Origin of the sequence: Pseudomonas sp. 22490 (assembly GCF_052044465.1) — a bacterium.
Classification (GTDB): domain Bacteria; phylum Pseudomonadota; class Gammaproteobacteria; order Pseudomonadales; family Pseudomonadaceae; genus Pseudomonas; species Pseudomonas aeruginosa.
The window spans coordinates 52136-107119 of the sequence record NZ_JBQENS010000021.1; the positions used below are offsets into that span (position 1 = coordinate 52136).

The 54984-nt window shown below is 65.7% G+C and carries 55 protein-coding genes and 1 other RNA gene (2 of these 56 only partly in view); 35 read left to right on the top strand and 21 right to left on the bottom strand.

The window, feature by feature from the left end:
- The 14 genes from ACTJJX_RS21995 to ACTJJX_RS22060 form a co-directional block, all read left to right on the top strand.
- On the top strand, positions 1-2242 hold the 3' portion of the coding sequence (locus ACTJJX_RS21995; protein WP_010791965.1) for a tape measure protein. It extends 242 nt beyond the left edge of the window; only the last 2242 of its 2484 coding nucleotides appear in the window; its start codon lies beyond the left edge, outside the window; its stop codon occupies positions 2240-2242.
- Between the two features lie 40 nt (positions 2243-2282).
- Positions 2283-2804 (top strand): hypothetical protein, encoded by a 522-nt coding sequence (locus ACTJJX_RS22000; protein WP_121493124.1) that lies wholly within the window; start codon positions 2283-2285, stop codon positions 2802-2804.
- The gene (locus ACTJJX_RS22005; RefSeq protein ID WP_320535500.1) at positions 2804-4513 is read left to right on the top strand and encodes a hypothetical protein; all 1710 of its coding nucleotides are present in this window, start codon (positions 2804-2806) and stop codon (positions 4511-4513) included. The genes ACTJJX_RS22000 and ACTJJX_RS22005 overlap by 1 nt, the downstream gene beginning before the upstream one ends.
- A gap of 2 nt (positions 4514-4515) precedes the next feature.
- On the top strand, positions 4516-4929 hold the full coding sequence (locus tag ACTJJX_RS22010; protein ID WP_031642694.1) for a hypothetical protein: 414 nt from the start codon (positions 4516-4518) through the stop codon (positions 4927-4929).
- Positions 4929-5474, top strand: a complete 546-nt coding sequence (locus ACTJJX_RS22015; RefSeq protein WP_023101774.1) for a hypothetical protein — start codon at positions 4929-4931, stop codon at positions 5472-5474. The genes ACTJJX_RS22010 and ACTJJX_RS22015 overlap by 1 nt, the downstream gene beginning before the upstream one ends.
- 10 nt (positions 5475-5484) lie before the next feature.
- On the top strand, positions 5485-5907 hold the full coding sequence (locus ACTJJX_RS22020; protein ID WP_023124662.1) for a hypothetical protein: 423 nt from the start codon (positions 5485-5487) through the stop codon (positions 5905-5907).
- Positions 5908-6067: 160 nt separating this feature from the next.
- On the top strand, positions 6068-7387 hold the full coding sequence (locus ACTJJX_RS22025; protein WP_225895182.1) for a hypothetical protein: 1320 nt from the start codon (positions 6068-6070) through the stop codon (positions 7385-7387).
- Positions 7388-7408: 21 nt separating this feature from the next.
- Positions 7409-7996, top strand: a complete 588-nt coding sequence (locus ACTJJX_RS22030) for a hypothetical protein (protein WP_320535501.1) — start codon at positions 7409-7411, stop codon at positions 7994-7996.
- Positions 7989-8180 (top strand): hypothetical protein, encoded by a 192-nt coding sequence (locus tag ACTJJX_RS22035; RefSeq protein WP_043089643.1) that lies wholly within the window; start codon positions 7989-7991, stop codon positions 8178-8180. The genes ACTJJX_RS22030 and ACTJJX_RS22035 overlap by 8 nt, the downstream gene beginning before the upstream one ends.
- A 4-nt stretch (positions 8181-8184) precedes the next feature.
- Positions 8185-8745, top strand: coding sequence for a hypothetical protein (locus tag ACTJJX_RS22040; protein ID WP_058143945.1), 561 nt, complete (start codon positions 8185-8187; stop codon positions 8743-8745).
- Positions 8745-9026, top strand: a complete 282-nt coding sequence (locus ACTJJX_RS22045) for a hypothetical protein (RefSeq protein ID WP_121412165.1) — start codon at positions 8745-8747, stop codon at positions 9024-9026. Before ACTJJX_RS22040 ends, ACTJJX_RS22045 begins: the two co-directional genes overlap by 1 nt.
- Positions 9019-9582: a hypothetical protein gene (locus ACTJJX_RS22050; RefSeq protein ID WP_079381949.1), complete on the top strand. Its 564-nt coding sequence runs from the start codon at positions 9019-9021 to the stop codon at positions 9580-9582. Before ACTJJX_RS22045 ends, ACTJJX_RS22050 begins: the two co-directional genes overlap by 8 nt.
- Complete coding sequence (locus ACTJJX_RS22055; RefSeq protein WP_058131123.1) at positions 9582-9884, top strand: hypothetical protein; 303 nt, start codon at positions 9582-9584, stop codon at positions 9882-9884. Before ACTJJX_RS22050 ends, ACTJJX_RS22055 begins: the two co-directional genes overlap by 1 nt.
- Positions 9881-10123, top strand: coding sequence for a hypothetical protein (locus ACTJJX_RS22060; protein WP_320535502.1), 243 nt, complete (start codon positions 9881-9883; stop codon positions 10121-10123). The genes ACTJJX_RS22055 and ACTJJX_RS22060 overlap by 4 nt, the downstream gene beginning before the upstream one ends.
- 101 nt (positions 10124-10224) lie before the next feature.
- On the opposite strand, the gene ssrA is transcribed toward ACTJJX_RS22060, so the two are convergent.
- Positions 10225-10577: a transfer-messenger RNA gene (gene ssrA, locus ACTJJX_RS22065) on the bottom strand.
- Between the two features lie 61 nt (positions 10578-10638).
- A complete protein-coding gene (locus ACTJJX_RS22070) occupies positions 10639-11517 on the bottom strand; it encodes a hypothetical protein (RefSeq protein ID WP_003158114.1) in 879 nt (292 codons plus the stop codon).
- Positions 11518-11604: 87 nt separating this feature from the next.
- Here ACTJJX_RS22070 and ACTJJX_RS22075 point away from each other — a divergent pair, with 87 nt between their 5' ends.
- Positions 11605-12288 (top strand): TetR/AcrR family transcriptional regulator, encoded by a 684-nt coding sequence (locus tag ACTJJX_RS22075; protein ID WP_003120766.1) that lies wholly within the window; start codon positions 11605-11607, stop codon positions 12286-12288.
- Between the two features lie 108 nt (positions 12289-12396).
- Complete coding sequence (locus ACTJJX_RS22080) at positions 12397-13338, top strand: alpha/beta fold hydrolase (protein ID WP_003114217.1); 942 nt, start codon at positions 12397-12399, stop codon at positions 13336-13338.
- A 134-nt stretch (positions 13339-13472) separates the two neighbouring features.
- On the opposite strand, the gene ACTJJX_RS22085 is transcribed toward ACTJJX_RS22080, so the two are convergent.
- Complete coding sequence (locus ACTJJX_RS22085; protein WP_016851927.1) at positions 13473-14306, bottom strand: metal-dependent hydrolase; 834 nt, start codon at positions 14304-14306, stop codon at positions 13473-13475.
- Positions 14307-14430: 124 nt separating this feature from the next.
- Here ACTJJX_RS22085 and oruR point away from each other — a divergent pair, with 124 nt between their 5' ends.
- From oruR to ACTJJX_RS22100, 3 genes are all read left to right on the top strand, one after another.
- Positions 14431-15450, top strand: a complete 1020-nt coding sequence (oruR, locus tag ACTJJX_RS22090) for an ornithine utilization transcriptional regulator OruR (RefSeq protein ID WP_003114220.1) — start codon at positions 14431-14433, stop codon at positions 15448-15450.
- Positions 15451-15551: 101 nt separating this feature from the next.
- A complete protein-coding gene (locus ACTJJX_RS22095; RefSeq protein WP_003085806.1) occupies positions 15552-16193 on the top strand; it encodes an MBL fold metallo-hydrolase in 642 nt (213 codons plus the stop codon).
- A 105-nt stretch (positions 16194-16298) separates the two neighbouring features.
- On the top strand, positions 16299-17012 hold the full coding sequence (locus ACTJJX_RS22100; RefSeq protein ID WP_003085808.1) for an OmpA family protein: 714 nt from the start codon (positions 16299-16301) through the stop codon (positions 17010-17012).
- A gap of 69 nt (positions 17013-17081) precedes the next feature.
- On the opposite strand, the gene ACTJJX_RS22105 is transcribed toward ACTJJX_RS22100, so the two are convergent.
- From ACTJJX_RS22105 to ACTJJX_RS22120, 4 genes are all read right to left on the bottom strand, one after another.
- Positions 17082-17996, bottom strand: coding sequence for an acyltransferase (locus tag ACTJJX_RS22105; protein ID WP_003085811.1), 915 nt, complete (start codon positions 17994-17996; stop codon positions 17082-17084).
- Between the two features lie 126 nt (positions 17997-18122).
- Positions 18123-20237 (bottom strand): phosphate acetyltransferase, encoded by a 2115-nt coding sequence (gene pta, locus ACTJJX_RS22110; RefSeq protein WP_003114221.1) that lies wholly within the window; start codon positions 20235-20237, stop codon positions 18123-18125.
- Between the two features lie 62 nt (positions 20238-20299).
- On the bottom strand, positions 20300-21484 hold the full coding sequence (locus ACTJJX_RS22115) for an acetate kinase (protein WP_003085814.1): 1185 nt from the start codon (positions 21482-21484) through the stop codon (positions 20300-20302).
- Positions 21484-21822 (bottom strand): DUF3565 domain-containing protein, encoded by a 339-nt coding sequence (locus ACTJJX_RS22120; protein WP_003109430.1) that lies wholly within the window; start codon positions 21820-21822, stop codon positions 21484-21486. The genes ACTJJX_RS22115 and ACTJJX_RS22120 overlap by 1 nt, the downstream gene beginning before the upstream one ends.
- Between ACTJJX_RS22120 and ACTJJX_RS22125 the strand changes: the two genes are divergently transcribed.
- From ACTJJX_RS22125 to ACTJJX_RS22145, 5 genes are all read left to right on the top strand, one after another.
- Positions 21791-22276 (top strand): FKBP-type peptidyl-prolyl cis-trans isomerase, encoded by a 486-nt coding sequence (locus ACTJJX_RS22125; RefSeq protein ID WP_003085816.1) that lies wholly within the window; start codon positions 21791-21793, stop codon positions 22274-22276. The genes ACTJJX_RS22120 and ACTJJX_RS22125 overlap by 32 nt on opposite strands.
- Before the next feature lie 205 nt (positions 22277-22481).
- Complete coding sequence (locus ACTJJX_RS22130; protein WP_003109429.1) at positions 22482-22964, top strand: glutathione peroxidase; 483 nt, start codon at positions 22482-22484, stop codon at positions 22962-22964.
- A 150-nt stretch (positions 22965-23114) separates the two neighbouring features.
- Positions 23115-23705, top strand: a complete 591-nt coding sequence (locus ACTJJX_RS22135) for a TetR/AcrR family transcriptional regulator (RefSeq protein ID WP_016263829.1) — start codon at positions 23115-23117, stop codon at positions 23703-23705.
- A 40-nt stretch (positions 23706-23745) separates the two neighbouring features.
- A complete protein-coding gene (locus ACTJJX_RS22140) occupies positions 23746-24858 on the top strand; it encodes an NADH:flavin oxidoreductase (protein ID WP_003120762.1) in 1113 nt (370 codons plus the stop codon).
- A gap of 190 nt (positions 24859-25048) precedes the next feature.
- Positions 25049-26008: a DegV family protein gene (locus ACTJJX_RS22145; RefSeq protein ID WP_014603213.1), complete on the top strand. Its 960-nt coding sequence runs from the start codon at positions 25049-25051 to the stop codon at positions 26006-26008.
- 3 nt (positions 26009-26011) lie between these two features.
- Here ACTJJX_RS22145 and ACTJJX_RS22150 read toward each other — a convergent pair whose 3' ends face one another.
- From ACTJJX_RS22150 to ACTJJX_RS22175, 6 genes are all read right to left on the bottom strand, one after another.
- On the bottom strand, positions 26012-27232 hold the full coding sequence (locus ACTJJX_RS22150; RefSeq protein WP_003085828.1) for a glycosyltransferase family 4 protein: 1221 nt from the start codon (positions 27230-27232) through the stop codon (positions 26012-26014).
- A gap of 87 nt (positions 27233-27319) precedes the next feature.
- A complete protein-coding gene (gene plcR, locus ACTJJX_RS22155; RefSeq protein ID WP_016851926.1) occupies positions 27320-27943 on the bottom strand; it encodes a phospholipase C accessory protein PlcR in 624 nt (207 codons plus the stop codon).
- A gap of 17 nt (positions 27944-27960) precedes the next feature.
- Positions 27961-30153 (bottom strand): phosphocholine-specific phospholipase C, encoded by a 2193-nt coding sequence (locus ACTJJX_RS22160; protein ID WP_003163185.1) that lies wholly within the window; start codon positions 30151-30153, stop codon positions 27961-27963.
- A 341-nt stretch (positions 30154-30494) separates the two neighbouring features.
- A complete protein-coding gene (gene cerN / locus ACTJJX_RS22165) occupies positions 30495-32507 on the bottom strand; it encodes a ceramidase CerN (protein WP_016851925.1) in 2013 nt (670 codons plus the stop codon).
- A 377-nt stretch (positions 32508-32884) separates the two neighbouring features.
- Entirely contained in the window at positions 32885-33625 is a 741-nt protein-coding gene (gene cysZ, locus ACTJJX_RS22170; RefSeq protein WP_016851924.1) for a sulfate transporter CysZ, read from the bottom strand.
- 84 nt (positions 33626-33709) lie between these two features.
- Complete coding sequence (locus tag ACTJJX_RS22175; RefSeq protein WP_003115193.1) at positions 33710-35665, bottom strand: sensor domain-containing diguanylate cyclase; 1956 nt, start codon at positions 35663-35665, stop codon at positions 33710-33712.
- Between the two features lie 184 nt (positions 35666-35849).
- On the opposite strand from ACTJJX_RS22175, the gene ACTJJX_RS22180 reads away from it, so the two are divergent.
- The 3 genes from ACTJJX_RS22180 to ACTJJX_RS22190 all read left to right on the top strand — a co-directional run bounded on the left by ACTJJX_RS22180 (position 35850) and on the right by ACTJJX_RS22190 (position 38206).
- Positions 35850-36449: a peroxiredoxin gene (locus ACTJJX_RS22180; protein WP_003085842.1), complete on the top strand. Its 600-nt coding sequence runs from the start codon at positions 35850-35852 to the stop codon at positions 36447-36449.
- A 133-nt stretch (positions 36450-36582) separates the two neighbouring features.
- On the top strand, positions 36583-37533 hold the full coding sequence (gene trxB, locus ACTJJX_RS22185; protein WP_003114229.1) for a thioredoxin-disulfide reductase: 951 nt from the start codon (positions 36583-36585) through the stop codon (positions 37531-37533).
- Positions 37534-37786: 253 nt separating this feature from the next.
- On the top strand, positions 37787-38206 hold the full coding sequence (locus tag ACTJJX_RS22190) for an MAPEG family protein (RefSeq protein WP_003085846.1): 420 nt from the start codon (positions 37787-37789) through the stop codon (positions 38204-38206).
- A gap of 10 nt (positions 38207-38216) precedes the next feature.
- On the opposite strand, the gene ACTJJX_RS22195 is transcribed toward ACTJJX_RS22190, so the two are convergent.
- From ACTJJX_RS22195 to ACTJJX_RS22215, 5 genes are all read right to left on the bottom strand, one after another.
- Positions 38217-39179: a threonine dehydratase gene (locus ACTJJX_RS22195; protein WP_003114230.1), complete on the bottom strand. Its 963-nt coding sequence runs from the start codon at positions 39177-39179 to the stop codon at positions 38217-38219.
- A gap of 176 nt (positions 39180-39355) precedes the next feature.
- Positions 39356-40525, bottom strand: a complete 1170-nt coding sequence (gene cbpD / locus ACTJJX_RS22200) for a chitin-binding protein CbpD (protein WP_003114231.1) — start codon at positions 40523-40525, stop codon at positions 39356-39358.
- A gap of 279 nt (positions 40526-40804) precedes the next feature.
- A complete protein-coding gene (locus ACTJJX_RS22205) occupies positions 40805-41428 on the bottom strand; it encodes an NAD(P)H-dependent oxidoreductase (RefSeq protein WP_003114232.1) in 624 nt (207 codons plus the stop codon).
- A complete protein-coding gene (locus ACTJJX_RS22210) occupies positions 41421-42815 on the bottom strand; it encodes a class II fumarate hydratase (RefSeq protein ID WP_003085854.1) in 1395 nt (464 codons plus the stop codon). Before ACTJJX_RS22210 ends, ACTJJX_RS22205 begins: the two co-directional genes overlap by 8 nt.
- Before the next feature lie 128 nt (positions 42816-42943).
- On the bottom strand, positions 42944-43963 hold the full coding sequence (locus ACTJJX_RS22215; RefSeq protein WP_003109416.1) for a DUF2804 domain-containing protein: 1020 nt from the start codon (positions 43961-43963) through the stop codon (positions 42944-42946).
- Positions 43964-44130: 167 nt separating this feature from the next.
- Here ACTJJX_RS22215 and ACTJJX_RS22220 point away from each other — a divergent pair, with 167 nt between their 5' ends.
- The 7 genes from ACTJJX_RS22220 (at position 44131) to ACTJJX_RS22250 (ending at position 52134) form a co-directional block, all read left to right on the top strand.
- Positions 44131-44679: a DUF2059 domain-containing protein gene (locus ACTJJX_RS22220; RefSeq protein WP_003120754.1), complete on the top strand. Its 549-nt coding sequence runs from the start codon at positions 44131-44133 to the stop codon at positions 44677-44679.
- Positions 44680-44692: 13 nt separating this feature from the next.
- On the top strand, positions 44693-44998 hold the full coding sequence (locus ACTJJX_RS22225) for a BolA family protein (RefSeq protein WP_003114234.1): 306 nt from the start codon (positions 44693-44695) through the stop codon (positions 44996-44998).
- Positions 44999-45162: 164 nt separating this feature from the next.
- Positions 45163-46101, top strand: coding sequence for an oxygen-dependent tRNA uridine(34) hydroxylase TrhO (gene trhO / locus ACTJJX_RS22230; protein ID WP_003085861.1), 939 nt, complete (start codon positions 45163-45165; stop codon positions 46099-46101).
- 39 nt (positions 46102-46140) lie between these two features.
- Positions 46141-46743, top strand: coding sequence for a DsbA family protein (locus ACTJJX_RS22235; RefSeq protein WP_003145641.1), 603 nt, complete (start codon positions 46141-46143; stop codon positions 46741-46743).
- Complete coding sequence (locus ACTJJX_RS22240; RefSeq protein ID WP_016851923.1) at positions 46736-48526, top strand: ABC transporter ATP-binding protein; 1791 nt, start codon at positions 46736-46738, stop codon at positions 48524-48526. Before ACTJJX_RS22235 ends, ACTJJX_RS22240 begins: the two co-directional genes overlap by 8 nt.
- A gap of 294 nt (positions 48527-48820) precedes the next feature.
- Positions 48821-51277 (top strand): EAL domain-containing protein, encoded by a 2457-nt coding sequence (locus ACTJJX_RS22245; RefSeq protein WP_023082712.1) that lies wholly within the window; start codon positions 48821-48823, stop codon positions 51275-51277.
- 74 nt (positions 51278-51351) lie between these two features.
- On the top strand, positions 51352-52134 hold the full coding sequence (locus ACTJJX_RS22250; protein WP_003106577.1) for a TenA family transcriptional regulator: 783 nt from the start codon (positions 51352-51354) through the stop codon (positions 52132-52134).
- A gap of 51 nt (positions 52135-52185) precedes the next feature.
- On the opposite strand, the gene ACTJJX_RS22255 is transcribed toward ACTJJX_RS22250, so the two are convergent.
- From ACTJJX_RS22255 to ACTJJX_RS22265, 3 genes are all read right to left on the bottom strand, one after another.
- Positions 52186-53145: a quinone oxidoreductase family protein gene (locus ACTJJX_RS22255; RefSeq protein WP_440782021.1), complete on the bottom strand. Its 960-nt coding sequence runs from the start codon at positions 53143-53145 to the stop codon at positions 52186-52188.
- A gap of 25 nt (positions 53146-53170) precedes the next feature.
- A complete protein-coding gene (locus tag ACTJJX_RS22260; protein ID WP_003106572.1) occupies positions 53171-53344 on the bottom strand; it encodes a DUF1427 family protein in 174 nt (57 codons plus the stop codon).
- An 83-nt stretch (positions 53345-53427) separates the two neighbouring features.
- Entirely contained in the window at positions 53428-54216 is a 789-nt protein-coding gene (locus ACTJJX_RS22265; RefSeq protein WP_003106570.1) for an AraC family transcriptional regulator, read from the bottom strand.
- A 321-nt stretch (positions 54217-54537) separates the two neighbouring features.
- Between ACTJJX_RS22265 and hppD the strand changes: the two genes are divergently transcribed.
- Positions 54538-54984, top strand: the start of a protein-coding gene (gene hppD / locus ACTJJX_RS22270; protein ID WP_003117128.1) for a 4-hydroxyphenylpyruvate dioxygenase. 627 nt of this gene lie beyond the right edge of the window; 447 of the gene's 1074 nt are visible here — the first part of the coding sequence; it begins with the start codon at positions 54538-54540; its stop codon lies off the right edge, out of view.

Consider the following 54984-nt stretch of genomic DNA (forward strand, 5'->3'; position numbering starts at 1 on the left):
GCAGCAGGCGTACCGGGACTCCATTTCGGACCTGCGAAGCCTGGAGCGGGCAGAGACCGTCCAGGTAGCCAAGCTCGGAGCGATGCGCCGGGAGTTGAAGCAGGCCGGGCTGGATACGAGGAGCCTGACATCCGAACGGCAGCGGCTCCAGCGGGAGCTGGATCGAAACCTCCAGGCGGGCCGGAATGATGCGGCCACCACCAGCCTCCGGCAACAGGCCGCAGCGATCAAGCAGAGCGCGATAGAGCAGCGCCGCTTCAACTTGGAGCAAGCGCGTAGCACCCTGGGAGTCGCCAGGGTGCGCGAACTGCAGGCTGCTATCGGGCAGTTGAACCAGCAATATCGCTTGCTTCGGTCGAGCGGAACGCTGTCCACAAGGGAACTTGCCGTTGCGCAGCGGGCGCTCAAAAAGCAGATCGCGGAGACCAAGAGCGAACTCAACTCGCTTGGTGCCGGCTCGCGGCTGTCGAGCATCGGCTCTCTACGCGGGAGCGGTCCAGCGCTGGCGGTTGCGGGTCTCGCAGCCGCAGTAGGTGCTGCAACGGCGAAGCTAGCGAACGGCGCCGATACTGTTGGCCGGCTCGATTCCCGGCTTCGCCTGGCGACCCGCTCGCAGGAAGAATTCAACACCGCGCAGATCGAACTCGACCGTATCGCGGATGATGTCCAGGGCGACGTCGGCGACCTCATCGGCCTTTATTCGCGGTTGCAGCGCCCGCTTCGGGATGCGGGCATGGATCAGCGCGCCGCCCTCGAAACCGTAGAGGCGGTATCCCTTGGCCTGAAAATCGGTGGAGCCTCTGCCGAGGAGTCGGCGTCGGTCATTACCCAGTTCTCCCAGGCTATTGCCAGTGGCGTCCTGCGGGGCGAAGAGTTCAATACCGTTCTGGAGTCCTCGGATCGAATTGCTGGCGCTCTGGCGGACTCCTTCGGGGTGACTGTTGGCCGGCTTCGTGAGATGGCTGCCGCCGGTGAGCTGACGTCGGAGCAGATCGTTATCGCGCTGCGGAAGGAACTTCCGAAGCTCCGCGAGGAGATGGCTTCGTTTGCGCCGGAGATCGGCGCGGGGCTGAACCGGATCTTTTCCGAAACCCAGAAATATTGGGGGCGCAGAGCGAAGAATACAGGCATCGTCGATTGGGTTGCGAACCAGTTGAACGATGTTGCCAAGTCGATCAACACGGCGACTACGCTGGTGAAAAAGGGCGAGGGCAGCCTCACGGCCACCCTCGCCGCCGAGAAGGCGCGTCAAGAGCAGATCGTGAAGCGCCAGAACGATGCCCTGAAGCGGGCTCGGGAACAGAACGTCGCCGATCTCCAGTCTGAGGTTGTTCGGACCAAGGCCCTCCTTGAACAGTCCACCAAGAACCTCAACGACGCGCTATCGCGCCAGGCAGATGTCCGCAAGGAGTTTGCCGACCTGGTGAAGGGTATCCAGGCGACGCCCACCTCCGGAACGCAGACCTTCGGTGATGCCACTGCGGCCCAGGCCTCGGCTCGCAACGCGCTGACCGCCGGCAACAACCAAAAGGCGATCGAGGAGGCGCGCCGCGCGCTGCAGATCCTTCAGCAACTGAAGGACGCTGGCGCGAACAGCTATGGCTTCGAAGGCGTGGCCAAAGAGGTGGAGCGCATCGCCAACAAGGCCGCAGAGGTCGAGGCTGGTAATGCCAAGGCTGCGGATGACGTCAACCGCCTGAACCTGGCCGACCTCGAGGAGCGCATCAAGGCTGTGCAAAACGTCGAGGTGTCGTTCGGAATGGACTTCGAAAGCGCGGAGACCTTGAAGCAACAGGTCGCCGACATCGCCGCCGGACTGGCTGAGCAGCTCGTGATACCTATCACGCTGGTTCCGCCTCCGGAGATGGGCTTGCCTGGCGTGCCCAGCATCACCCCCAAGATACCCGGGTTTGCCACTGGTACGCAGAGCGCTCCCCCTGGTATGGCGTGGGTTGGGGAGCGTGGGCCGGAGTTGATGATGATGCGCGGAGGAGAGCGCATCTTCAACGCGGTGCAGTCGCTGCAGATGTCGCAGAGGTATCAACGAACTCTCCCCGAGATACCCGAGATTCCGACTGCGGCGCTTCAGCAGGCGAATCCGCCGGCAGCCATGCAAAACCTGGGATCGCTGACCCTCAACCTGGGTGGAGACGATGCCGGTTTCACCGTTTTCGGGACACACGACACGCTCCGAGATATACGCAAGGCCGCTTCGAAGTTCGGGCGGACGCGCCCAAAATGACCAAGCCCGCCTCGTGCGGGCTTTTTTTATGGAGTTGGGAATGATCATTCCGAACGTGATGCTTGGGGGCGTACCGATCGTGATACACGGCGGCGCCCCGCAGTGTCAGTACCAGGCTGTAGATGGCGGCGTCGAGCGATTGAGGCTCAGCGGAGGTGCGGCAGTACAGATGACGCACTGGCGCAAGACGGCAATCACCATCAGCGGTTCAGGATGGATCGGTACGGGGATGCTTGGGCTCGACTTCGACAGCCCACTGGAGCTGCGATGCAATGCGTCGCTTGGCATCTCGGGTCGTACTGCCGCCGACCGAGTATTCACCATCCCTGGAGAGGTTCGCCCCGATGCCAGTCCGTGGGGGCTGGCGCTGGTCGGCCGTGAGTGGGTCAGAACGGACGTGTCGTCCGCCGGCCAGGTGGTAACCGTGTCGGAGATCCCAGGCGCGCAACTCTACCGCGTCGAGTGGTGGCCGCTGTTCCACGTCTTCGCGTCGGTCCCTCCTGAAGCGCTTGATTCTTCGAACAACAGCCGGACCTGGCAAATTGTCGCTGAGGAAATCTGATGCTCAACGGTGGACCGCTCAATAGCGCTGAGCTGAACTCGGCCGCTCAATCCGTTGTGCCTGGTCCTGAGCCGATCATTCCAGGCTACGCTTTCACCTGGCGAGCAATCGTGCGTGTTGGCGATGACGACGTTACACCGCTCCTGACCGGGGAGATCGAGGTCGATCGTGAAGAGGGGGCGGCAGGCGTCGCTTCCTTTTCGATCTATCTCGGCGACGGCCCTGTTGTCCCTACGGACTGGATTGGTCGAACCGTAACCATCGACTACGCAACGGAGACCGCCGGCGAGCTGAGTCAGGGCCGGCGGTTTACGGGAAGGGTTACGCAGCCAGCCTGGAATCCTGTTCGGCGCGTCCTGGACGTCAGTTGCACTGACCAGTTGCAGCAGCGTGTAGAGGCCATGGAGATTGCGGCCGTTGACGCCTTGGTCGGCGGCGCCTGGTCCGCCGATGTGTTCGAGCCGGTCGATGGACGCTCGCGGTGGGACTACGCCCAGGAGCGTTTGACCAGCGTTACCGGGAGCTTGGACTGTTCGCCATACGGCGCTCTCCGCGTCACGTCATGGCTTTCGGTGGCTCCTGCCTTCGAGTTCGGCCAAGGCTCTACGGTATACGGGTCGCTTGCGGTCGAGTTGGCCGACCTGAGTTCGCAGACGAACAGGATCGAGATCGAGTGCGACTACCGATTCAGCCGGCTCTGGCAGTTGAACGCATCGTATGGATGGCAGCACCCCGGGACGGGTAACGCTGTTGGCGAGGCGGGGTTCTGTAATTGGCGCGGCGACGACACCGAGCTACCGGATGTCGAGATGATCACCTCGGCGACCGAAAGCAGCGGTCAGACGTTGTTCTATGCCACCTGGTATCCACTGCCGCCAACCGGGGTCTACTGCAATCCGCCAGCGGCCTGGGTCAATAGTTTCACCGACCTGCTGTTGGGCGGAAACTGGATCGCTGGGAGGCGCTGGACGCAAGCCGTCACCGAGCGCTACCGGCTGGTCATGGAGGTTCAGCCGAGCGTTGCGGCGACCGGTCCGATTGTCGGTCGGCAGCGTGCCTCGTTCGAGGTCGAGTCGGATAAGGGCGAGCGCTGGGAGAGCGAACCAGTCACCGGCGGCAGCACCGGCCACGACGACGAGGCTGACGAGAGCCGGCGCCTGGCTGCGCTTAACTGCCTGCTTGCACAGGGAGCTACGACGCTCATCGCCGCGCACCGCGGCACGACGGTCACTTGGGACGTACCCACCAGCATGGTGCTACCGATCGACCTGGTGCATACGATCCGCCTTGATGATCAGGGAGCCCGCGCGGTGGGCAAGTGCCGGCGCATCGTTGATCGCTTCGACCTCGCATCCGGAAGCGCCCTGACCACGCTGTCTATCGCGGTGATGCGCGGTGGTGGCGGCGTCGCTGATGCGCTTGCGCCGCCGGCGGGTTCGGTTGCTCCAGCCAGCCCTCCTTCAGGCGGGGGGCAACTGCCAACTCAACTCGGCGGGCGCAACAGTAGTCCGGTGTACGACGAGGAGGCAGATGGGTTCTCCGGCAACTGGACGGAGAACGACCTAGACATTAATCCGAGCCTAGAACTGTTCCCGAGGCGCTTTGTTGTGACGTCGCCAGAGATACCGGCGAACTACCGGGACGAGCATGCGCCGGAGATCGCGGCCACCTACCGGGTAGCTGTACCCGATGACGTACTGGAGATGTAGCGATGGCGAGAGCTTGGATCAACAACTGGAAGACGACGCTGAGCGCCGGCCTTTCGCCTGGCGAATTGAGCCTGACGGTGCCGGATGCTGCCGCCGCGCTGCTACCGCTCTCTGGCGGTAGCTGGGTGCTGTTGACGCTGGCGGATGCTGCCGGCGCTCAGCATGAGATCGTGAAAGCAACCGCGCGCGCCGGTGGTGTGCTGACGATTGAGCGCCGACAAGAAGGAACAACTGACGGTAACTGGGCGGCGGGAACGGCGATCTATGCAGCCGTCACGGCCGGCGATCTCATGGCGCTCCAGGCGCGCATCCAGGCTCTGGAGTCCGGGGCGTCTGGCGGCACCCTTGTCGACGAAACCGGCGCAACGCTGGTCGACGACGCCGGCAACAACCTGATGATCATGGAGAACAACTGATGGCAACTGTTACGCACGTCCTGTCCGGTGCTGGCGCTCCACCCTCGGCCCCACCCAGCGTGGGCGCTCATTACGTAAACACGACAAATGGTGACCAATACCTTGCCAAGGGCACGGCCTCTGCGGCGGATTGGGTGAAGCAGGGCGGTGGCGGTGGCAGCGCTCCGAGCGAGGTGCTGCATGTAAATACCGACGGCCAGTTCCTTCTCGAGCCTCAACACTCATTTGTTGAGGCCCGTCTGTTCGCAATTCCCGAGCTCGGCACTGCAGCAATTGGAATCGATCCCAGCACATCCCGACAGTTCGACCTGAATATCAGGACCGCCGGTCCGAGCGGGCAGCAACTGCAGATCAGAGTTACGTCCGGTGAATTGCCCGGAGGGATGTCGATCGTTGGCACAACCAGGCAGTGGGCTGTTCAGGAGTCGTATGGGTTCTTGATCAACGCAAATGACCTCAACGGCGAAGTGTGGGCGCGCGTCTATTTCGATGCTGACGAACTCACCCTGTCGATGCTTGTGTTCAGCGATGTGCCGAACGCGTAGGAGATAGCGCATGGCTCTATCAGATGAGCGCCGCAGCATCGGCGCGAGGAACGAAGCGATCCGCCGCGCCGGCGGTCAGCGGGTCGAAGCGGAGCGCCGCGGTGACCAGGGCTTGACCGCCGCGCTCAACCGTCTGATCGAGCCGGAACGCCAGGCGCGGTCGCTGCGGAAAATCGATCCGCGCGGCGCCCTGGATGCAAAGCGCGGGAGGGCGGACTACAACCCCGCTGGCAAGCAGATCGGCGGGGGTGGCGGTATTGCGAGCCCCCTGATCGAGGAAGATGCTGGCCAGCGCGAATACTACGAACTGCAGACAATCCCCACCAGCGATGGCCTGGCCTGGCTCCGGTATCGCAGCGTGAAGAAGATCGTCATGACCGACGCGTCAGGCGCAGAAGTTGTGATGGAGTACGCGAACGATGTTTCCCAATAGCCCGCTCGATGAAGCTCCGCAGGTATGGGGGTGGCCATGGCACGGCCTAATACGACAGCCAATCAACGCCGTTGATTCGACATTGACGTTACCAAGCGGGCGAACGATGAAGATGCCGCCTGTCAGGCTCGCAAATAATACGGCCCTTTGGGACGTAGGCATGCCTATCCCTGAAGTGGAAACCGATGATCCAGATGAGCAGTGGCTAAACCGAGCGATTTTGCGTGGAACGGATTTGTCCGAAGCTTATGGCGGGGTTTCCTTACAGCCTGCATTTATACGTGGTTACACGATTCGATACGGCGTAAGCGTTCAATACAATTTTTTTCTCGAAACAATAGCTGCTAGCTGTTTGTTTCGGGATGGATTTACAGGGTTTTCTGGGACGGTCAGTAGCAATGCAATATCTCTGTCAGACCTTGGATTGCCCGTCAAGCCGGACGGTATCTCTTTCGAAGTTCTGGATGTAAATAACGACGGAACACGCCGTCTCTACCTGGCTAGATACCAAGAGACCGCTGGGAGTGGATTCATTGGTGTTGGTGGGATGCTTGAGTTGCGTGTGAGTGCGAGCGGCGCGAACAGCTTTCAAGCGGAACTGTCCGTGGTTGCACCTTGGGAGCGAATACAATTCGAGACTATCGACAGCAGTCGAACAGATGTTGACCCGAATACCCATACCCGCTTTTGGCGTGGGACGCCGGAGGACCCAGACGGCCCGTTCAATGAAAGCAGTGGAGAGCCGCCACCCCCGCCATACCCGGGGCATCCGTGGGCGCCTCACGTGTATAGAGTTCTAATCGGAGAGTTTTCAGCATCACTTCGCGCAAGGTCAACTGCTGGAGCGTGGTATGGATTGTCTGGCTCCCTTGAACTAATAACGCTCGAAGTTTCTATCGTGTCAACGATGTCGCGCTCGGCAGGTATCTCTGGCGATCACATCTCATTTAGCATGACCGAAGATATTTCGTTTTCCTACACCTTGAGCTCTTCTTCCGGCGGGTCCTCAGAGTCGCTGTACAACTCGCTTTCTACGAGCGGGGTTCTTAATGGGCCTGGTTCTATCCAATGGACTGACAGCATCACTGGTCAAAGTGTCGCGAGTGGATCGGAGTCTATTAGCTTGGGTGATATATACCTGCTTACTCCTGATGTTGGCGACAGTTATGCGGAAGGATTGGACTGGTCGTCGCCAATTGAGCTGTTCCCGGGGCGTCCGTCGACGATAAGCGACCAATCTGCGTGGCCGGTGCTTAGATACTCAAACAAGCTTCTAGGCCTTTTTTTCTATCGTGGTAGAGACCGTCGGTTTGCTGGAGTGGCTCTCACCCCGCATGGCCCCCACGGATCGCGTCAGGTTGATGTGGATGTTAGTGGCTTTTCCCCGTTAGAGATGGAGGCGTGGGGCAAGGGCTCCTACAACCCTCTCACCGGCGACGCTATACGCAACGACCCCAGCGCTTTCTATTCCTACGTTTGATCCCTCCAAAGGAGAAGCCGCATGACGCCGGCCTGTGTACCCCTGCGCATTGAAAAAGGGGCGACGTTCCGCGACGCACTGCGGATCATGCAACCGAGCCTGGTCTACCGGCCGATCACCCAGATCGCGCCGACCGCTCCCGTCCGGCTGACCATCCCTGGGCACGGATTGCCTAGCACCTGGCTGGCATGGGTCGATGGCGCGCAGGGCATGCCCGAGCTGAACCGCGCCCGGCTTCGGCAATTGCCTCACCGGGTCGCGTCCATCGACGACAACACCGTCGAGATCAACCTGCTGTCAGCCGTTGGGCTGGCGCCTGTGGGCGGGCAGTTGATCTACCAGCCACCCGTTGACCTCACTGGCGCCGAGGTGCGGATGCAGATCCGCGCCGAGCCAGGCGGGACTGTGCTGATGACGCTGGCGCTCGGCTCCGGCCTTGAGATCGCTGGCGCCGGAACGATCTCGCGGGAGATATCGGCCTCCGATACCGCGGCGTTGGCATGGGCGTCGGCGGTCTACGACGTGGACGTGACATACCCAGATGGCACGGTCCACCGCTACTACAGCGGACCGATCACTGTGAGCCGTGGGGGAGGGTGCGATGGATGACGCCGCCGAGCCCTGGGCGCTGGCGGTCGAGGTTGATTGCGAGCCGCTTGTGCTCAGCGAGATGCAGGAATACGCGGTCACCGTGACGCCGCCGGCTGATGTGCTTGTGGTTGTTGCGGGTGACCAAGGGCCTCCCGGGAGGGATGGCGTAGACGGTGCCCAATGGGGCGCGACAGATTGGTGATGACATGGCCCAGATTCGATTTTTCAAAGTGGCGACCCTGCCGGGTACGCTGGAACCCGATTCGTTCTACTTCGTCGAGAACGGCAGCTACTCGGAGTCCTACCTGACGAACAGCGCCGGCGTGGCGCGCTCGATCGGTAACAGCGCGATGATCAATGCGCTGATCAACGAGGCGTTGGCCAGCTTGCCCGGCACCGGCGCGCCGATCCTGTTCGTTGCGGATATCGCGGCACGCGACGCCCTGGAGCCGGAGGGAGCCATTTTCGTCCTTGTTCAGGACGCAAGTGCGGACCCTACAGTAGATGCCGGCGCGGCGTTGTACGCCTGGAACCCGGCGACCAGCGCCTGGCTGAAGGTTGCTGAATACGAAAGCATGGACGTCGAGCTCAACTGGGACGCGATCAATGGGCGGCCGACCTCGACGCCGGCGCAGATCGACACTGCCGTTTCCCAGGCGCACACGCACGCGAACAAGTCGACGCTGGACAAGTTCGGTGAGGATTCGGGCCTGGTGCGCTTCAACGGCCAGCCGATCCCGGCCGAGTGGAATGGGACGGCCTGGTAATGGCTGCCCTCCAGACCCACAAGGTCGTCGCGCAACTGCCTGCCGCGCTGGAGCCGAACGCGATCTACTTCGTCCGGCGCAGCACCGGATACGACCAGTTCGTGACCAACGGCGCGGGCGTGGTGGTGGCATACCCGATGAACGTCCGCATCCCCGCGGCTGTGCCGGGATATCTCGTCGATGGCTCCATGCTTCGGCTCACGATGAACCCTGACGGCCAACTGCCGGCTTACACCGCTGGCGGCGCAACTCTCAACCTGCAGGTGCTTTTCAATGGCTGATGTACGCCCGACGAAACTCCAGGCCGACGGAAACGGCTACGGCAGTCTCCGCGAGTTCGCCGACGGCGACACGGTGCCGCTTGCCCTGGGCGGCACTGGCGCTGCAACCGCTGCTGGCGCTCGCACATCCCTTGGGCTTGGGAGTGCTGCAGTTAGATCTGCCCTGGGTTCAACTGGGGCTTTGTACTCGCGAGACAGCATCCTCGGCGCCGTTTCGCAGTCGAGCGGGGTGCCAACTGGCGCGGTGATCCAGCGGGGTAGTAATGCGAACGGTGAGTTCGTGCGGTTCGCTGATGGAACGCAAATATGCATAGTCACGTTGTTGGGCGACGGTAGTCAGCAGCCAGGTACGTCTATATCACTGCCCCTGCCGGCTGCATTTCTGGGTAATTGGACCACAGGTGTCAGCGTGAGCTGGGCGTCGCATGCGAGCAATCCTTCTGTGGCAAACGGGCTGAAAGTTGCCTATGCAAACGGCTCGACATTGTTCTTCATCCTTCAGGACGCACTGGCCACCAATCGTTTGATTTTCACTTTGGTAGGGAGATGGTTCTGATGATCATCAAGTTGTCACCGTACGCACCACTGCCAGGCAGCGACGAGCACCTGTCGCTGAGCAGGGCTGGCGATGTACTCACCGTGAACGGCCAGGCGTTCGACTTCACACCGTTACCGGAGGGCGGTGAACTGCCGGCTGAGGCGATTGGATCGGAGTGGTTCGCTGGTTCCGTAGTGCGACGCGCCGGCCGCATCCAACTGATCCTGCGGTTCCCGCTTGCCGCCGATGCCAGTGCCGCCGCTCGCTTCCCTGGACCGCTGATGATCGAGGCCGATGGCCCAGTGGAGTTACCGCGATGATCGACTGGAGCAAGGTAAAGGCCGCTGAACAGCAGGCGCAAGAGCGCAGGCAGGCTGAGTACGATGCCGCAACCGCGGCGCGGGCAAATGCCTACCGCCTGGAGAGTGACCCGCTCAAGACCGAGGCCGAGTTCGACGCTATCAAGGCCGGCGTGGAACCGGACTACAGCGCCTGGATCGCCAAGGTCGAGGAGATCAAGGCCAGGTATCCGCTGCCGGAGGCGATCCTAGGCGAATGACAGGCTGTCATAAAGCTGGCATTACCGAGCCAAAACAGCCCATTCAGGCACAAAAAAGGCACTTGCGATAATCGCTAAGTGCCTGATTTTGTTAGTTCATTTGGTGGAGCCGGGGGGATTTGAACCCCCGTCCGCCAGCTCTCCGCTATCGGTTCTACATGCTTAGCCAGCTCTACTGAGTTAACTCCGCGCCGCCCGAGTGGCAGGGTGCTTGGAGCGAGCTGTATGAGTTTTAGCCGTTACGTCTACAGCGAACTTGGCGGCGATCCTGTTCTATCTGACAGTCGTTTCGGGTTTACAGGCATCCCCTAGCGACTGCTAGCCGCATTAAGCAGCTAGAGCGTAGTTGTCGTCGTTGGCAACTATAAGTTTGCAGCAGCGAATTTACGAGTTCTGCTACCAGCTCGGCATGCCCCTCAAGTTTTGTTACCGGCGTCGAATCCTAATCGGCCCCAAAACCTTGACAGGTCGACGACCAGTCTACGGCAAAGGGCTGCGAGAGTCCAATCCGCCGCTCATAAACCTTTGACGCCGCTGGGTTTCCCCTCCGGAGGCGGGCTCAGGTCCAGGGCTTTGGCCGGTGCCTTGGCGTTCCGCCCGGGCGCCAGCTGCTTTTCCACGTCGGCCTGGATCGCCTGCAACACCGGTTGCAGGTCGCGCATGTTGCCGCGGACCTCGGGGTAAGGGTGGTCCTTGGCGAAATCGGCGATGCGTTCCAGCAACTGGGCGCGCACCGGGGAGGGCAGGTGGATGAACAGCTCGGGCATTTCCTTGGCCAGTTCGGCGGAGTAGAGCACCAGGTCCTGGCGCTCGAACTGGGCGGTGAGGCCGAGGTAGTCGAGGGCGCTGCCGGTGAGCATCGCCGCGGCCGCCTTGGTTTCCTGCATGCCCTGCAGGCGCGCGGGGTTGCGCTGCTCGGCCTGGGACAGGGTCATCCAGAATTCGACGGTGAGGGTGAACAGGATCGACTGCTCGCGCAGCGAGTAGCTCATCAGGCCCAGCGCCTCGGCGCCGTAGGGCTGTTTGGCGGCGCGGAAGTCGAAGTACAGGCGCATCAGCTCCTTGAGCTTGAACAGTACTTCGCGGGCCTCGTTCTGGCGGATCTCCAAGGGGCTGTAGATGTTCAGCTGCGGGCGGAAGTTTTCCTCGCTGACCATGCGCAGGTAGAGCGGCCCGGTGAATTCGCCGCTGCGTCGCGGCAGGGCGTTTTTCTGGGTTTCCTCGAGCTTCTTCAGGGCGTCGATCAGCACCTGGTAGTCGTGGCTGTCCCAGGGCTTCTGGATGTCCGGGATGCGCTGGCCGAGGTAGTAGAGGTCGGCGGCCGCGAGCGGGCGGCCGAGAACCAGTAAAAGGATGGCCAGCGGCCAGAGCAGGCGGCGTGATAGGGTCGGCACGGACTTTCCTTGCGGGGCGCGTGGATCGGCCTAGGTTAGCGATGGCCGGGGCCGCCGTCACCCCGCGCTTCGATTGGGGCGGACGGGATGGCAACGGCGCAGTGGGACGGCTTGCAGGCGGTATTTGAGGATCTCGGCGGCTACGGCGCGCTGGCGCGCCAGGCGGCGCAGGGCGAGGGGCCGCTGGTGGGGCATCTGCAACGAACCAACATCCAGCTCGCGGCGATCCCGGTGTTCACCCGCAAGGGGATCGCCGAGACCACGGTCAACGACTTGCTGGAGGCTGCGCGGGTCTCGCGGCGGACTTTCTACAAGTATTTCGCCGGCAAGCTGGAGGTGCTGGAAAGCATCTACCACAGCGCCGTGCAATTGCTGCTGGCGCGCTTCGGCGGGCTGCGCAGCGAGGCCGGCAGCGACGAGGACTGGTTGCGGGCGATGGTCTCGCTGTTCTTCGACTACCACCTGGCGGTCGGTCCGATCATTCGCATGATGCAGGAGGAGGCCCTGCATGCCGGCTCGCCGCTGGCGGCGCACCGGCAGCGCGCGCACCTGAAGATTATCGAGCTGTGGGCCGAGCGCCTGGGCGCCCAGGGCGCGGCCCACGATGCGCTGACCTACCGGGTGCTGATCTGGGCGATGGAGGCGGCTTCGCTGGAGCTGCTCAATGCCAGCGACCCGCTGGAGCTGCCGCGGGTCAAGCGGGTGCTCGGCGACCTGCTGGTGGGTACGCTCTGTCCCCGCACCCAGGCTCCGACGAGACTGCAAGGGTAACAGCCGGGCAGTCGCCGCTCGCGCCTACAGAACCTAGGTTGGGCTCGCAGCCCGCCGTGGCCATGCTCTGATGCCCTGTCATAACAACAAGACGGGAGACGTGCGTCCATGTCCGCGACACCCTATCTGCTGCAACCGCCGCTGGCGGTCGGATTCGCCCGCCTGGGCTTCGGCTCTCTCTCGCTGGAGTCGTTGCGCGAACGCTACGCCGCACCCTCCAGCGGCTCGCGCTTCATCGAGCTGGACGGTTTCCCGCTGCACTACCGCGACGAAGGCAGCCGCGACAAGCCGGTACTGGTGATGATCCACGGCGTAGTGGCCTCGCTGCACACCTGGGACGACTGGGTGAAGGCGATGTCGCCGTACTTCCGCATCGTGCGCTTCGACGTACCGGGCTTCGGCCTGACCGGGCCGGGGCGTGACAGCCGTTACTCTGGCGAGCGCATGGTGGCGATCCTCGGCCAGTTGCTCGATTTCCTGAAGATCGACAAGGCCTCGATCGCCGGCAACTCCCTGGGCGGCTATATCGCCTGGAACTTCGCCCTGGCGCAGCCGCAGCGGGTGGAGCGGCTGGTGCTGATCGACCCGGCCGGTTACCAGATGCGCAAGGTGCCGTGGATGATCGCCTCGGCGGCGCTGCCCGGCTCGACCCTGGTGATGCCGCTGTGGATGCCGCGAGCGCTGATCGCCCAGGGCATCAAGGAAGTCTATGGCGAGCCGGGGCGGATCAAGCCGGGGGTGGTCGACCGCTACTACGATCTGAGCCGCCGCCCGGGCAACCGCAAGGGCATGATGGAGATCTTCCGCGTGTTGCTGAAGGTCAACCGCGAGGAGCTCGGCACCTCCGGCGAACGCATCGCCCGGATCGTCGCGCCGACCCTGCTGATGTGGGGCGAACGCGACCGCTGGATCTCGCCGAAGCATGTACCGCTGTGGCAACGCGACCTGCCGGGGATCCAGGTGAAGACCTATCCGGGCGTCGGGCATATCCCCATGGAGGAGATTCCCGAGCAGACCGCGGCGGATGCACTGCGCTTCCTGATGGCCTGATCCCAGGCCTTCATGAAGAAGCCCGCGCTGGTCAGTCGCGGGCTTTTTAATGCGTGGACGAAAGGCCGAAATACCAGGCAGGGCAGGGAAGCGATGCATGCCCCTCTCGCGGCGCGGAGGGGCGGCGAGGAGGGTCAGGCGGCCTTCGGTTCCGGTTCGAATTGGTCGCGGTACTGCTCGATGAGGTGCAGGTTATTGTGCTGCCAGGGGTGGAAGTCCTTCTTGTAGAAGTCCAGGTACACGCCCACCAGCGAGCGGAACACGCCCTCCTTGCCCCACAGCCACTTGATGCCGTCGCGCCAGACCTTGAAGTTCCACAGCAGGCCGTCGCGCTTGAGCATGTGGACCAGGCCCTTGGTGGTGTCGAGGGCGAAGAAGAAGGTGCCCTGGACCATCGCCCGGCGGCGCAGCCTGGCCTTGCCGTTGACCAGCATGAACACGTCGTAGGCCACCGCCTTGTGCTCGGTTTCCTCCAGTGCGTGCCAGCGCCACAGGCGGGCCATGGTCGGGTCGGCGCCTTCCAGCCACCTGGGGTTGCTCAGCAGGCCGTCGGCCATGATCGCGGTGAGGTGCTCCAGGGCCGCGGTGGCCGCCAGTTGCCGCGACGGGTGCAGTTTCTGCTGGGCGAAGCGGATGCGCCGTTTGGCGCCGCCTTCCAGGCGGTCGATGTCGTAGCCGAGGGCGCGCAGGCGGTCGCTGTAGACTAGGTGCTCGCGGCTGTGGTGGCCTTCCTGGCCGATGAAGCCACGGATCTGTTGCTTCAGCGCCGGGTCCTCGACCCGTTCGCGGTAGTGGCGCACGGAGTCGATAAAGAAGCGCTCGCCATCGGGGAACAGCACCGACATGGCGTTGAACATGTGGGTCTTGAAAGCGTCGCCGCTGTGCCAATGGCGCGGCATCGGATCGGGCAGGTCGAAGTCCAGATGACGCGGGCGGATCTCCAGACCTTCGGGGGTGGTGCTGGCCATAGCGGCTCCCTGTGATGGTGAAGGACCATGGGATCGACTATCGCTTGCGGGGGATAGCCTCACAAGGTTATCTTCTGCCAACTTTCCGGTCATATCCGGCCAGCGGTCAGAACAATAAACAACCATGAAACAACCGCTCAATTTCACCGCCGAACTGGTGCCGGTGGCCTATGCCGAGGCACTCCTCGATCTTGTCGCGGAGTACGGCGTATCCCGCCAGGCGCTGTTCGACGCTGCGCGGGTGCGTCCCGAGGTGCTGGACAGCCCGAACGGCCGCCTGTCCTTCCTCGACTTCAACCAGCTCACCTACAGCGCCCAGGCCCTGTGCGGCGAGCCGGCGCTGGGGCTGGTGCTCGGCCAGCGCCTGAACGTCTCCGCCCACGGCATCCTCGGCTACGCGGTGCTGTCCAGCGCCAACTTGGGCAAGGCCATCCAGTTCGCCCTCAAGTACTACCGGGTGCTCGGCCTGGCCTACGAACTGGAACTGGTGCTCGATGACGGCCGCGCCGAGTTGCGCGCGGTGGAGTCGATGCCGCTGGGCGCCGCTTCGGTGTTCGCCGCCGAGGGCCTGATGGCGACGCTGTATTCCATCGCCTGCTTCCTGGTCGGCGAGCCGTTGCAGGACGTGCGGGTCGGCTTCGCCTATCCGCCGCCGGCCCATGCCCGGCGCTACGCCGAGGTGTTCGGGGTGGCCGCGGAGTTCGAGCAGCCCTGGCACTGGCTGAGCATGCCCAGCGAGTACCTGGAACGACCGATGGCGCTGGCCAACCCGGCCACGGTGCAGATGTGCGAGCAGCAGTGCGAGGCGCTGCTGGCCACCCTGGACGTCCAGGAAGGCCTGCTGACCCGTGTGCGCCGCCTGCTGCTGGCGCGTCCCGGCGACTTCCCCGATCTCGAACAGGCCGCCCGCGAACTGCACACCAGCGGGCGCAGCCTGCGCCGGCACCTGTCGTCGTTGGGCACCACCTACCAGCAGGTCCTCGACGATGTGCGCAAGCGCCTGGCCCTGCAATACCTGACCACCACCCAGCTACCTCTGTACGAGATCGCCCTGCTGCTCGGCTTCAACGATTCGTCGAACTTCCGCCGGGCGTTTCGCAAGTGGACCGGCAAGCTGCCCAGCGACTACCGCGAAGCGCCCTGAGCCGACGCCGGCGATCCTCTGCAGCGGATGGATGTGCCATGCTTGGCGTTTCATAGAAATCCATGGCGCGCTTGCCGCGCCGACCGTGATCGGAGTCTTGCATGTCGACATCCCCCGCGCTGATCCGCGAAACCTTTCCCGTCGGGCCTTTGCAGTGCAACTGCACCATCATTGGCGATCCGCTGACCAGGAAGGCCATCGTCGTCGATCCGGGCGGCGACCACGAACTGATCCTGCAGCGCCTCGACCGCCTCGGCCTGCAGGTGGTCAGCATCATCCATACCCACGCGCACCTGGATCACTTCCTCGCCTCCGGCGAGATGAAGAAGCGCACCGGCGCCAGCCTGCACCTGCACAAGGACGACCAGTTCCTCTGGGACAACCTGGAGATGCAGTGCCAACTGTTCGGCGTGCCCTACACGCCGGTGCCGGCCCCGGACCGCTGGCTGGCCGACGACGAGGAACTGGCCTGCGGTTGCGGAGTGGCACTGCACACGCCGGGGCATACGCCGGGCTCGATGAGTTTCTGGTTCCCCCGGGCGAAGCTGCTGATCGCCGGCGACACCCTGTTCCGCCGTGGCATCGGCCGCACCGACCTGTGGGGCGGCGACTCGGCGGCGATCCAGCGTTCGATCAGGCAGCGTCTGTACAGCCTCGACGAGGACGCCACGGTGGTCGCCGGCCATGGCCCGGACACCACGCTGGGCGAAGAGATGCGCGAGAACCCCTTCGTCAGGGGCTGAAAAGGATTTTTCCGAGCATCGGGAATTTTGCCACTTGGCTATGCTCTAAGATATCGCCCGCCCCTCACGCAGGGGCGTTTCAGTACCTCGAGGAGTAGTTTTCCCATGTTCACCTCCCGTTGCCTGCCTCTGGCCGCAGCCGTCACCGCACTGGCGCTGCTCGCCGGTTGTGCCAACAACAACCCCTACGACACGCAAAGCCAAAGCCAGGGTGGCATGAGCAAGACGGCCAAGTACGGCGGACTGGGTGCGCTGGCCGGCGCCGTCGCCGGCGCTGCGATCGACCACAACAACCGTGGCAAGGGCGCGCTGATCGGCGCTGCCGTTGCCGGCGCGGCCGCCGCGGGTTATGGCTACTACGCCGACAAGCAGGAAGCCGAGCTGCGTCGGCAGATGGAAGGCACCGGCGTGGAAGTGCAGCGCCAAGGTGACGACATCAAGCTGATCATGCCGGGCAACATCACCTTCGCCACCGATTCGGCGAACATCGCCCCGAGCTTCTACGCGCCGCTGAACAACCTGGCGAACTCGTTCAAGCAGTACAACCAGAACACCATCGAGATCGTCGGCTACACCGACAGCACCGGCAGCCGCCAGCACAACATGGACCTGTCCCAGCGTCGTGCGCAGAGCGTGGCCGGCTACCTGACCGCCCAGGGCGTCGACGGCACCCGCCTGAGCACCCGCGGCATGGGCCCGGACCAGCCGATCGCGAGCAACTCCACTGCCGACGGTCGCGCGCAGAACCGGCGCGTCGAGGTCAACCTGCGACCGGTTCCGGGCGCCCAGGGCCCGGCGCAGACCCAGCCGCAGTACTGATCGCGGCCTGGACGAAAAAGCCCGCCATTCGGCGGGCTTTTTCATGGGCGCTGGTCGGCGCTCTTCGTCCTACGCCTTGGCGTTACCGGGAAACTCGCGGTGCAGGCTGTCGAGCAACTGGTCCTTGCGCTCCCACAGCTGGTTGACCCATTGCTGGAATTCCGCGCGGTAGCCGGCGTCCTGGTCGTAGCTCTTGCCGACGAACTGGCGCGGAATCTCCAGTTCCTCGAAGCGCACCACGACGTCCTTCAGGCGTCCGGAAAGCAGGCACCAGAAGGTCGGGCTGCCGTCCGGGTAGTGGATGGTCACGTTGACCAGGGTCTTCAATTGCTCGCCCATTGCGTCGAGGACGAAGGCGATACCGCCGGCCTTGGGCTTGAGCAGGTGGCGGAACGGCGACTGCTGCTCGTCGTGCTTAGCGCGGGTGAAACGGGTGCCTTCGAGGAAGTTGAACACCGCTACCGGGATGCGGCTGAACTTGGCGCAGGCCTTGCGCGTGGTCGCCAGGTCCTGGCCTTTCTTCTCCGGGTGCCTGGCCAGGTAGGCCTTGCTGTAGCGCTTCATGAAGGGGAAATCGAGGGCCCACCAGCACAGGCCGATGATCGGGACCCAGATCAGTTCCTGCTTGAGGAAGAAGCGCAGCAGCGGGATGCGTCGGTTCAACTGGTATTGCAGGACGAGGATGTCGACCCAGCTCTGGTGGTTGCTGGTGACCAGGTAGGAGTGTTGGTACTCCAGGCCCTCCAGGCCCTGGACGTTCCAGCGGGTGCGCTGGACCAGGTTCATCCAGCCCTTGTTGCAGGCGATCCAGCCTTCGGCGATCAGGCTCATGATCTTGCTGCACAGGCGCTGGGCGGCGGCGAACGGCAGGAGCAGCTTGACCAGGGTCATGCCGAACAGCAGGCAGGCCCAGCACAGGGTGCTGGACACCAGCAGCAGGCCGGCCAGGGAGCCGCGCAGGAAATGGGGGAGAAACGACAGCATCAAGGAGTCCTTGTACGTAGGCGCCCGGCCAGGGCCGGGCGCGTGGAGCGGGGCGTGGTCCCGCCGTTCACATGGCACATCCTCGTGCCTGGCCGAAGCCAGTGCCGCCCACTGGGCGGCGTTCCTTCAGGCCGGGGCCTGGGCGTCCGCCTGGATGGCGGTGAGGGCGATGGTGTAGACGATGTCTTCCACCAGCGCGCCGCGCGACAGGTCGTTCACCGGTTTGCGCAGGCCTTGCAGCATCGGCCCGACGCTGACGCAATCGGCGCTGCGCTGCACCGCCTTGTAGGTGGTGTTGCCGGTGTTCAGGTCGGGGAAGATGAACACCGTGGCCTGCCCGGCCACCGGGCTGTTCGGCGCCTTCTGGCGGCCGACGCTGGCGATGGCGGCGGCATCATACTGCAAGGGTCCGTCGATCAACAGGTCGGGGCGCTGCTCGCGCGCCAGGCGGGTGGCCTCGCGAACCTTGTCGACATCCACCCCGGAACCGGAGTCGCCGGTGGAGTAGCTGATCATCGCGACCCGTGCCGGGATGCCGAAAGCCTGCGCCGACGCGGCACTCTGCACGGCGATCTCGGCCAGGTCACTGGCCGAAGGATCGGGATTCACCGCGCAATCGCCGTAGACCAGCACCTGGTCCGGTAACAACATGAAAAACACTGACGACACCAGGTTGTAGCCGGGCGCGGTCTTGATCAGTTGCAGCGCCGGGCGGATGGTGCTGGCGGTGGTGTGGATGGCGCCGGAGACCAGGCCGTCGACCTCGTCCAGGGCAAGCATCATGGTCGCCAGGACCACGCTGTCCTCCAGTTGCTGCTCCGCCATCGGCGCGTTCAGCCCCTTGCCCTTGCGCAGCTCGACCATCGGTTCGACGTAGCGCTGCCGCACCAGGTCAGGGTCGATGATCTCCAGGCCTTCCGGTAGCACGATGCCCTGGGCCTGGGCCACTGCCTGGACCTCCTCCGGCTTGGCCAGCAGCACGCAGCGGGCGATGCCGCGCGCCTGGCAGATCGCCGCCGCCTGTACGGTGCGCGGCTCGCTGCCCTCGGGCAGGACGATGCGCTTGCCGGCCTTCTGCGCGCGTTGCACCACCTGGTAGCGGAACGCCGGCGGTGACAGGCGCAGCTCGCGCGGCGTGCCGCAGCGCTGCTTGAGCCATTCGAAATCGATGTGCCCGGCGACGAACTCGGTGACCCGCTCGGCGCGCTCGCGGTCGTCCACCGGGATTTCCTTGTTCATCCGGTTCAGGTTGGTCGCGGTGTCGTAGGAGCCGGTGGCCACCGACAGCACCGGCAGGCCGCCCTGCAGGGCGCCGCGGCAGAGTTCCATGATCCGCGGGTCGGGCGGGAAGTCGCTGCACAGCAGCAGGCCGGCCAAGGGTACGCCGTTCATCGCGGCCAGGCTGGCGGCGAGGATGATGTCGTCGCGGTCGCCGGGGGTCACCACCAGCACGCCGGGCTTGAGCAGTTGCACGGTGTTGGGCACGGCGCGGGCGCATAGCACGATCTTCTGCACCCGGCGCTGCTCATAGTCGCCGGCGTTGATCACCCGTGCGCTGAGCAGGTCGGCGATGTCGCGGGTGCGCGCGGCGTTGAGTTCGTCCTGCCAGGGAATGCAGCCGATCAGGCGGAAGTCGTCGCGCAGCAGCGGCGAGTGTTCGGTGAGGCGCCGGGCGAAGTCCGCCACGCCGTCCTCGGCGTTGGCCGCGTCGGCCTCGCCGCGGACCTTGTTGAGGATCACCCCGAGCACCTTCGGGTCGCGCGGGCCGCCGAACAGCTGGGCCTGGATCTCGATACGGTCGGTCAGTTCGGTGAGCGTCTCGTTTTCCGGCGCGGAGACCAGGATCACCTCGGCGTCGAGACTCTTTGCCAGGTGGAAGTTGACCCGCGCGGCGTAGCTGGCGTGACGGGTCGGTACCATGCCTTCGACGATCACCACGTCCTTGTCGGCGGCGGCGCGCTGGTAGAGGCTGATGATCTCTTCGAGCAGTTCGTCCAGTTGGCCGTCGCCGAGCATGCGCTCGACCTGGGCCAGCGGCAGCGGCTTCGGCGTATCCAGGCCGTGGGTGCGCGCCACCAGTTCGCTGGAGCGCTCCGGGCCGAGGTCGCCGGGATGCAGTTGGGCGATGGGTTTGAAGAAGCCAACCTTCAGCCCGGCGCGTTCCAGGGCGCGAAGCAGGCCGAGGCTGATCGAGGTGAGGCCGACGCCGAAACCGGTCGGGGCGATGAAGAAGGTATGCATCTGGGCTCCTTAAGCCGTGCGTTTGGCCACGCCGCCTGGTTGGGCGGGGGCGTCGATCCAGTTCAGTCGAGCAGGGCCAGCGTGTCGAGGGCGATCTGCCGCTCTTCGTTGGTCGGGATCACCAGTACCCGCGGATGCCCCGCGGCCTGGATCGGCCCGGCGACGCCGCGCACGCAGCGGGCGTTGGCCTCCTGGTCGAGGCGCAGGTCGAACAGCCGCAGGTGGGCGGCGGTCTTGGCGCGCACCAGCGGCGAGTTCTCGCCGATGCCACCGGTGAAGATCACCCCGTCCAGTTGCGGCAGGGCGCAGCTCATCGCCGCCAGGGACTTGGCCAGGCGGTAGCAGAACACCTCGATCGCCAGGGCCGCGCCGGGGTGGCCCTGCTCGCGCTCCTGCTCCAGGGTGCGCATGTCGTTGGACAGGTCGGAGAGGCCGAGCAGGCCACTTTCGTTGTTCAGCATCGAGTCGATGCGCTCCAGGCTCCAGCCCAGGGTCCGCGCCAGGTGGCTGTGCAGGTTGGGGTCGACGTCGCCGCTGCGGGTGCCCATTACCAGGCCTTCCAGCGGGGTCAGGCCCATGCTGGTGTCGAGGCTCTGGCCGTTGACGATGGCGCAGGTCGAACTGCCGTTGCCGAGGTGGGCGCTGAGCCAACTGCTGTCGCCGACCGCCAACCCGGCCATTTCCGCGGCGCGGTGGCTGACGTAGCGGTGGCTGGTGCCGTGGAAGCCGTAGCGGCGTACGCCATGCTCGCGGTAGAGGGCTTCCGGCAGGGCGTAGCGGTAGGCGTGCTCCGGCAGGCTCTGGTGGAAGGCGGTGTCGAACACGGCGACGTGGGGCAGCTTGGGAAACAGCGTCATCGCTGCCTCGATGCCTTGCAGGTTGGCCGGGTTGTGCAGCGGCGCCAGCGGCGCGGTGGCCCGGATCGCCTCGACCACCCGGTCGTCGATGCGCGTGGCATGGGTGAACAGCTCGCCGCCATGCACCACCCGGTGGCCGATGCCGTGGAGCTTGCCGCCCGCGGCGTTCTGCACCATCGGCAGCAACTGGGCGAGGGCGGCGCGGTGGTCGGCGTTGGGAATCATCAGGCTGTCGCTGTCGCCGCCGCGCTTCCAGCGCAGCACCGCATCGCGGCTGCCCAGGCGCTCGGCGAGGCCGTGCAGGGGAAACAGGGAGTGGGCCTCGTTGACCAGGGCGAACTTGATCGACGAACTGCCGCAGTTGATCACCAGTATGTTGCGTGAGGGCATCACTGCTCCTTGGTCTGCTCTTCTTCTTCCCGGGCACACCAGCCGCAGCGAAATTCGCGGCCGAGCTGTCTGTGCCGCTCGTTTTCGTCAAGGACCCAGGCGCGCGATTGCCAGGGCGGTTGGTGGCGCAGGTGTTGAGTATGGCCACAGGACAAGACTGCCACCCAATGGCCTTCCTCGTCCTGATGAAAATCAATCACCCGCGACGGCGCTCGCGCGCCCCGTTCATCAGGGGCGCGGTCGCTTTCGGGGCTATTGATGCGTACACTTACGCATTCATCTTCTTTATCGAAAAGGTTTCGAACCATGCAGATCGCGGCCAACAAGGCGGTTTCCATCGACTATACCCTGACCAACGACGCCGGGGATGTCATCGACAGTTCCGCTGGTGGCGCGCCGCTGGTCTACCTGCACGGTGCCGGCAACATCATCGTCGGCCTGGAAAAGGCCCTGGAAGGCAAGAACGTCGGTGACGAACTGAGCGTCGCCATCGAGCCGGAAGACGCCTATGGCGAATACAGCGCCGAACTGGTCGCGACCCTGACCCGCGAGATGTTCGAAGGCGTCGACGAACTGGAAGTCGGCATGCAGTTCCACGCCTCGGCTCCGGACGGCGGCATGCAGATCGTCACCATCCGCGACATCGACGGCGACGACGTGACCGTCGACGGCAACCATCCGCTGGCCGGCCAGCGCCTGAACTTCAAGGTCAAGGTAGTCGACGTGCGCGAGGCCAACGCCGAGGAAATCGCCCACGGCCACATCCATGGCGAAGGCGGTCACCACCACTGATCGGCGTTCATTCGCCGATTGATGGCCTGGGCCGTCCGCCGGCGGAACTGCTAAGCTGGTATAGCGAAAGGCGCCTGTGGGCGCCTTTCGCGTCATGCGCCATGCCTGGGCTCTTTACCCCGTCCCTGGGGATGCGCCGCAGCCAGGGTTCTTGCCCGGTGCGGGGCTTGGCACGTTGTGTCGCTGAATGCGCAAGGAGTACGTCATGAGTGCCTTTCACGATCTCACCCTGCAGGGGTTGGATGGACAGGACCTGCCGCTTTCCCCGTTCAAGGGCAAGGTGCTGCTGGTGGTCAATGTCGCCTCCAAATGCGGCCTGACACCCCAGTACGCCGGCCTGGAGAATCTCTACCAGACCTACCGCGAGCGCGGTTTCGCGGTGCTCGGCGTGCCCTGCAACCAGTTCGCCGGGCAGGAGCCGGGCAGCGAGGCGGATATCCAGTCCTTCTGCAGCCTGAACTATGGCGTCAGCTTCCCGATGAGCGCCAAGGTCGAGGTCAACGGCAGCGCGCGGCATCCGCTCTATCGCCTGCTGGCGGGCGAGGGCGCGGAGTTTCCCGGCGACATCACCTGGAACTTCGAGAAATTCCTCCTCGGTCCCGACGGTCGCGTGCTGGCGCGTTTCAGCCCGCGCACGGCGCCGGACGACCCGGCCCTGGTGCAAGCCATCGAGAAGGCCCTGGGTTGATCTCCCGCGGGACGCGTTCGCGTCCCGCCGCTTCCTTTCCTGTCTTGCGCCGCTTCATGACGCAACGCGATAAGCCCCTGCCTGTAACGCCTGATCACCGCCGTTGATAATGCTGGGCGGACGAGACGACCGGTCATATTCTCTCGTTCCATGACTAGCAACCGACTCGACAAGCGCGAACTGATCCTGGCCAAGGGCTCCGAGGTCATGACCCGACGTGGCTACCACGGCACCGGGGTGCTGGAGATCGTCCAGGCCGCGCGCATCCCCAAGGGCTCTTTCTATCACTACTTCGATAGCAAGGAAGCTTTCGCCCAGCAGGCCCTGGAGCACGTCTACGCGCCGCGCCTGGCGCGCTACGCCCAGGCCCTCGGCGATAGCCGCTTCAGCCCGTGCGAGCGGGTGCTGCGCTACTACGGCGAGCTGCTGGAGCACTTCGCCCGCCAGGAAAAGCCCGAATACCACTGCTTCATCGGCAGCCTGAGCTTCGAGATGGCCGAGCTGTCGCCGCCGATCGCGGCCAAGGTCGAGTCGATCCTGCAGGCTTCCGCGCGAATCCTCCAGGACTGTCTGGAGCAGGCGCGCGAGGCCGGCGAACTGGCCGCCGACGAGGACTGCGCGAGCCTGGCCGGCTTCATCGGCTTCGCCTGGCAGGGCGCCCTGGCGCGCTTCAAGGTCGGCGCCGGCCTCGCTCCGCTGAATGCTTTCATGTCGCGCCTGGAGCTGCTGCTCCGCGCCTGATACCTGCCCGAACCTCCCATTCCCCCTCAGGAGTCCGTCCATGAGTGCCCCCGTAGAAGCCCTGTTCCAACCGTTCCGCCTCGGCGCCCTGGAACTGCCCACCCGTGTGGTGATGGCACCGATGACCCGCAACTTTTCCCCCGGCGGCGTACCCAACGCCAAGGTCGTCGAGTACTACCGCCGGCGCGCCGCCGCCGGCGTCGGCCTGATCGTCAGCGAAGGCACAACGGTCGGCCACAAGGCCGCCAACGGCTATCCGAACGTGCCGCGCTTCTATGGCGAGGACGCCCTGGCCGGCTGGAAGCAGGTGGTCGACGCGGTGCATGCCGAGGGCGGGCGCATCGTTCCGCAGCTCTGGCACGTCGGCAGCGTTCGGCGCCTGGGCGTGGAGCCGGACGCCAGCGTGCCCGGCTACGGCCCGATGGAGAAGGCCAAGGACGGCAAGGTGCTGGTCCACGGCATGAGCAAGGCCGACATCCAGGACGTCATCGCCGCCTTCGCCCAGGCCGCCCGCGACGCCCAGGCGATCGGCATGGACGGGGTGGAGATCCACGGCGCCCACGGCTACCTGATCGACCAGTTCTTCTGGGAAGGCAGCAACCAGCGGGACGACGAGTACGGCGGCAGCCTGGCCAATCGCTCGCGCTTCGCCGTCGAGCTGGTGCGGGCGGTGCGCGCGGCGGTCGGCGCGGATTTCCCGATCATCTTCCGCTTCTCCCAATGGAAGCAGCAGGACTATTCCGCGCGCCTGGTGGAAACCCCGGAGGGCCTGCGCGAGTTCCTCGCGCCGCTGGTGGAGGCCGGCGTCGATATCTTCCACTGCTCGACCCGCCGCTTCTGGATTCCCGAGTTCGAAGGCTCGGAACTCAACCTGGCCGGCTGGACCCGCGAGCTGACCGGCAAGCCGACCATTACCGTGGGTAACGTCGGCCTGGACGGCAGCGAGTTCCTGCAATTCTTCGGCAAAACCGACGAGGTGGCGCAGCCGGCGAGCATCGACGGCCTGGTGGAGCGCCTGGACAAGGGCGAGTTCGACCTGGTCGCGGTGGGCCGCGCGCTGCTGGTGGATCCGGAGTGGGCGGTGAAGGTCCGCGAGGGGCGTATCGGCGACATCAAGCCGTTCAGCCGCGAGGCCCTGGCCAGCCTGGTCTGAAGGCGCGTCCGCGACGCACCGGCCCGGCGCCGCGCCGGCAAGCAGATCCCACCCCTCGGGGTGGGATTTTTCATGGCCGTGATTTTTTCCGAAAACCCGCCGTGCGGCCGGCTGACTTCAAAGTCCGAAACGGGCATTGTATGACCGCCAACACAACAATAGGCCGAGAAACGGCCAGAGGAGCGAATCCATGCGTATCGGCCTGGTGGTCGACGCGACCTGCGACCTGCCGCCCGAATTCCTCGCCGCCCACGGCATCCGCGTGATGCCGATCGGGATCCGCCTGGGCGAGCAGCGGCTCATCGATCGACGCGACCCCGACACCACCCTGAGCTTCTACCGCGACCACCTGGCCAAGGTCGGTAGCAAGGACGGCAGCCAGCCGCTCTCCGCCGCCGAGTTGCAACAATGGTTCCTCGACGAACTGGTGACCGACTTCGACTACGTGGTCTGCCTCACCGTCGACAGCCTGCGCAGTCCGATCTTCGAGCACGCCACCCAGGCCTCCTTCGGCCTGCTCCAGCACTACCACGAGCGCCGCCACGCGGCCGGCATCGCCGGTCCCTTCACCCTGCGCGTACTCGACAGCCACTCGGTGTTCGCCGGCATCGCCTGCCTGGCGGCCGAGGGCACGCGCCTGCTGGCGCAGGGCAGCCACCCCAACGCGCTGCGTACGCGCCTCGAACAGCTCAGCCAGCAGACCTGCACCTACCTGGTCGCCGATGACCTGGGCCACTTGCGCCGGCGCGGCTTCCAGAAGGGTGATCGCAGCGGTTTCGTCGACCGGGTCAAGGGCGCAGCGCTGGGGTTGGGCTCGCTGCTCGACGTCAAGCCGGTGTTCAGCCTGGCCGATGGCGAGGACAAACCGGTGGCGCTCTCGCCGAGCTTCGAGAAGTCGGCGGAGAAGCTGTTCGGCTATGCCCTGGCGCGGGTACAGGCGGGTGAGCTGCTGGCACCGCAACTGGGTCTCAGCTATGCCGGCGATCCGACCGCGCTGCGCGACCTGCCGGGCTTCGCCGCGCTGGAGAACGCCTGCCGCGAGCGCGACATCCACTTGCACCTGGGCATGCTCAGCCCTACCGGCGGCATCAATCTGGGCGCCGGGGCCATGAGCCTGGGCTTCATCGCCACGCCGAAAGCCTTTGCCTGAGACCTACTCGCGGCTGCGTGGCAAGGCCCCGCCATCCTCTGCCGGCGGCCGCTCGGGCTTCGACCGAGCGGGCTGGACCAGCGGACTGGCGCAGGCGTCTTCCAGGTAGTTCTGGAAGTGCTCGACGATACTGTCCCAACCTTGCCGGCTGGCGTGTTGGCGGGCGTTGAGACGGACCCGGCGCAGGCGTTCCTGGTCGTCCAGCAGCCAACTGGCGACTTCGACGAAGCCGCTCTTGTCGCCCGGCGCGGCGAGCACGCCGTTGTGCCCATGGCGGATGTGCTGGCCGGCGGCGGCCTGGTCGAAGGCGACCACCGCGAGGCCGGCGGCCTGGGCTTCGAGGACCACGTTGCCGAAGGTCTCCGACAGGCTTGGGAAGAGGAACAGGTCGCCCGAGGCGTAGTGGGCGGCCAGGGTTTCGCCGCGCTGGACGCCGCAGAACAGCGCTTCGGGCAGGTCCCGTTCGAGGTGCTTGCGCTCCGGCCCGTCGCCCACCAGTACCAGGCGCAGCTTCAGCTGCGGATGGGCGGCGCAGAGCGCGCGGAAGGTGCCGCCGAGCAGGCCGAGGTTCTTCTCTGCCGCCAGCCGGCCGACGTGCAGCACGGCGATGTCCTGTTCGCCCAGGCCCCAGCGCCGGCGTAGTTCGGGATCGCGCCGGGAGGGATGGAAGAGTTGGCTGTCGACCCCGCGGGAGAGCAGGTTGAGGCGTTCGAAACCGCGCCGTTGCAATTCCATGCGCTGGCTGCCGCTGGGCACCAGGGTCATCTGCGTGCGGTTGTGGAACCAGCGCAGGTAGCCGGTGACCAGCCGGGTCAGCGGACCGAAGCCGTAGTGCTCGCTGTACTGCTGGAAGTTGGTGTGGAAGCCGCTGACCGCCGGGATGCCCAGGCGCCGCGCGGCGCGCAGGGCAGAGAAGCCGAGCGGGCCTTCGGTGGCGATGTAGAGCACGTCCGGGCGCTGGCGCTTCCAGCAGCGCAGCAGCTTGTGCAGGCTCGACATGCCCCATTGCAGGCCGGGGTAGCCGGGCAACGGCCAGCCGCGGGTCAGCACCAGCTCGGCGTCGCTGCGCCGGCCGTCGTCGCCGGGCTGGCGCGGGCGCACCACCTGGACCCGATGGCCAAGCTGCTGGAGACCGGCATGCAGGCGACCCAGGGTATTGGCGACGCCGTTGACTTCCGGGGGGTAGGTTTCGCTGATCAGGGCGATGCTTAGAGGTCTGCTCATGACGTCAGTGTCGACCGACGCCGTGTAGCGGATGTGAAGTTTTGGTGACGCTTGCGTGACGGCGCCCCGGTCGGGGCGCCGTGGATTTCAGCGTTGCAGCAGGCGTGGGTTCTCCTCGCCGAAGATCTGCTTGCGCAGGGCCTTGAGGCGTTCGTCGATGGCGGCGTGACGCTGCTCCTCGTCGTCGACGCTGGCGAGCACCTCGGCGATCACCTTGTCCGACTCTTGCGCGTATTCGCGCAGTTGCTCTTCCTCGCCAGGCGTCGGCGCTTGCTGCTGGACGGAGGCGTTGTCCTTGAGCGCCATCCAGATCTCGAAGTCGAGCGCCTCGCGGCGCCTGGCATCGGCCTCCACATAGGGCGTCAGACGCTGGATCTCCTCGAAGGTCTGGCGCGGATCGGCGCCGACCGCCACCTCGCGCTTGAGCTGTTCGATCAGACCTTCGGCGGCCTGCTTGCGTTCGATCTCGGACATCTGCCCGGCGTTGCGGCCGAACTCGCCGAGTTGCTGTTCCAGGTTGTCGGGAGCGGTGGCTGTATTCATCTCGGGGGCTCGGGAAGGAATGGAAGGTTTTGCCGCCGGTGTGGCCTGCGGGGGAGACGCGAAGGGCGTGACGGGCGCCGGCTCCGATGGGTAAAACAACAGGACGGCGCCGATGGCCGTGCCGCAGAGCAGCAGGGCCAGCAAGGTCCAGGTCAGGGTAGGTCTCATGCGATGGACTCCTCGCTTCAGGTCGCTGCGATGTCGAGCAATGGATCGCTCCTGCTCGGCTTGCCGGTCTCGACGTGTCCGGCCAGGCGGCGGAGATAGTTGGCTTCCGTATTGCTGGCGGTCACGCTGAGGTCGTACCAGCCCTGGCTGCTGCGTAACAGCCACACTTCACTGATCGCCTGGTTCGGTTCGAGTTCATAGCGACGGCTGCCCTCCTGGGTATAGGCCGGGTTCGGCGTCACCGTCACGCTGCACGGCAGGCGGCCGAGATTGCGGATGTTCAACTGCAGGTTGCCGTTGCGTTGATAGGTGACCGATACCTCGGGCCGCGCCATCTGCGCGGCGAGATGCAGGTTGCCGTGGAACTCGCGGAAGAAGCCGTTGGGGCCGTGCACCTCGAAGGCGTAGCGGCCGTTGGCGTCGAGCAGGTCGTCGAGTTCGTCGTTGAGGGTCCGGCCCAGTTCCTCTCCGCTTTCCTGGACCACCGGATAGCTGGTCACGGTATAGAAACGCGGATTGCCGACTTCCCGCGGCTGCACCTGGAATACCGCAGCGGAGTGTCCCTGCGGATTGCCCGGCAGGCTCATGCCGTCGTTGCCCAGGGTCAGGCGCAGCTTGCCGGCGGCGATGTCGAGGGCCAGCGTGGCGTGCAACTGGTAGGGCACCGCGAGGGTAGGGCGCTGGCCCTTTTCCTGGCCGGGCAGGCTCTTGGGCTCGTAGGACCAGTACTTGGGGCTGGGCCGGTAGAACTGCTGCCAGTAGGCGTCCTCCTTGCGCGCGTCGCTCTGCGGGACGTTGGTCAGGTCGGGGGCGACCTGGGTATCGCCTGCGCCCTGGAAGTCGAACAGCGAAGTCAGGTCGCCGCAGACGGCACGCCGCCAGGGCGAGATGTTTTCCTCGACGACGCCGAAGCGGCGTTCGAGGAAGCGCAGCACCGAGGTATGGTCGAACACTTCGGCGCTGACCTTGCCGCCCTTCGACCAGGGCGAGATGGCGATCAGCGGGACGCGGTGGCCGAGCCCGATGGGCAGCCCGCTGGATGCCTCGATCTCGCCGGCGGTGCTGACCGTGGAAAGGCCGACGCCATCCTTCCACGGCGGCACCGGGGCGCTGGCGTGGTCATAGAAGCCGTCGCCCTCGTCGTAGTTGAGGATGAACACGGTCCTGGCCCAGACCTCGGGGTTGCTGGTCAGCGCCTCGAGCACCCGGGTCACGTAGTACTCGCCGAACGAGGGGCCCCACCAGGGATGCTCGCAGTAGCAGTAGGGCGCGACGATCCAGGACACCTGCGGCAGCGTGTTCTCCTGCACATCCTTGCGCAACTGGTCGACGCCGCGGGCGAGCATGGCGCGCTGCCAGAGGTCCGAATCGCGCGGAGCGTTCTTGAAGTTCCTGAACCAGGCGAGGGCGTTGCAGTCGTAGTTGTTCTGCTCCTGGAGCCGGTATTTCCAGTAGGCGTCGACGTACAGGTACCAGAGTGACGAGGAGCGGTAGCCGCCTTCCTGGTAGACCCGCCAGTCCACGCCAGCGGCGCTTAGCCGCTCGGGATAGGTGGTCCAGTCCACCGTGCCGCTGGCGCCGATGGTGCCGTCGCCCATGTCGTTGCCGATGTGTACGTCCTTGCCGTCGCCGCTGGGGGCGGCGCGTCCGCTCATGTGGTAGAGGCGGTTCGGATTGGTCGGGCCCATCATCGACTGGTGGTAGGCCTCGCACAGGGTGAAGGCGTCGGCCAGGGCGTAGTAGTAGGGAATGTCGCCGCGCTTGAAGTAGCCCATGGCTTCGGGGTACTGCACCGCCATCCACTTGTCGTTGCGGCCCTGGTTCCAGATCGCGTGGAAGGCCGACCATTCATGGTTCTGCGAACTCACCCACTGGGCGCTGGTGACCTTGGTATCCCAGTGATAGGGGGAGAACTCGTACTTGTAGTTCTGGTACCAGACCGGCTTGCCGTCCTGGCGCTTGAGCGCGCGAGGGTCGTTGAAGCCGCGGACGCCGTTGAGGTGGCCGAAGTAGTGATCGAAGCTGCGGTTCTCCTGCATCAGGATGACCACGTGCTGGACGTCCTGGATGGTTCCGGTGCGGATGTCCGGCTCGACGGCCAGGGCGCGCCGGAGCGTCTCCGGGAACAGCCCGGAAAGGCCGGCCAGGGTAGCGGCCTGGGCGCCGTGCTTGAGAAAGGTTCGACGGCGGAATTTCCAGTTTTCGGTCATCGTTTTATTTCCCGGGTGGTTTTTTGATTTCCATCAATCTGCGTACTTCTTGTTTCGAGATGATTAATCGTCTTCGCTGTTTTTCCGGCAGGGAATACAGCGAGCCGATGGTTTCATGGCGATAATTTATCGGTTGATCCCGAAAGCGACTTCGATATGACCTTGAGCGACAACTTGAGAAGTTTTTCGGGATAAAAACAAAGGGCATGGAAATGGAGTTCCATGCCCTTGTCGGCTGAATGAAAGGTCACTTGTTCATGTGTTTTAAATCACATTTTATTTGACGACTTTCATGCGTCATAAAGTTGGCTGGCGAATCTCGCAACCTTGGCTGGAGCCCGCTAGGGAGTGGTGCCGAGTACCTCGAAGGAGCGGGTCGAGCCGCCGATTTCGCTGATCTTCTGGGTCCAGAAGTTCTTCGCGTTGCCGTAGTGCCTGATGTAGTAATGGCCGGGCTCGGTCCCTGGTGGAATGGACCAGTTGATAGTCGCTTTCGAGGCAGATATACCCACTCTCTCCCAGCGGTATTGAGTATCCCAGTCATTATCGGTGGCAACGGTCACGGGCGTTTGTTTGCCATCCTTGCCGATATTCACCACTTCCAGGAAAGTCTTCTCGGTGCGCAAGTCATTCTTCGGATGTCCGGTCACGAAAGCGACGGTCACCTTGTCGCCGATGCGATAACTTTCCCTGGGTTGTTGCAACACGTCGCCGAAGGACTTGCCGATATAGGGATCATCGGCCACTACTCCGGTCTGGAAGTTCATCTGGCAGCAGGACAGGTCCGGCGCTATCGCCGAGGTTTCCACCGGCAGGCGTTCGCGCAGCGCCACCGCCATGTCGACGAACAACTGCTGGTAGGCGGCCTGGGTCCAGGGGCCGTAGAGGGTCGAGCCGCCTTCGTATTCCTGGGCGGCGTATTCCTCGCGGGTGGTGACGTAGCTGGCATAGGCATTCGCGTAGCCATTGAAGACCACATGGCGGATACCGGCCGCTTCGCTGGCCGCCTGCACCGCGCGGCGGATCCGCACCCCGGCCATCACGGTGAACTCGGCGGGGGCGCCGAGCAGTTCCAACTGGCCGATGCGGAACATCTGGATCGGCAGCACCGTCGGCGTCCAGGGGTAGGGTTTCTTGTTGCCGGTGTCGGCGAGGATGGTCTTTTCCGCCTGGCATTGCACCAGTTCCTGCGGCGGCACGCCGGTGAGCAACCCGCCAAGGGCCGAGAGGAACGGATTGTTGCCTTCCTCCAGCCCCAGCGGGCCTGGACCGTCTTCGGTGCTACCGGCGGCCAGGCTGGTGCCGATGGCCGCGGTGCACAACTGGCGCGGCTGGCCGTCGGTGAACTCCGGGCGGATCGGCAGGCGGGTGAAGTCGACGAAACGGAAGCGCGAATCCAGTTCGCCGAGCACTTCCTCCTGGGCCTGGCCGGCGATCTCGTAGGCCTTGGCGAATTGGCGCAGACCGATCTCGCGGGTGTTGTCGAACTCGTTGTCGAAGGGACCGGAGCCGGGCTTCAGGTTCAGGTTGGGCGACAGGTTGCCGGCATTGGTCTGGGCGAAGGCGGCGACGAAACCGCTCTTGCGGCTGACGTCGTGCTCCCAGTGATAGGAGGCGTAGCCCTTGTTGTCCGGGGAGATCAGGTGATTGGCGTTGGTCATCGAGGTGCTGTGCACCGGGAACCAACTGATCGCGCCGGCCAGCTCGCCGTTGGCGTCGACGAAGCTGAGCACGCTCATCTGCGGGTCGATGCCATCCTCGTAGCCGACGATGTCCGGATTCTTCAGGTGCGACAGCAGCGAGCGGTTGCGGCTGGCGTTGCGCAACTCGCCGCTGCCGTAGAACAGGCGGCCGGGCTGCAACCTGGCCTGGGCCCGCTCGATGGAGCGGACGATGCCGTCGACGATGGCGTTGAAGGTCTTTTCCTGGAAGCCGAGCACCGACAGGTTGTACATCGCGTAGTGGGAGAAGCCGCCCGGACCGGAGTGGGTGTGGGTGGCGGCGAGCATCACGTTGTTCTCGTCGTAGACACCGGGGTACTTCGCCTTGAGCCGGGCCAGGACCTTCAGGTGCACGGCCTGGAAGATCATCCCCAGGTCGGTGTTGACGTAGACCAGGCGACGTCCGCTGGCCGCTTCCTCGATCACGAAGGCACGCGCCCACTGGCGCATGTGGATGCCGGCGGTCTTCTGTTCGAGGGAGGAGTAACCCATCATGCCGACTTCGGCGGCTTCGCCGGTGATGTCCGCCTTGCCCAGGCCGAAGCGGTAGGGCAGGTCGTCGGCCCTGGCAGGCATGGAGAGCGCCAGCAGGACGCAGGACAGCAAGAGCGCGGTGAATGCGGAACGTGACATGGCGACCCTCTTCTTGTTTTCCGCCGCTGGGCGGGCTGGGGACGGTGGTCATCGAAAGCGGGCCGGAGCCTGCTTCGCCTGGTTGCCACTGTAGTGCCAGGGTGGTGGAGTCGAGGGGGGCGTAGCGGACAGGAAGGGGGTGAGCGCCGGCCATCCTGCATGGACGGCAAGGCAGGCGGGTAAAAAAAGGCCGCCTGCGTGGGGAGGCACCGGCGGCCAGTCGGTTCGGCAGCGTCGAGCCGGTCTGCAAGGGCTGGCGCAGGTCTCGGCTGCGGCCTGCGCCGACGCTCCCGAGGGCATTCGTAGTGTGCCCGACGCCGGCTGTCAGGGTGCTGACGCCCGCCTGACAATGCCGACAGCGGACACCGGGCGCATGCTTATTTCACCAGCGCCTTCTCGCCTTCCTCGCGGACCCAGAACAGGGTGGCGCCGGCGACGGCGGCGGGCATCATGACCAGGTTGACCAGCGGGATCAGCAGCGCCAGGTAGGTCACCCCGCCGAAACCCATGCACGCCCAGCGCTTGCTGCGCAGCCAGGCGAGCATCTCGTTCCAGCCGAGCTTGTGGTTGTCCGCCGGATAGTCGATGTACTGCACCGCCATCATCCAGATGCCGAAGAGGATCCACAGCGGCGTGGCGATCAGGTTGACCCCGGGCACGAAGCTCAGCACCAGCAGCACCAGCGCGCGCGGCAGGAAGTAGGCGAGCTTGCGTATCTCGCGACCCATGGTGCGCGGGATCATCGCCAGCAGTTCGGCCCAGCTGAACGGCGGGAAGTCGTCGCGGCCGCGAACCACCACCTCGACCTTTTCCGAGAGGAAGCCGTTGAACGGCGCGGAGATGATGTTGGCGACCATGGTGAAGGTGAAGAACACGATCACCAGCACCAGCAGGACGAACAACGGCCAGACGATGTACTGCAGGAAGCTCAGCCAGTCGGGCAGGCTGGGCATCAGCAGGTCGACCCAGTGGCTGAACTGCTGCATCGCGAAGCCGATCAGCAGGGCGAACACCAGCAGGTTGAGGGTCAGGGGGATCAGCACGAACAGGCGCAGGCCGGGACGCATGATCAGCTTCAGGCCTTCGCCGAGGTATTGCGGGCCGCTCAGGGCTGGCATAGGGAATGGTTCTCCGATGGGATGCGGGCTGAAACCTTAGCAGACTGGCGAAAGCCCGCGACAGAGCCTGTTTGACCGCGCATTTCAGGCTGGCGCCTGGTACAGGCAATAGTGGTTGCGCTGGCGCTTGGCCTCGTACATGGCGCTGTCGGCGGCACGGACCAGTCCTTCGGCATCGCCGGCATGCCGCGGGTAGAGAGCGATGCCGATGCTCGGGGTGACGAAGTCGATGCGTTCGCCATTCAGCGCGATCGGTTGGACCAGCGCCGCCAGCAGGCGTTCTGCGAGGCGCTGCGGATTGTTTTCCTGGCTGTCCTCGAGGAGCACGGCGAATTCGTCGCCGCCCAGGCGGTAGGCCTTGTCCGGCTGCCGCAGGGTGCTGCGTACCCGTTCGGCGACGGTCCTGAGGAGGGCATCGCCGATGTCGTGGCCGAAGCGGTCGTTGACCTCCTTGAAGCGGTCCAGGTCCAGGTACAGCAGCGCCAGTTCGCTTCCGCCGGAGCCGGCGCGAAGCAACGCCTGGCCGAGCTGTTCGTCGAAGGCCTTGCGGTTGCCCAGGCCGGTCAGCGGGTCGCGGTAGGCCATTTCCAGCAATTGCTGCTGGTAGGCGATCTGGTCGCTGACGTCGCGGACGATGCCGCGGTAGCCCCGTAGTTCGCCCTGCAGGTCGTGGATCAGCGAAACCGTGGCCTCGAAGTAGCCGAGGCTGCCGTCGGCGCGCTGCAGGGGGATGGCGAAGGTCTTGCCTGCGCCGCTCTGCATGGCGCGCTGGAAGGGTTGGCGGGCACGCGCCAGGTCGTCTTCGCCGAGCAGTTCGTAGTAGGGATGGCCGATCAGCGTTTCGCGCGTCTGGCCGAGCAGTTGGCAGAGCGCGGGGTTGACGGTGAGGATCACGCCGTCGACGTCCATTTCGAAGTAGCCGTCGCGCATCGACTGGAGGATCGCCCGGTCGCGCGCCTCGCTGTGTTCCAGGCGCTCGAGCATCTGGTTCATCTCGCCCGCCAGTTGTCCCAGCTCGTCGTTGCCGAAGTCGCTCAGGCGTATCGAGTGGGCGTTGCGTCCGACTTCGGCGACCTCCCGGTTGAGCCGTTGGACCCGGCGCAGGACCCACAGCTCCAGGGCCAGGTAGCCGACCAGGAAAGCGCCCAGCGCGACCAGCAGGGAGGCGCCGAGGAAGAAGTTGATGGCCTTCTCGCCCTGGATGTAGAGCAGGCGTTTCTTGGTGATGTCGAAGCGCAGCTGCGGCTCGCCGCTGGAACTCAGGTACTGCACCGAGACCTGCTGGACATGTTCGCCGATGAACCGCCGTGGGCTGAGCAGGGCCTGGTTGTGGGTACTGCCGCTGCGGCTGCGCAGCGGCTTCCAGGTGGAGTCGGTGGCGATGTTGGGCATCGGTTGCAGGTCGGCCTGCATCTGTTCGCGGAGGTTGGCCAGGCGTTCCCGGTCGAGGAAGTAGCCGGCGAGGATCGCGCCCTTCGCCGGCGCGCTACCCTGGTTGTTGCTGATAGGCACGCTGACCAGCAGGGTCGGCAGGTTGTCGACCAGCAGCAGCTCGCTCAGGCTGTGGTCGGTGCGTCCGCGAAAGTCCAGCGCGCCGAGGCGGATGGCGCGTTGCTGCAGTGCCTCGAGCAGGGCCTGGTCGCTCGCCGAGGGGGCGCCGAAGAGCACGCGCTGGTCGGGCGCGGGCGGGGACCACTGCTTCAGTTGCAGGTGACCCCGGTCGTCGAGGAACAGGACGAAGTCGAATCCCAGGTCGTCGAGCATCTCGTGGTCGAGGTTTTCCTGTTCGAAGGTCTCGTTGGGGCGCTGGATGAAGTCGTAGCTGGCATCCCACCAGGCGTAGGTGCGAACGATGTCCAGGTGGCGCTTCAACTCGAAGTCCAGCCGGTTGTGCAGGACGGTGGCGCCCTCTTGCAGGCGTTGCTGGTCCTCTCGGTCGAAACGGCTCAGCAGGATGCTTTCCGACAAGAGCCAGATACCGCCGAGACTGGCGGCCAGCAACGGCAGGAACAGCCAGAGCAGGCGTGTGCGTAGGGGCATGCGGTGAGGACGGGTAATGGGCGACAGCATGAGTCTAGCCGCAGGTTGAGAGCATAGGCTGACTCTATCGTGCGAATTGAAATTCGACATTTCAATGCATCGTCGTGGCTGGGTAACCTGCGCTGCATATTCTTCCGGGAGCCTGGCGTCGCCGGGCGCAACCCAACCTTCTAGGAGCCTCGCGATGAGCGTACTGGTCAACAAGCAAGCCCCCGATTTCACTGCCGCCGCGGTCCTCGGCGACGGTTCCATCGTCGATGCCTTCCAGCTTTCCAGCCTGCGCGGCAAGTACGTCGTACTGTTCTTCTGGCCGCTCGACTTCACTTTCGTCTGCCCCTCGGAAATCATCGCCCACAACAACCGCATGGATAAGTTCCGCGAGCTGGGCGTCGAGGTGGTCGGTGTCTCCATCGACTCGCAGTTCACCCATCACGCCTGGCGCAGCACGCCGGTGGAGAAGGGCGGCATCGGTGCGGTCGAGTTCACCATGGTCGCCGACGTCAAGCACGAGATCACCCGCGCCTACGGCATCGAGCACGAGGACGGCGTGGCCTTGCGTGCTTCGTTCCTGATCGACCGCGCCGGGGTGGTCCAGCACCAAGTGGTGAACAACCTGCCGCTGGGGCGCGAGGTGGATGAGATGGTGCGCCTGGTCGAGGCCCTGCAGTTCACCGAGGAACACGGCGAGGTCTGCCCGGCCGGCTGGCGCAAGGGCCAGAAAGGCATGAAGGCGAGCGCCGAGGGCGTGGCCTCGTACCTGGCCGAGAACGCCGAGGCACTGTGATCCCGATGCCGGGCGCGAAGTGTGCCCGGCCGACCTTTTCCCGGGGCGACCGCTCCTTCCAAGCCTTCCCCATGTGCTTTGGTGGCCCCGTTTTTATTCGCGCCGACGCTGATGTCGGCAGGAGTCCGACGAGATGCCCGATACCCTCCGCCACGCCCGAGTGATCATCCTCGGTTCCGGTCCCGCCGGTTACAGCGCGGCTGTCTACGCCGCGCGCGCCAACCTCAAGCCGCTGCTGATCACCGGCATGCAGGCCGGCGGCCAGTTGACCACCACCACCGAGGTCGACAACTGGCCGGGCGATCCCCACGGCCTGACCGGCCCGGCACTGATGCAGCGGATGCAGGAGCACGCCGAGCGCTTCGAGACCGAGATCGTCTTCGACCACATTCATGCCGTGGACCTGGCCGGCAAGCCGTTCACCCTGCGCGGCGACAATGGCACCTACACCTGCGACGCACTGATCGTCGCCACCGGTGCCAGCGCGCGCTACCTGGGGTTGCCGTCGGAGCAGGCGTTCATGGGCAAGGGCGTGTCGGCCTGCGCCACCTGCGACGGTTTCTTCTACCGCAACCGCGAAGTGGCGGTGATCGGCGGCGGCAATACCGCTGTCGAAGAGGCCCTGTACCTGGCCAACATCGCCAGCCGGGTGACCCTGGTGCATCGTCGCGAAACCTTCCGCGCCGAGAAGATTCTCCAGGACAAGCTGCAGGCGCGGGTCGCCGAAGGCAAGATAGTGCTCAAGCTCAACGCCGAGGTCGATGAGGTGCTTGGCGACACGATGGGCGTCACCGGCGTGCGCCTGAAGACCCGCGATGGTGGCAGCGAGGAGATCGCCGTGGATGGCATGTTCGTCGCCATCGGCCATACTCCCAATACCTCGCTGTTCGAAGGGCAACTGGCCCTGAAGGACGGCTACCTGGTGGTCAACGGCGGGCGCGAAGGCAACGCCACCGCGACCAACGTACCGGGTGTGTTCGCCGCCGGCGACGTGGCCGACCACGTCTACCGCCAGGCGATCACCTCGGCCGGCGCCGGCTGCATGGCCGCGCTGGATGTGGAGCGCTATCTCGATTCGCTCTGATGAGAAGACAGCCCTGAGTGCTGCGTGCAAGGAAGGCCCCGCTTCGGCGGGGCTTTTCTTTGTCCGTTCGGAAGGCCGCGGGCAGTGGGTCGTCCGGTTACGCATCCGCCGACGGCGTACATCGGGGCCGAGCGGCGTGCCGGCAGAACACGACTTAAGGACGGCGGACTGCGAATAGAGCAATTGCTCTAGCCGGCCTAGAATCCAGACGCTTCATCCTTCCCACGACAACACAATAGAAGGAGCGTCATCCATGTTTCTCAGCCCTAGCGCGATCTGCCTGCTCGGCCTGATCGCCTGGACCCTGTTGCTGGTCTTCCTGCTGGTCAGCCAGCGCGGCCTGCTGGTACTCGGCGGGCGGATGGCGGTGAACGCCTTCGCCGCCGATGGCAGCAACACGCCTGGCGGTTTCGGCCAGCGGCTGGTGCGAGTCCATGCCAACTGCGTGGAGAACCTGCCGCTGCTGGCCGGCGCGCTGCTCTACGCGATCGCCAGCGGGCAGAGCAGCCTGACCGACCCGTTGGCGCCGCTGGTGCTCGGCGCCCGGCTGTTCCAGTCGCTGATGCACCTGGTCAGCACCTCCGCGCTGTTCGTCTGGCTGCGTTTTGCCGGCTTCTTCGTGCAGTTGCTGGTGCTCGCCTGGTGGCTGCTGCTCCTCGCGGGGCTGGCCTAGCGGCGCCGGCTCAGTCGCCGGCGGCCAGTTGCTCGGCGAATACCTCGCGGTCGACGTTCGCTCCGCTGAGGATCAGGCCTACCTTCAGCCCCTTCAGGCGCTCGCGCTCCTGCCAGGCGGCGGCCAGCGCCGCCACCCCGGCGCCCTCGGCGACGTTGTGGGTGCTGGTGAAGCACAGGCGCATGGCCGCGCCGATCTCCCTGTCGCTGACCCGCACCAGGCGATCGGCGCCGGCCAGGATCATTTCCAGCGCGCTCGGGTCCGGCGTACTGCACGCCATGCCGTCGGCCAGGCGGGTGTCGACCGGGTGGCTGATCGCCGTGCCGGCCTCGAACGACAGGGCGTAGGCCGGCGCATGGGCGGACACCACGCCGACGATGCGGGTCTTCAGGCCCAGCGCGTCGCGCGCGGCGATCAGGCCGCAGATGCCCGAACCCATACCGATCGGCACGTAGACTTCGTCAAGGTCGGCCAGCGCGGCGAACAACTCCAGGCTGTAGCTGGCGACCCCGGCCACCAGCCAGGGATGGAACGCCGGAATCAGGTGCAGGCCTTCGCGCCGGGCGCGCTCGGCGGCGTATTCGCGGGAGGCCTGGAAGTCCTCGCCATGCTCGATCAGCTCCGCGCCAAGGCTGCGCATCGCCGCGTTCTTCTCGCGGCTGTTGCCGTGCGGCACGACGATGATCGGCTGGATGCCGTAGCGGCTCGCCGAGAAGGCCACCGACTGGCCGTGGTTGCCGCGGGTCGCGCTGATCACGGCGGCCGGCCGCTCGCCCTGGTGCGCCAGGTGGTGGAAATACACCAGGCCGCCGCGCAGTTTGAAGGCCCCCACCGGCAGGTGGTTCTCGTGCTTCATCCACACTTCGCAACCCAGTGCCTCGCATAGCAGCGGCCAGCGTATCTGCGGCGTCGGCGGCAGGCTCTGGTGGACGATGGCGGCGGCCTGTTGGAGGGCGGCGAGAGAAAAAGGCATGCGTGGTTTCCCCGTGCTGGTGGTCGGACCAGCCTAGGGAGCGCACGGCAGATTGAACAGGCACACGTAGCCAGGGTTTCGCCGGGGGACTGTACCGTTGCGCGGATTCGCCGTCTCGCGGCGGGTGCCTGGCGGCGAAAACGACTGCCGCCCGGAGCGGGCGGCAGTCGAGGGCGTTACAGCAGGGTCCAGGCGTCCTGCCAGGCCATGCCCTTGCCCGGGGCGTAGTAGAGGTCCCAGCCCTTGCACCAGCCGGAGTTCGGGTAGGGCTTGCACTGGTAGCGCTTGCCATCGGCACCGCGCACTACGGTCCCGGCGTCGTATTGCTGCAGGCCTTGCGGATAGTCGAAGTCGACCTTGCCGTCGCCGCCCGGTTGCTCGCCGCCGCCCTCGACCGGCAGTTCGATGTCGACCTGGAAGCGGTAGCCGGCCTGGCGCACGTAGACCTGGTTGTCCTGCGAGCTGGCCACCGGGCTGACCGCCCCGTAGGCATCCAGCACGCCGATGTTGACCAGGGTGGAGTCCTGGTTGACCTTCTGCGCCAGCGCCAGCGGCCATTGCTTGGCACCGTTGGCGCCCTGGGCCAGGGTCAGGCTGTGACGCTGGGCGTCGCGGCCCTGGGCATCGAACAGACGCAGGGTGACGGTAGCACCGGCTGGCAGGTCCTGCTGCGCGCGCAGGTTGCCCAGCGCTTGCCAGGGGTTGGCGACGGCGCCGCTGAAGCTCACGTCGATGCAGGCGTAGAAGGCTTCCGGGCTGTCCGAGCGCTGCCAGACGTTATAGATCACATGCTTGCCGGTCTTGCCCTGGGGCAGCGGGCAGTTCATCCGGTAGGTGCCGTTCTCCAGCTTGACGCTGGTGATCGAGCAGAACGGCGCGGGTTCCAGGTCGCTCCAGGCCAGCGGCTTCTCGGGGTTGTAGCCGTCCTTGGTGATGTAGAAGTCGAAGTAGCGGGTCGCGTGCGGCGCGCTGGCCTTGTAGACGAACTGGAAGTTGCCGCTGGCGTCCGGCGCGATGGCAGTGCTGGGCCAGTCGCTGCGAGCCAGGTTCAGGCCCTTGAACAGTGCCTTGCCGGCGCCGCAGAGCTGGCCGTCGGGGACCACCGCCTGGTGGTTGCCGTTGGCGTTGCCCTGGTTGACGCCATTCCAGTCGTACAGCGCCTGGGTGCCGCCGGCGGCGACGGCGGCCTTGCAGGCGGCCGACTTGGGATTCTCCGGACCTTCGAGGAAGCAGCCGTAGACCCGACTGGGCGGCGTTTCCATCGAGCCGTGGGCATGGGCTGCCTGGGGCAGGAACAGGGCGAGGGTGAGTGGCAGGAGTGCCAGGGTGGCTGAGTAGTGTTTCATGACAAGTCCTTTTTTCCAGAACCGGATTCATTTCGAAGCGGGCTGATCCTAGCCCTCGGTGCCGGTTTGAGGTCCCTACCAAATGTGACGGGCCGGTCAGATTCGCTACCCATTCCTGATGGATGTTGCGGAATGCAAAGCGGTCGGCACCCGCACTGTGAGCCGGTAGAGGCAGGCAAAGGGCCGCCATGGGGGCGGGGAAGGGAAGCCGGCGGGAAGGTGGCGGACCTGTCAGAACGATCAGTGTCCGCGCCCGGCCGCAGCCGGGCGGGAAGGGAACTAGACCTGGCTGCCGAGCTGTTCGGCGCGACGCAGCCAGCCCTGGCGCTGTTCCTCGCTGGAACTGCGCATCGGCGCGAACTCTTCCAGGCGGCGGGTGGCGATGCCACAGGCGCCGAGCACGCTGCGCACCATCTGCCGGTGCGCCGGCGGGCCCTTGAGGAAGCGCAGCCGCGACAGCGGCTGGTCGTGGCAGACCAGCAGGTCGGCGCTGCGCCCGCCCAGCAGTTGCTCCCAGTCCTTGTCCTGGGTGCCGCGGTAGCGGAAGGCGAAGCCCGGCTGCAGGACGCGGTCGAAGAAGCCCTGCAGCAACGCCGGCAGGCCGCCCCACCAGACCGGGTAGACGAACACCAGGTGCTCGGCCCAGTGGATCTGCCGCTGCGCTTCCAGCAGGTCGGGTTCGAGCACCTGGCTCTGTTCGTAGCCTTCGTGGAGGATCGGGTCGAAGGCCAGCTCGCCCAGCTTCAGTTCGCGCACCACGTGATCCTTGCTGCGCGCGCCCTGGGCGTAGCATTCGGCGAGCAGGTGGCAGAAGCTCTTGCGCTTGGGCGAGCCGACGATCAGCAGGATGCGCTTGCCGTCGCCTTCCAGCGGGGTGGCGCCGGTCTTGGCGGTTTCAACCATGGTGGCCGGCCTCCAGCATCTGCTCCGGCCGTACCCATTCGTCGAACTGCGCTTCGTCCAGGTAGCCCAGCTGCAGCGCCGCGGCGCGCAGGGTGGTGCCTTCGGCGTAGGCCTTCTTGGCGATTTCGGCGGCCTTGTCGTAGCCGATGTGCGGGTTCAGTGCGGTGACCAGCATCAGGCCGCGCTCCAGCAGGTCGGCCATGCGCTGGGCGTCCGGCTCCAGGCCGGCGACGCAATGCTTGTTGAAGTTGCGGCAGCCGTCGGCGAGCAGGCGGATGGACTCCAGCAGGTTGTAGACGATCACCGGCTTGAACACGTTGAGTTGCAGATGGCCCTGGCTGGCGGCGAAGGAAATCGTGCTGTCGTTGCCCATGACCTGGCAGGCCAGCATCGACAGCGCCTCGCACTGGGTCGGGTTGACCTTGCCGGGCATGATCGAGCTGCCCGGCTCGTTGGCCGGCAGCTTCACCTCGGCGAAGCCGGCGCGTGGGCCTGAGCCGAGCAGGCGCAGGTCGTTGGCGATCTTCATCAGGGCCACCGCCAGGCTCTTCAGGGCGCCGGAGAGGATGACCAGCGGCTCGTGGCCGGCCAGGGCGGCGAACTTGTTCGGCGCGGCGACGAAGGGCAGGCCCGATTCGGCGGCGATTTCCGCGGCGATGGCGTCGGCGAAGCCCTTCGGCGCGTTGAGCCCGGTGCCCACCGCGGTGCCGCCCTGGGCCAACTGGTAGACCGCCGGCAGCGCCGCGCGGATGGCGCGCTCGGCGTAGTCGAGCTGGGCGACGAAGGCCGAGAGTTCCTGGCCGAAGGTGATCGGCGTGGCGTCCATCAGGTGGGTGCGCCCGGTCTTGACCAGGCTGGCGTGCCGCGCCGACTGTTCGGCGAGACCGCCGGAAAGCTCGGCGATGGCCGGCAGCAATTGTTCGTGCACGGCCTTGGCGGCGGCGATGTGCATGGCGGTGGGGAAGCTGTCGTTGGAACTCTGCGCGCGGTTGACGTGGTCGTTGGGATGCACCGGCGACTTGCCGCCGCGCGGATTGCCGGCCAGTTCGTTGGCGCGGCCGGCGATCACCTCGTTGACGTTCATGTTGGTCTGGGTGCCGCTGCCGGTCTGCCAGACCACCAGCGGGAAGTGCTCGTCGTGGCGGCCTGCGAGGACCTCGTCGGCGGCCTGTTCGATCAACCGGGCGACTTCCGGCGGCAGTTCGCCGAGGTGGTCGTTGACCCGCGCGGCGGCTTTCTTGATCAGCGCCAGGGCGTGGATCACGGCGAGCGGCATGCGCTGGCCGCCGATGGCGAAGTTCTCCAGCGAACGCTGGGTCTGGGCGCCCCAGTAGGCGTCGTCGGGCACCTCGATGGTGCCCAGGCTATCGGTTTCGGTCCGGCTCATGAGTGTTCTCCAGGGTGCGTATCCGGCAGTTTAGGCCTTCGCTCCCGCCTTGGGTTCCGCTGCCGTCGCTTCCTCGTGGGCATTTTTCGCCGCGCTGCGGGTCGGAAATAGATTGCCCGCCGCCGGCCTCACCAGCGCGCGCGGGTCGAACCGATCCAGCCGAGGGCGCCGTCCACCGGCACGCAGTCGCCGTCGTCGTGGCGCAGGGTGCCGTTGAAACGGCCGAACCACTGGCGGGTATTGGCATAGAACAGGCCGACGCTGGGCCGCGCCTGGTGCAGCTGTTCGGGACGGAAGAGCAGCTCGACGCGACCGCAGGCGCTGTCCAGGCGCCATTCGGCCAGCGGGTCGCGAGGCTCGCGGATGTGCACGTCGTCGAGCACGCGGCTGAGCTTGCCGCCGAACCACAGGGCGTTCTCGCGCAGGTCGCTGGCTTCGGTCCAGCCGGTGCCGAAGTTGCCGGCGATGCCGCCGGGGGCGGCGAAGGCGGCGCGGGTCCAGTAGGTATGCAGCGGCCAGACACCGCGGCCGAAGTCCAGCGCGGCGAAGCTCTGGCCCGCCTGGCAGTCGTAGCGTCGGCGGCCGAGCTGCAGGCAGCCGCTGATCGGCAGGCCGAGCTGGCGGCTGCAGGCATGGAAGGTGTGTTCGCCCATCGGCACCACCAGGTTCACCGACTCCAGGTGCGACGGTCGTCGCACTTCCAGCGCCAGCTCCAGCGGCAGGCCACCGAGGTCCGGGGCCTGGCCGGTGACGCGCAGGCGCCCGGGCTGTTCGTCGAAGCGCAATTGCAGGCGGGGATGCTCGAAGGCATGGCTGGCCTGCGGCTCGTCGGGCAACTGGCAGCCGAGGCCGAAGAAGCGGATCTGCGTGTGCGCTACCGCCTGGCCGCTGTCCAGGTCGAGGAAATAGGCGGCGCCGTAGGTCAGGTAGTCGAGGTCGGCGATGGTCAGCGAGAGCATCCAGCCGGGGCTGACGATGCACCAGTGGTTCCAGCGCTTGCGCCGGCCGAAGTGGCCGGGGATGTGGCAGAGCACCCGCGGCCGGGCGGACCAGCCGACCGCCCGGGGATCGAGCCGGCCGTGGCTGTCGCAGAGGTTGCGCAGGGGCGGGGGCGATACGGCGAGGGTATCGGCGGCGGTTCCGTTCATCTAACACATCCATGTGACAGGCTGACGCAAGCATGCCGGCTGCGGAAGGAAGGCGGCAAGTACCCACTACAGAACTGATAGTAGACGGCATGGAGCGGGCGGGCGCCGGATAGGATTCTCCCGATATTCGGCGCCGCGCTTGAGCGGATTTCGAACTTAGGCGCAGAATGTCGGGTCCCACGGACACATCTACCCAACCTCAAGGATTTTCCATGACCCGTCTTCGCCTCATCGGCAGCGCCGTGCTGCTCAGCCTCAGCTCCATGGCCATGGCCGATTCCGCCAGCCAGGCCGAGCAATTCCTCAAGCTGGTCCATGCTGACAAGCTGACGGTCCCGGTCTATGCCCAGGTGCAGCAGATGCTGGCCCAGCGCTTCGCCCAGGCCAAGGCGCCGGAGAGCAAGAAGGCGGTTCTCGAGCGTTACCAGGCCAAGGCCAATGCCGAGCTGGACCGCGCCATCGGCTGGGACAAGATCAAGCCCGAGCTGATCAAGCTCTACACCACCAACTTCACCGAGTCCGAGCTGAAGGACCTGAATGCCTTCTACCAGTCGCCGCTGGGCAAGAAGGTGCTGGAGAAGATGCCGCGCCTGACCGCCGAATCCGCCCAACTGACCCAGGCCAAGCTGCAAGGCGCCGTCGAGCCGGTGAACAAGCTGATGGCCGACATGGACAAGGAACTCGGCGTCGCCGCGCCGGCCCAGAAGAAAAAGTGAGTCGTGATTCGCGATGAGCATGCGTGACCGTATCCAGACCGCCCTGCAGCCCCTCGATCCGCAACACGTCGAGGTGCTCGACGAGAGCCACATGCACAGCCGCGGGCTGGAGACCCACTTCAAGGTGGTGCTGGTCAGCCCGCAGTTCGCCGGGTTGAACGCGGTGAAGCGGCACCAGAAGGTATATGCCACCCTCGGTGGGTTGATGGGCGAGTTCCACGCCCTGGCGCTGCATACCTTCACCCCTGAGGAGTGGAGCCAGGCTGCGGTGCCGGCCTCGCCGACCTGCCGCGGCGGGAGCAAGCACGACATACCCTGAGACGGCGTCCGTCGCGGCGGGGTGCAGAGCCTGCCCCTGCTGCGCTAGACTACGCACCCAGCGCCGGCCTTCCGCCGGCGTTGTCGTTTCCATGGCGCCAGCGGCTGGCGCTTTTCGTTCCGGTCCGCCCTTTACGCGGGCGACCACCTGGAGGCTATATCCCCATGACATCCATCGTCGTGGCGGCGCTGTACAAGTTCGTGACTCTCGACGATTACGTGGCGCTGCGTGAACCCCTGCTGCAAACCCTGCTCGACAACGGTGTGAAAGGCACCTTGCTGCTGGCCGAGGAAGGCATCAACGGCACCGTCTCCGGTAGCCGCGAAGGCATCGATGCGCTGTTCGCCTGGCTGCGCAGCGATCCCCGGCTGGCCGATATCGAGCACAAGGAATCCTACTGCGACGAACAGCCGTTCTACCGCACCAAGGTCAAGCTGAAGAAGGAAATCGTCACCCTCGGCGTGCCTGGCGTCGATCCGAACAAGCAGGTCGGCCAGTATGTCGAGGCGAAGGACTGGAATGCCCTGATCAGCGATCCGGAAGTCCTGCTGATCGATACCCGCAACGACTACGAGGTGGCGATCGGCACCTTCGAGGGCGCGGTCGATCCGAAGACCAGGTCGTTCCGCGAGTTCCCCGAGTACATCAAGGCCCACTACGACCCGGCGCGGCACAAGAAGGTGGCGATGTTCTGCACCGGCGGCATCCGCTGCGAGAAGGCTTCCAGCTACATGCTCGGCGCCGGTTTCGAGGAGGTCTTCCACCTCAAGGGCGGCATCCTCAAGTACCTCGAAGAGGTGCCGCAGGAACAGAGCCTGTGGCGCGGCGACTGCTTCGTATTCGACAACCGCGTGACCGTGCGCCACGATCTTAGCGAGGGCGAGTACGATCAGTGCCACGCCTGCCGCAACCCGGTTTCGCTGGAGGACCGCCAGTCCGAGCACTACGTGCCCGGCATCAGCTGTCCGCACTGCTGGGACTCGCTGAGCGAGAAGACCCGCGCCGGCGCCCGCGAGCGGCAGAAACAGATCGAACTGGCGCGGCAGCGCAACCAGCCGCACCCGCTCGGTCGCGATCCGCGCCAGTCCACGCTGGAGAACTGAACCTTGGCCAAGGCCCGCCTGCTGTACGTGATGGACCCCATGTGCTCCTGGTGCTGGGGCTTCGCCCCGGTCGCCGAGGCGCTGTCCCGGCAGGCGGCCGCCGACGGCGTCGCTTTCCACCTGGTAGCCGGTGGCCTGCGCGCCGGCCACGGCGCGGCGCTCGACCCGAATACCCGCGGCTACATCCTCGGCCACTGGCAGACCGTGCAGCAGACCACCGGCCAGCCGTTCCGCTTCGACGACGCGTTGCCCGAAGGCTTCGTCTATGACACCGAGCCGGCCTGCCGGGCCCTGGTGGCGGCGCGCAGCCTCGACGAGGAAAGCGCCTGGCCGCTGGTAAGGGCGATCCAGCGGGCGTTCTACGCCGAGGGTCGCGATGTCACCCAGGCGGCGGTGCTCGCCGGCCTGGCGGAAGCGGTGGGGCTTCCGCGCATCGAGTTCGCCGCGGCCTTCGACAGCGGCGAGGCGCGTGACGCCACCGCCGCCGATTTCGCCTGGGTCCAGGACCTCGGCATCGCCGGGTTCCCGACCCTGCTGGCCGAACGCAACGGCCAACTGGCGTTGCTCACCAACGGCTACCAGCCGCTTGCCGAACTTTCACCCTTGCTCGGCCGCTGGCTGGAACGGGGCCGGCATGAGTGAGCGCGGAGACCGCCTGAGCTGGGCGGAGATTCGTCGACTCGCACTGCGCCACAAGAAAGCCCTGTTGTTCGCCAACCTGGTGGCGGTGCTGGCCACCCTCTGCACCGTGCCGATTCCCTTGCTGCTGCCGCTGCTGGTGGACGAAGTGCTGCTCGGCAAGGGTGACGGCGCGCTGCGTTTCATGGACCGCCTGTTGCCCGCCGACTGGCAGGTGGCGTTCGGCTACATCGGCCTGATGTTGGCGGCGACCCTTCTGTTGCGGGGGGCGGCGCTGGTATTCAACGTGCTCCAGGCGAAGCTGTTCGCGCGGCTGTCCAAGGACATCGTCTACCGCATCCGCCTGCGTCTGATCGAGCGCCTCCGGCATATCGCCCTGGGCGAATACGAAACCCTCGGCGGCGGGTCGATCAGCGCCCACCTGGTCACCGACCTGGATACCCTGGACAAGTTCGTCGGGGAAACCCTCAGCCGCTTCCTGGTCGCCTTGCTGACGCTGCTCGGCACCGCCGCGATCCTGGTCTGGATGCACTGGCAGCTGGCCTTGCTGATCCTGCTGTTCAACCCGCTGGTGATCTGGTCCACGGTGCAGCTGGGCAAGCGCGTCAAGCATCTCAAGAAGCTCGAGAACGACAGCACCGCGCGCTTCACCCAGGCGCTCACCGAGACCCTCGAGGCGATCCAGGAAGTCCGCGCCGGCAATCGCCAGGGCTATTTCCTCGGCCGCCTCGGCCACCGCGCCCAGGAGGTCCGCGACTACGCCGTGGCCTCGCAATGGAAGAGCGACGCCGCCGGGCGCGCCAGCGGCCTGCTGTTCCAGTTCGGCATCGACGTGTTCCGCGCCGCGGCGATGCTCACCGTGCTGCTCTCGGACCTGTCGATCGGCCAGATGCTCGCGGTGTTCAGCTACCTCTGGTTCATGATCGGTCCGGTCGAACAGCTGCTCGGCCTGCAATACGCCTACTACGCCGCTGGCGGCGCGTTGCAGCGGATCAACGAGTTGCTGGCGCGGGCCGACGAGCCGCGCTACCCGCCGCTGCGCGATCCGTTCGCCGGCCGCACGACCGTTGGCATCGAGGTGCGCGGGCTGGATTTCGCCTACGGCGAGGACAAGGTCCTGGAGCAGTTGGACCTGAACATCGGCGCCGGCGAGAAGGTTGCCCTGGTCGGCGCCAGCGGCGGCGGCAAGAGCACGCTGGTGCAACTGCTGCTCGGCCTCTACAGTGCGCAGCGCGGCAGCATCCGCTACGGCGGGGTGCCCCTGGAGGAAATCGGCCTGGACTGCGTGCGCGAACATGTCGCGGTGGTCCTCCAGCATCCGGCGCTGTTCAACGACAGCGTGCGGGCCAACCTGACCATGGGCCGCGAACGCAGTGACCAGGCCTGCTGGCGGGCTTTGCAGATCGCCCAGTTGGCCGACGGCGTGCGGCGCCTGCCGCAGGGGCTGGACACCGTGGTCGGGCGTTCCGGGGTGCGCCTGTCGGGCGGTCAGCGGCAGCGCCTGGCGATCGCCCGGATGATCCTCGCCGAGCCCAAGGTGGTGATCCTCGACGAGGCCACCTCGGCCCTCGACGCCGCTACCGAGTATGCCCTGCACCAGGCGCTCGGGGACTTCCTCGAAGGCCGCACCACATTGATCGTGGCCCATCGGCTGTCGGCGGTGAAGCAGGCCGACCGGGTCCTGGTCTTCGATGGCGGGCATATCGCCGAAGACGGCGATCACCAGCAACTGATCGCCGAAGGCGGCCTCTACGCCCGGCTCTACGGACATCTGCAACAGATGTGAGGCGCCAGGCTGTCGCCTGGCGGTTTTTCTCGTATATTCCATATAAGACATCCGGTTTTTATTGGCTGCGGCAATAAAAAACGCTGTCTGTTCCGCCAGGTGCAGGGCAGGTTCGGCAAACAGCCACTAGACTCCTACTGTTTGCCAGGTGTCCGCCTCCTCCAGCGTCGTGGCTGCCGGCAGGCAAGGCCTCGGGAGTTCTGCGACGGGATCTTGAGCGGCCGACAGGTGATGCAGTCAGGGGCGACGGAGACGGCGCCCGATCGCTTAGCGCCAGTTTGAATGGTAGATGGAATGAGGCAGAACCGGACTCTCGACAAGCCCCGCCTGCTCGGCCTGGTATGGCCCTTCATCGTCGTGGTGCTGCTGCAGGCCATGCTGGCGGGCGGCAGTCTCTACGTCCTCTCCGCAGTGCGCAGCTATGTCGGCGGCGAAAGCCTCTGGTCGAAGGGCCAGAAGGATGCCATCTACTACCTCACCCTCTATGCCGACTCACGCGCCGACGAAGACTTCCGCCGCTACGAGGAGGCCATCGCGATCCCCCTCGGCGACCGCGAGATGCGCCTTGCCCTGGACCAGCCCGACCCGGACATCGAGGCGGCCCGCCAGGGCATCCTCAAGGGCGGCAACCATGCCGACGACGTTACCGCGATCATCTGGCTGTACCGCAACTTCCACGACTTCAGTTACTTCGAGCGCGCCATCGAGCTGTGGCTGGTGGGCGACAAGTACGTCATGGAACTGATCGACGTCGCCGGCAAGATGCGCGCGGGCATCGGCGCCGGGCAGGCCAGCGCCGAGCAGGTGCAACAGTGGAAGACCGAGATCCACGCGATCAACGAGAAGGTCACGCCGGCGGCCAAGGCCTTCAGCGACGCCCTCGGCGAGGGCTCGCGGGCCTTGCTCAGGCTGCTGCTGGTGGCCAACCTGACCACCGCCAGCGTGCTCATCCTCCTGGCGTTCCTGCGGACCCGGCAGCAACTGACGCAGCGCCAGGAAGTGGAGAACGCCCTCGATGCCGAGCGCGAACGGGCCCAGATCACCCTGGCCTCGATCGGCGACGGAGTGATTACCGCCGATACCCAGGGGGGCATTTCCTACCTCAACCCGGCCGCCGAGCAGATGACCAACTGGACGCTGGACAAGGCCCGCGGCCTGCCCCTGGCGTCGCTGTTCCGGATCGTCGACGAAAGCTCGCGGGAGGAGGGCATGCTGCTGATCGAGCAGATCCTCAGCGGCGAGATCGACGGCGGTCGCGAGCATTCCAAGCTGGTTCTGCGTCACGACGGCAGCAGCGTGCCGGTGACCCTGGTGGGCGCGCCGATCCACCGTGGCGGCGAGATCACCGGGGTGGTCCTGGTGCTTCACGACATGACCCGCGAGCGCCAGTACATGGCGCGCCTGTCCTGGCAGGCGACCCACGATGCGTTGACCGGGCTGACCAACCGCCGCGAGTTCGAGTATCGCCTGCAGATAGCGCTGGAACGCCTGGAGCGCAACAGCGGGCGGCACGCCCTGATGTTCCTCGACCTGGACCAGTTCAAGCTGGTCAACGACACCTGCGGCCACGCCGCCGGCGACGAACTGCTGCGCCAGGTCTGTACCCTGCTGCAGCAAGGCTTGCGCGAGGGCGACACGCTGGCGCGGCTGGGCGGCGACGAGTTCGGCATCCTGCTGGAGAACTGTCCGGCGGAAAAAGCCGTGGAGATCGCCGACCATCTGCGCAAGACCATCCAGGACCTGCACTTCACCTGGAGCGGGCAGCCGTTCAACTGCACCGTCAGCGTTGGCCTGGTGCACCTGCTGCCGGGTATCTCGACCCTCGAGGAGGCGCTGCGCTCCGCCGATATGGCCTGCTACATGGCCAAGGAAAAGGGCCGCAACCGGGTCCAGGTGTTCCATCAGGACGACGTCGAACTATCGATGCGCTTTGGCGAGATGACCTGGGTCCAGCGCATCCACCTGGCGCTGGAGGAAGACCGCTTCAGTCTCTATGCCCAGCCCATCGTGCCGCTGGGCGAAGGTGCGGAGGAGGGCTTGCACGTCGAACTGCTGCTGCGCCTGCGCGACGAGGGCGGGCGCCTGGTGCCGCCGCTGAGCTTCATACCCGCCGCCGAGCGCTACGGCCTGATGACGCTGATCGATCGCTGGGTGGTGGAGAATGCCTTCCGCACCCTTGTCGAACGCGCCCAGGACCCTCGCGCCGAGCCGATCGGCACCTGCGCCATCAACCTCTCCGGCGCGACCATCGGCGACGAGTCGTTCCTGCAGTTCCTCACCGAGCTGTTCGCCCGTTACCGCATTCCGCCGCAGACGATCTGCTTCGAGGTCACCGAAACCGTGGCGGTTGCCAACCTGGCCAGCGCCATCCGCTTCATCAACGAGCTCAAGGACACCGGCTGTCGTTTCTCCCTGGACGATTTCTGCGCCGGCATGTCGTCCTTCATCTACCTCAAGCACCTGCCGGTGGATTACCTGAAGATCGATGGCAGCTTCGTCAAGGACATGCTCGAGGATCCCATCGATCGCGCCATGGTCCAGGTGATCAACCATATCGGCCACGTGATGGGCAAACGTACCATCGCGGAGTTCGTCGAGACCGTCGAAGTCATGGAAGCGCTGCGCGAGATCGGCATCGACTATGCCCAGGGCCTGGCCATCGGCGCGCCCCTGCCGTTCAGTCGCCAGCCTCCGGGGGCTGGAGTGGATGCCCAAGGCCTGTGGCCGAGCCTGGGACAGAACCTCCGGTAGGTGACCGCGGGGCGAAGAAAGAGTAGTTTCGCTGCTATGAGGCCGTTGCCGACAAGAAGAGAAGGGAGACGGGTGTGAGCGAGTTCTTTGACCGTACGGGCCCCTTGCAGGAGGCGGGAAGCTATCCGCAGTGGGCGCAGCAACTGATCGTCGACTGCCAGGCGAGCAAGGACCGGGTTTCCGGTCACGAGCTGTACCGGCGCATGCGCGACGCCGAGCTGAGCCCGGCGCTGATGCGCCTGTACCTGATCGGCGGCTGGCCGGTGGTCGAGCAGTTCCCCTTGTACATGTCGCAGAACCTGCTGAAGACCCGTTTCGCCCGCCATCCCGGCGAAGACATGGCGCGCCGCTGGCTGATGCGCAACATTCGGGTCGAACTCAACCACGCCGACTACTGGCTGCACTGGGCCGAGGCCCACGGCGTGAGCCTGGCCGAGATCCAGGCGCAAGACGTGCCGGCCGAACTGCACGCGCTCAGCCACTGGTGCTGGCACACCTGCGCCAGCGACTCACTGGCGGTGGCCATGGCCGCCACCAACTACGCCATCGAAGGCGTCACCGGCGAGTGGTCGGCGCTGGTCTGTTCGAACGGCGTCTACGAAAACGCCTTCCCCAAGGAAGGCCGCAAGCGCGCCATGAAGTGGCTCAAGCTCCACGCCCAGTACGACGATGCCCACCCCTGGGAGGCGCTGGAGATCATCTGCACCCTGGCCGGCACCAATCCCAGCGCCGAGCTGCGCCGGCAACTGCGCGACGCGATCTGCAAGAGCTACGACTACATGTACCTGTTCCTCGAGCGCTGCATGCAGCTGGAGGAGGCGCGCAGCGCCCGCAAGCTCGCGGTCGGCGCGGAGTAGTCTTGCGCGCAGCGGAATCCCGGCGTGTTCTGCCGGGATTCCGCCCGCTCCTCAGGGCACCAGGATGATCTTCTCGCAGGTGCCTTCGTTCACCGCCCGGTACTGCTCAACGCCCTGCTCCAGCGGGACTTCCCGCAGCCCGTCCGGCAGCGGCAGGCGGCCTTGGTCGAACAGCTTGCCGAAGGCGTCGAGGAAGCCTGNGCAGGCTTCCACGCCATAGAGCAGCGAGTTGATCCCCACCACCGAGCCACCGCGGCGGTACAGGTTCAATGCGGGTAGGCGCACATGGCCGTCGGCCGGTGCGGCGATGATCGCCAGGCGACCGAAGGCGGCCAGCGCCGGGACCGCCGCCTCGAGCCAGAAACCGGTCGTATCGAAGATCACCTCGGCCCCGCCGGGGAAGATCCCTTCCACCTGTGGCGCCAGTTCGGCCGGCTCGCCCAGCAGCAGCGCGGCGATGCCCTGCGTTTCCAGCGCCTGGCGTTGCTCCTCGCGCCGCACCGCGCCGATCGCTTCGGCCCCCAGGGCCTTGGCCAGCGCCAGCGCGGCCTTGCCGACCGCGCCGTTGGCGCCGATTACCAGGAGCCGGGTGCCGGCCTTGACCTGGCTGCGTTGCAGGGCGTCCCAGGCGGTGCTGTAGGGCACCCCGCAACTGGCGGCCTGGGCGAAGCTCAGGCTTTCCGGCTTGAGCGCGACGCCGGCGGCCGGCAGGGTCAGGAACTGCGCGTGGCTACCGTCGCGGAAGAATCCCGGCTCCCGCCCGGTGCCCCAGACCGCCTGGCCGAGCAGAGCCTTCGGTCCCTCCACCACCACCCCGGCGAAGTCGCGGCCCGGTACCCGGGGCAGGGTGGTATAGGGGAAGCGGCCGAGGACGTTCTTCACGTCGCTCGGATTCAGCCCGGCGGCGCGGATTTCCACCCGCACCTCATCGGCGGCGGGAAGCGGGTCGGGCATGTCCACCAGCTTGAGGGCGGCGAGGTCGCCGGTACGGTCGAATTGCAGTGCTTTCATCGGGGGCTCCGTGTCGTCGCGGCGATCAGTGCAGCCACTGCTGCAGCAGGTCGCGGCCAAGGGGGAAAAGCTGTTCGCCGAGCTGCATGCCAAGCAGGCCGACCAGGGCGATGGCGGGGGGCGCCGGCGAGCGGAAGTCGAGGACGGCGTAGAGCGCGCCGACCAGCAGGCCGATGCCGAGGGAGATCAGGTAGTTCATGGCGGCTGACAGGGACGGTGAACGATGGCACCAGTCTAGTTGGCCGAAAAAACATCTATCGGCCAATCACTATCGAATGCCGGTCAAGGCTGGAACGGCTGGTGATGCTCGGCCCTGTACTCGGTGGGAGAGACGCCCAGCTCGCGGCGGAACATGTCGCTGAAGGCGCTCGGCGTATATCCCAGGGCATGGGCGATGCCTGCCACCGGACGGCCATCGATCAGTGCGGCGGCGGCGGTCGCCAGCTGCACCTGCCGCCGCCAGTCGGCGAAGCCCATGCCCAGGCTGCGCTGGAACAGGCGCGAGAGGGTCCGCACGCTGGCCCCGGCGTCTTCGGCCAGGCGCTCCAGGCCGATGTCCAGGGAGGGATTGGCCATCACCGCCTGGCACAGCGCGAGCAGGCGCCTGTCGGAGGCGTCCGGCAGCGGTACGCGGAGGCTGGAACGGCGCGCGCGGCCGAGTTCGAGCACGGCGAGATCGGCCAGCGCCCGATAGTAGTCGGGGTCGCTCTGCCGTTCCTGCTCCACCAGGCTGACGATCAGCTCGCGCAGCAGCGGGCCGACCACCAGCACCAGGGTGCGGTCCTCCAGGCCGCGGGAGAGTTCCGGGCTCAGGTAGATGTTGCGCATCTGCAACTCGGAGGCGACCCGCACCGCATGGCGCAGGCCCGGAGGCAACCAGACCGCCCGTTGCGGCGGGACCGGCAGGGCCTCGTCGGGCGTCTCCAGCCACATCATCCCGGACACCGCATAGAGCACCTGGCCCCAGGCGTGCTCGTGGGCATCGACGCGGTGCCCGGCAGGATAGCTGCGGGCAACGCCGCGCAGGGGCCGGCGGCTGTCGCTCAGGTCGGGTGGGGCGGGTCGTGCCATGGGAATGCCGTCGCGGAGGAAAGACGCAGGTTAACCGCTTGACGCCGATCATGCAGCGCCGGCTTTCAGCGCAGCCGTGACAGCGCTGCTGGCAGCTTTTCGCACCGCACTGTAAAGATAACTTTACGAAGACCGGGCGTTCGCCATGCATGCCGCCGGCGCGTAAGGAATAGTTGCCAGAAACCCTGCGCCAGGCCCTGTGCCGGGCCCTGCCGACGGCTTGTCCGCCGCGCCGCCACGGGGTGAGATGAAGGCATCTCCCATGTCGTCGGCCGCCTGGACCGGCGGCGGTCCATTCAACAAGAACAACGAGGAGGCCGGATGAACGCCGTGGCCAAGATCGAACAGCACAATCCCATCGGTACCGACGGATTCGAATTCGTCGAGTTCACCGCCCCCGACGCCAAGGGCATCGAGCAGCTGCGCCAGCTGTTCAACATGATGGGCTTCACCGAAACCGCCAAGCATCGTTCCAAGGAAGTCTTCCTGTTCCAGCAGAACGATATCAACATCGTGCTCAACGGCAGCCCGACCGGGCATGTCCATGAATTCGCCCTCAAGCACGGCCCGAGCGCCTGCGCCATGGCCTTCCGGGTGAAGAACGCTTCCCAGGCCGCCGCCTACGCCGAATCCCAGGGCGCCAAGCTGGTGGGCAGCCACGCCAACTTCGGCGAGCTGAACATCCCCTGCCTGGAAGGCATCGGCGGTTCGCTGCTGTATCTTGTCGACCGCTACGGCGACCGCAGCATCTATGACGTCGACTTCGAG

Bases quoted from the DNA above. Each gene is read 5' to 3' on its own strand.
- ACTJJX_RS22025 (WP_225895182.1), top strand. From the start codon at position 6,068: ATGCCTATCCCTGAAGTGGAAACCGATGATCCAGATGAGCAGTGGCTA.
- ACTJJX_RS22125 (WP_003085816.1), top strand. From the start codon at position 21,791: ATGCAGATCGCGGCCAACAAGGCGGTTTCCATCGACTATACCCTGACC.
- cerN (WP_016851925.1), bottom strand. From the start codon at position 32,507: ATGTCACGTTCCGCATTCACCGCGCTCTTGCTGTCCTGCGTCCTGCTG.
- ACTJJX_RS22080 (WP_003114217.1), top strand. From the start codon at position 12,397: ATGTCCGCGACACCCTATCTGCTGCAACCGCCGCTGGCGGTCGGATTC.
- oruR (WP_003114220.1), top strand. From the start codon at position 14,431: ATGAAACAACCGCTCAATTTCACCGCCGAACTGGTGCCGGTGGCCTAT.
- ACTJJX_RS22245 (WP_023082712.1), top strand. From the start codon at position 48,821: ATGAGGCAGAACCGGACTCTCGACAAGCCCCGCCTGCTCGGCCTGGTA.
- ACTJJX_RS22055 (WP_058131123.1), top strand. From the start codon at position 9,582: ATGATCATCAAGTTGTCACCGTACGCACCACTGCCAGGCAGCGACGAG.
- ACTJJX_RS22085 (WP_016851927.1), bottom strand. From the start codon at position 14,306: ATGGCCAGCACCACCCCCGAAGGTCTGGAGATCCGCCCGCGTCATCTG.
- ACTJJX_RS22075 (WP_003120766.1), top strand. From the start codon at position 11,605: ATGGCAACGGCGCAGTGGGACGGCTTGCAGGCGGTATTTGAGGATCTC.
- pta (WP_003114221.1), bottom strand. From the start codon at position 20,237: ATGCATACCTTCTTCATCGCCCCGACCGGTTTCGGCGTCGGCCTCACC.
- ACTJJX_RS22195 (WP_003114230.1), bottom strand. From the start codon at position 39,179: ATGCCTTTTTCTCTCGCCGCCCTCCAACAGGCCGCCGCCATCGTCCAC.
- ACTJJX_RS22260 (WP_003106572.1), bottom strand. From the start codon at position 53,344: ATGAACTACCTGATCTCCCTCGGCATCGGCCTGCTGGTCGGCGCGCTC.
- trhO (WP_003085861.1), top strand. From the start codon at position 45,163: ATGACATCCATCGTCGTGGCGGCGCTGTACAAGTTCGTGACTCTCGAC.
- ACTJJX_RS22145 (WP_014603213.1), top strand. From the start codon at position 25,049: ATGCGTATCGGCCTGGTGGTCGACGCGACCTGCGACCTGCCGCCCGAA.
- ACTJJX_RS22115 (WP_003085814.1), bottom strand. From the start codon at position 21,484: ATGCCCTCACGCAACATACTGGTGATCAACTGCGGCAGTTCGTCGATC.
- ACTJJX_RS22020 (WP_023124662.1), top strand. From the start codon at position 5,485: ATGGCTCTATCAGATGAGCGCCGCAGCATCGGCGCGAGGAACGAAGCG.
- plcR (WP_016851926.1), bottom strand. From the start codon at position 27,943: ATGAGACCTACCCTGACCTGGACCTTGCTGGCCCTGCTGCTCTGCGGC.
- ACTJJX_RS22010 (WP_031642694.1), top strand. From the start codon at position 4,516: ATGGCGAGAGCTTGGATCAACAACTGGAAGACGACGCTGAGCGCCGGC.
- ACTJJX_RS22015 (WP_023101774.1), top strand. From the start codon at position 4,929: ATGGCAACTGTTACGCACGTCCTGTCCGGTGCTGGCGCTCCACCCTCG.
- ACTJJX_RS22220 (WP_003120754.1), top strand. From the start codon at position 44,131: ATGTCGGGTCCCACGGACACATCTACCCAACCTCAAGGATTTTCCATG.
- ACTJJX_RS22005 (WP_320535500.1), top strand. From the start codon at position 2,804: ATGCTCAACGGTGGACCGCTCAATAGCGCTGAGCTGAACTCGGCCGCT.
- ACTJJX_RS22180 (WP_003085842.1), top strand. From the start codon at position 35,850: ATGAGCGTACTGGTCAACAAGCAAGCCCCCGATTTCACTGCCGCCGCG.
- ACTJJX_RS22135 (WP_016263829.1), top strand. From the start codon at position 23,115: ATGACTAGCAACCGACTCGACAAGCGCGAACTGATCCTGGCCAAGGGC.
- ACTJJX_RS22040 (WP_058143945.1), top strand. From the start codon at position 8,185: ATGGCCCAGATTCGATTTTTCAAAGTGGCGACCCTGCCGGGTACGCTG.
- ACTJJX_RS22215 (WP_003109416.1), bottom strand. From the start codon at position 43,963: ATGAACGGAACCGCCGCCGATACCCTCGCCGTATCGCCCCCGCCCCTG.
- ACTJJX_RS22060 (WP_320535502.1), top strand. From the start codon at position 9,881: ATGATCGACTGGAGCAAGGTAAAGGCCGCTGAACAGCAGGCGCAAGAG.
- ACTJJX_RS22050 (WP_079381949.1), top strand. From the start codon at position 9,019: ATGGCTGATGTACGCCCGACGAAACTCCAGGCCGACGGAAACGGCTAC.
- ACTJJX_RS22240 (WP_016851923.1), top strand. From the start codon at position 46,736: ATGAGTGAGCGCGGAGACCGCCTGAGCTGGGCGGAGATTCGTCGACTC.
- ACTJJX_RS22120 (WP_003109430.1), bottom strand. From the start codon at position 21,822: ATGGAAACCGCCTTGTTGGCCGCGATCTGCATGGTTCGAAACCTTTTC.
- cbpD (WP_003114231.1), bottom strand. From the start codon at position 40,525: ATGAAACACTACTCAGCCACCCTGGCACTCCTGCCACTCACCCTCGCC.
- ACTJJX_RS22265 (WP_003106570.1), bottom strand. From the start codon at position 54,216: ATGGCACGACCCGCCCCACCCGACCTGAGCGACAGCCGCCGGCCCCTG.
- ACTJJX_RS22100 (WP_003085808.1), top strand. From the start codon at position 16,299: ATGTTCACCTCCCGTTGCCTGCCTCTGGCCGCAGCCGTCACCGCACTG.
- ACTJJX_RS22095 (WP_003085806.1), top strand. From the start codon at position 15,552: ATGTCGACATCCCCCGCGCTGATCCGCGAAACCTTTCCCGTCGGGCCT.
- ACTJJX_RS22210 (WP_003085854.1), bottom strand. From the start codon at position 42,815: ATGAGCCGGACCGAAACCGATAGCCTGGGCACCATCGAGGTGCCCGAC.
- ACTJJX_RS22140 (WP_003120762.1), top strand. From the start codon at position 23,746: ATGAGTGCCCCCGTAGAAGCCCTGTTCCAACCGTTCCGCCTCGGCGCC.
- ACTJJX_RS22035 (WP_043089643.1), top strand. From the start codon at position 7,989: ATGGATGACGCCGCCGAGCCCTGGGCGCTGGCGGTCGAGGTTGATTGC.
- ACTJJX_RS22175 (WP_003115193.1), bottom strand. From the start codon at position 35,665: ATGCCCCTACGCACACGCCTGCTCTGGCTGTTCCTGCCGTTGCTGGCC.
- ACTJJX_RS22205 (WP_003114232.1), bottom strand. From the start codon at position 41,428: ATGGTTGAAACCGCCAAGACCGGCGCCACCCCGCTGGAAGGCGACGGC.
- ACTJJX_RS22105 (WP_003085811.1), bottom strand. From the start codon at position 17,996: ATGCTGTCGTTTCTCCCCCATTTCCTGCGCGGCTCCCTGGCCGGCCTG.
- trxB (WP_003114229.1), top strand. From the start codon at position 36,583: ATGCCCGATACCCTCCGCCACGCCCGAGTGATCATCCTCGGTTCCGGT.
- ACTJJX_RS22235 (WP_003145641.1), top strand. From the start codon at position 46,141: ATGTGCTCCTGGTGCTGGGGCTTCGCCCCGGTCGCCGAGGCGCTGTCC.
- ACTJJX_RS22160 (WP_003163185.1), bottom strand. From the start codon at position 30,153: ATGACCGAAAACTGGAAATTCCGCCGTCGAACCTTTCTCAAGCACGGC.
- ACTJJX_RS22000 (WP_121493124.1), top strand. From the start codon at position 2,283: ATGATCATTCCGAACGTGATGCTTGGGGGCGTACCGATCGTGATACAC.
- ACTJJX_RS22150 (WP_003085828.1), bottom strand. From the start codon at position 27,232: ATGAGCAGACCTCTAAGCATCGCCCTGATCAGCGAAACCTACCCCCCG.
- ACTJJX_RS22130 (WP_003109429.1), top strand. From the start codon at position 22,482: ATGAGTGCCTTTCACGATCTCACCCTGCAGGGGTTGGATGGACAGGAC.
- ACTJJX_RS22225 (WP_003114234.1), top strand. From the start codon at position 44,693: ATGAGCATGCGTGACCGTATCCAGACCGCCCTGCAGCCCCTCGATCCG.
- ACTJJX_RS22030 (WP_320535501.1), top strand. From the start codon at position 7,409: ATGACGCCGGCCTGTGTACCCCTGCGCATTGAAAAAGGGGCGACGTTC.
- cysZ (WP_016851924.1), bottom strand. From the start codon at position 33,625: ATGCCAGCCCTGAGCGGCCCGCAATACCTCGGCGAAGGCCTGAAGCTG.
- ACTJJX_RS22045 (WP_121412165.1), top strand. From the start codon at position 8,745: ATGGCTGCCCTCCAGACCCACAAGGTCGTCGCGCAACTGCCTGCCGCG.
- ACTJJX_RS22190 (WP_003085846.1), top strand. From the start codon at position 37,787: ATGTTTCTCAGCCCTAGCGCGATCTGCCTGCTCGGCCTGATCGCCTGG.